The sequence below is a fragment of the Caldanaerobacter subterraneus subsp. tengcongensis MB4 genome (assembly GCF_000007085.1).
Taxonomy (GTDB): Bacteria; Bacillota; Thermoanaerobacteria; order Thermoanaerobacterales; family Thermoanaerobacteraceae; genus Thermoanaerobacter; species Thermoanaerobacter subterraneus.
In genome coordinates this window covers 1413941-1471470 of record NC_003869.1, presented here as the reverse complement: position 1 = coordinate 1471470, position 57530 = coordinate 1413941, and the positions used below count along the sequence as shown (strand labels likewise).

The following is a 57530-nucleotide window of genomic DNA, read 5'->3' as shown; positions in this document are numbered from 1 at the left end:
TGATTGCCACAGCCTTTTTTCTTCTCACTGTTACAGTTTTGGTAGGAATAGCACTAGCCGTGTCCTTCTATGTAATATTAAGCCGTAGAAGTAGTAAATCGGCAATTTCTTTTATATCGAGCTTTGTGGACCTTTTTTATCCGATCGTACTGTTTGCCTCAAGAGTGTTGAGAATTAAGGAAGAAAAAATAGAGCAGTCCTACATAGCTATAAAGGACTTCTTCTTCAATAAGGATTTAAAAAGATACGAGCCAAAAGATATTCTCATATTAGCTCCTCACTGCATACAGTACAGCGGCTGTAAATTCAAAGTCACGTACGATATAGATAACTGCAGGAAGTGCGGAAAATGTCAGATAAATGACCTGGTAAATTTGAAAGAAAAATACGGGATTAATGTGGCTGTGGCTACAGGCGGGACTTTGGCGAGAAAGATAGTGAAGGATTTAAGGCCCAAAGTGATAATAGCTATTGCCTGTGAAAGGGACCTTACAAGCGGGATGCAGGATGTAAAACACATCCCTGTCTATGGTATAATAAATGATAGACCGAACGGTCCCTGTTTTAACACAAGAGTAGATGTTTCTGAGGTTGAGAATATGGTCAAAAAATTGTTGAATGGGGGTTGATATTATGTTCTGGGATAGCACTATAATTCTCCTAATACCTGCTCTGCTTTTTGCCATGTACGCTCAAGCACAAGTTCAGACTACTTTTGGCAGGTATTCTCATGTGAGAAACATGTACGGGTATACTGCTGAACAGGTGGCAAGGAGAATACTTGACAGTATGGGACTTTATGATGTAAGGATTGAAAGGATTCCAGGGAACTTAACGGACCACTATGATCCAAGGGTGAAAGTGTTGAGACTCTCAGATGCAGTGTATGGAAATGACTCCATAGCTGCAATAGGCGTAGCTGCTCATGAGGCAGGTCACGCAGTGCAACACGCTAAAGGCTATATACCGCTTTTACTGAGAAATAGCCTCGTGCCAGTAGCTAATTTAGGAGCAAATTTGGCGTGGCCAATGGTGATCTTGGGCCTTTTCATGGGGTCTGCTGGGATTCACTTTATAAACTTAGGGATAATACTTTTTAGCGCAGCTGTCCTTTTTCAAGTTATAACTTTACCTGTTGAGATAGATGCCAGCAGAAGGGCAATAGCATTACTGCAAGCAAACGGGCTTTTCACGAGAGAAGATTTAGAGCCGGCGAAGAAGGTATTACAGGCTGCGGCTTTAACTTATGTGGCTGCCGCGCTAGTTTCTATAATGCAGCTTTTGAGGCTTTTCATCATAAGGGATAGCAGAGAGTAAAGGAGATAAGAGGGTTAAATGAATGCTAGGGAATTGGCTTACAGAATACTCTACGACGTAGTAGTGAAAAAAGCTTATATAAACATCTCTTTTGCCAAACATTTAAGGAATGATGAGGTAAAAGAGGTTGATGCTGCTTTTGTCAAAGAACTGGTTTACGGGGTTATTGAGAGAAAGTACACCCTGGATTTTATACTTTCTTTTTTTATAAAGAAATCTGCTGACACAAAAGCCCTTTTGCTTTTGGAGATGGGCTTATACCAGCTTTTATACATGGACAAAGTACCGGATTATGCGGCCATAAATGAGACAGTAGAGATAGCAAAGAAATTCCTTAGCAAGAAGGGGGCCAGCTTTTTAAATGCAGTCTTGAGAAGCTACCTCAGGGAGAAGGAAAAGGTTAAGTTCCCTGATAAACAAAATTTTCCATATTATTTAAAGGTTACTTACTCTTATCCTGACTGGATAATTGAACGATTTTTGAAGAATTTTGACGCTGATAAAGCAGAAAAATTGCTTGCGAGCCTCAATGAAAAGCCGGAAATTTCTTATAGAGTTAATACTTTAAAAATTTCTGCAGAGGAACTTCAAGAAAAACTTAAAAGAGAGGACATCTCTTATAAAAAAGGTTATTATCTTGAGGAGGCTCTGTACATCGATTTGAAAAACCCTGAAAGCCATCCCATTTATAAAGATGGATTGATACACCCTCAGGATGAGGCTTCAATGCTGGTTTCAAGGATTTTATCACCTCAAAAAGGGGAAAGGATACTTGATGTGTGCGCTGCTCCGGGAGGAAAGACAACTCATATAAGCCAGATTATGGAAAATACTGGAGAGGTTGTTGCTTTTGATTTACATCCCCACAGGTTGAAGCTTATAGAAGAAAACTGCAGAAGACTAGGGGTTACAAATGTTAAGACAGAAGTGTTTGACGCGACCTTTGTAAATGAAAGCTATCTAGAAAAGGCTGACAGGGTTTTGGCAGATGTTCCCTGTACAGGTATAGGGATAATAAGAAAAAAACCTGACATAAAGCTAAAAAGTTATGATAAAGAAGAGTTGAGAGGTCTCATTGAGAGGCAGTACAGGATTTTAAAGTCAAGCTCTCTCTATGTAAAAAAAGGTGGAGTTTTAGTCTATAGCACCTGCACTATTGGCAGAGAAGAGAATCAGGAAGTCATAGAGAGATTTTTAAAGGAGCATAAGAATTTCGAGCCTGCGGATATTTCAGAAGACCTCCCTTTAAACCTTAAAGTAAAGACTTCTGATTTAGGATATATACAGACGACTCCCTTAGAACACAAGATTGATGGGTTTTTCATAGCTAAATTAAAAAGAATATATTAAACTGGAGGTAATAGAAGTTGTACAACCTGAAGGATATGACTTTGGAGGAGATGGAAGAGTTTTTTGTCAACTTAGGTGAGAGCAAATTTAGGGCAAAACAACTTTACAAGTGGATTTACGACAAAAGGGTCACAGATTTTGATTTGATGACAGACATTTCCAAGAATTTGAGGGCAAAACTTAAAGAAATTGCCTATATTTCAGAGTTAAAGATAATAGAAAGAAGAGTCTCGCAAATAGACGATACAGTAAAATACTTATTTTTGCTTGAAGATAAAAACATAATAGAAGGAGTTGCCATAAAATATAAGTTTGGAAATACAGCTTGTGTATCCACACAGGTTGGCTGTAATATGAAGTGCAAGTTTTGTGCCTCTGCAATAGGAGGAAAAGTCAGAGACCTTAAAGCTTCAGAAATGGTAGATCAGGTAATGGCAATAGATAGCGACTATGGCAAAATCTCTAATATAGTCCTTATGGGGAGTGGAGAGCCTTTTGACAATTACGACGAGGTTATGAAGTTCATAAAAATAGTGAACAATCCTTATGGATTAAAAATTGGGAAAAGGCATATCACTATTTCCACAGTAGGAATTGTCCCCAAAATTTATCAATTTGCTGATGAAGAGCTTCAAGTGAATCTCTCTATATCACTACATGCTCCCAACAACGAGTTGAGGAATGAGCTTATGCCAATAAACAGAGCATATCCCTTAGAAGAGCTAATGAAAGCCTGCAGATATTATATAGAAAAGACTAACAGAAGAATTACTTTTGAATATGCTTTAATTGACGGGGTAAATGACAAAAAGGAACACGCTTATCAGCTGGTGGACCTCTTAAAAGGTATGCTCTGTCATGTAAACTTAATACCAATAAATTACGTTAAGGAGATAGGTTTTAGAAAATCCAACAATGAAAAAGTGATGATGTTTAAGAAAATTATTGAAAACGCCGGCATAACCTGTACTGTGAGAAGAGAGCTGGGAAGCGATATTGAGGCTGCTTGCGGGCAGTTGAGAAGAAAGTATTTGAAAGAGGGGTAAAGTTTTATGATTGTAGCTGCCCTTACTGATATAGGCAATTTTAGGGAGAAAAATGAAGATTACTATTACGCTTCTTTTGACGAAAACTTTCCTCTGTTTATAGTGGCAGATGGAATGGGAGGACATAACGGGGGAGAAATTGCCAGCAAATTAGCTGTCGAATCAGTTGTAGCATATTTTAAAGACAATTATCCCAAGTTAAAAAATAAAGAAGTCAGCACTATAAGGGAATTTATAGAAAGTTCAGTAAAATTTGCTAATAAAGTCGTGTATCAACACGCCTGTGCTGAATGTGACCTGGTAGGCATGGGAACAACGCTTACACTCCTATTTTTTGAGAAAAATCACTTCTTTATAGGCCACATTGGAGACAGCCGGGCTTATCTCATAAGAGACAGCAAAATCGTGCAAATTACTGAGGACCATTCTTTTGTAGAAGAACTGGTAAAGATGGGTAAAATTACTCACGAAGAGGCGAGGATTCATCCACAGAGAAACATTATCACAAGGGCCTTAGGTGTAGACGAAGATGTGGAAGTAGACACTTTCTACGGGGATGTGCTGCCACAGGACATACTGTGTTTGTGCACAGATGGACTTACTAACTTAGTAGCGGATGAAGAAATATTAAAAGAGTTTAGCAAAAACCACGATATAAACAGAGCTTGTGAGAACCTTGTAAATATGGCAAAAGAAAATGGGGGGTATGACAACATAACTATAGTCGCTGTTAAGGAGGTGACATTATGATAGGGCGAATGCTGGGAAATAGATACGAGATACTCGAGAAAATAGGAGAAGGAGGAATGGCAAAAGTATATAAAGCTAAATGTCACCTCCTTAATAGGATTGTCGCTATAAAAATTTTAAGGCCAGAGTTTGCAGCAGATGAAAATTTCGTGAAAAAATTTAAAAGAGAGTCCCAGGCGGCAGCCAGTCTTTCCCACCCGAATATTGTGGGCATATACGATGTAGGGCAGGAAGGGGATATATATTATATAGTTATGGAATATGTGAAAGGTCGCACTTTGAAAGAGCTCATCAGAGAAAATGGGGGGCCTTTGGAAGTAAAAAGGGCTGTTGAAATAGCGAGCCAAGTTTGCAGAGCCTTAGATCATGCTCACAAGAACAAGATAATCCACAGAGATATAAAGCCACAAAACATCTTAGTTACAGATGAGGACGTGGTTAAAGTTACAGATTTTGGAATAGCCAGGGCAGCTAATGGGGCTACCATAACTTATACTGGAGATGTCATTGGAACTGCTTACTATTTTTCTCCTGAACAGGCAAAAGGTAGCATAGTAGATGAGAGGACCGACATATATTCTTTAGGGATTGTGCTCTTTGAGATGCTAACAGGGAAAGTTCCTTTTGAAGGAGATAGCCCTATTTCTGTTGCTTTAAAGCACATACAGGAGGATATACTTCCGCCTTCACGCTTAAATGAAAAGGTTCCGGAAGAACTCGATAAGATAGTGTTAAAAGCTACGCAAAAAGACCCTAACTTGAGATATCAGACGGCATCTGAGTTTTTGAAGGATTTAGATACTTTTCTGAAAAATCCTAAAGACCTCAAATTTGAAGAAAAAGATTTTGAAAAGACGAAAGTGATGCCTTCGAGAGAGGCGGAGGAGTTAAAGAGGGCTGCTTTAAAAAGAGAAAGGGAGAAAAAGAGAAAAGAGATAAGGAAGAAAGTTGGAATTGTTTTGCTTGTTTTGCTATTGTTAGCTTCTCTTTCTTACGGGACGGTGTACGTCCTCAACAACTTCTTTAAAGTCAATGATGTGGTAGTTCCAAATGTTGTAGGGCTTTCACTGAGCCAGGCAAGTAAAGTTTTGTCCGAACATAATTTAAAAATGGAAATAAGCGAAGAGAGGTACAGTGACAAACCAGAAAACACTATACTGGAACAAGACCCGCCTCAAGGGGCTTTGGTAAAACCGGGTACTACAGTTTATGTTGTGATAAGCAAAGGCAGGCAAATGGTCATAGTTCCCAATGTAATAGGGCGGGACTACCTTGAGGCCAAAAATGTTCTGGAAAATGCCGGACTTAAAGTTAACATAATTGAAAACTACAATGAGCAGTATCAAAAGGGCTATGTTTTTGACCAAAATCCTCGATACGGAGTTCAAGTAGAGTACGGGACTACAATTGACGTATATGTAAGCAAAGGGCCTAAACCTTCAATAGTGCCAAATGTCGTAAATATGAACCTCGATGAGGCAAAGGCTTCTCTTGAGAGTGCAGGTCTTACATTGGGAAAAGTGATTTACAAAGAGGCTGACAATGTGCCAGAAAATACTGTGCTGGAACAGAGTGTGCCGCCTGATACTGAAGTGCAAAAAGGAAGCCCGATAGATTTGATTGTCAGCAAATTGCCCCAGAATTCTTTACAACAGCAGACGAAAAATGTTATTATTAATTTGCCGAATAAAGATGGCCCCATGAAAGTGGAAGTTTATGTAATACAAGATGGGCAAAAGAACTTGGTCTATTCCGGCGAGCACACTTCTAGCGATAGCCCTTTGACTGTGCCTGTTACGGCTCATAAAGGGAAAGCTGTCATTGAAGTGGATATTGATGGACAAGTATACAGCAGAGTGGAGGCGAGATTTTAATTGGAGAGGATACAGGGAAGGATTGTAAGAGGGATTGCTGGATTTTATTATGTTGCTACCGAGCGCGGCATTATAGAATGCCGTGCTCGTGGAAAATTTAGAAAAGACAATATAATTCCATTAGTAGGAGATATTGCAGAGGTCCAGCTGGTGAATGAGAAGGAAGGCTATATACTGGAAATTTTACCCAGGAAAAATCAACTGGTAAGGCCGCCTGTTGCCAATGTAGACCAGGCCATAATAGTCTTTGCCATATCTAAGCCAGAGATAAACAGAGTTCTTTTGGACAAGATGATTGTGGTTGCTGAAATTAACAAGATAGAGCCTGTGGTCTGCATAAACAAAGTAGATATGGAAAAAAGAGAGGAAGTAGAAAATTTGATCAATGTTTACAGAAAAATAGGCTATAAAGCTGTCGGTACTTCTGCAGTAACTGGAGAAGGCATGGAAGAATTGAAGAGCTATTTAAAAGATAAAATTTCTTTTTTTGCTGGTCCTTCCGGGGTAGGTAAGTCTTCTCTCATAAATCTCATACAGTCCAACATAAGGTTGAAAACCGGGGAATTGAGTGAAAAGCTCGGGAGAGGAAGGCACACCACAAGAAGTGTAGAATTTTTACCCCTTGATTTTGGAGGATATGTTTTAGATACTCCTGGTTTTACGGCTTTGGAAATTGACATTCCCAAAGAAGAGTTGAGGAATTATTTTAGAGAATTTATAGAATTTCAAGAAAATTGCAGGTTTAATTCCTGTCTCCATGTGAATGAACCTGATTGTGCAGTTACTGAAGCAGTGGATGAGGGCATTATAGACAGGCAAAGGTATATAAGTTATTTGACTCTTTTAAGGGAGGTAAAAGAGAAGGAGAAGAGGAGGTATAAAAATTGAAGATCGCACCTTCTATACTTTCAGCCGATTTTGCAAACCTTTTACAGGATGTAAAGGAAATAGAAGAAGATGCTGACCTTTTGCACATAGATGTGATGGACGGACATTTTGTGCCAAATATAACTATTGGCTCTGTGGTAGTAAAAGCGCTGAGGCAGTACACCTCTTTGCCCTTTGATGTGCATCTGATGATTGAAAATCCAGACTTGTACATAGAGGATTTTGTAAAGGCCGGAGCAGACATAATCACGGTCCATCAAGAGGCTTGTGTGCATTTGCACAGGACAATACAGAGGATAAAAGGCCATGAAGTAAAAGCAGGTGTTGCACTAAATCCTGCCACACCTCTTGAGACTTTGAAGTACATTCTTGAATACGTGGACCTGGTGCTTGTGATGACTGTAAACCCTGGATTTGGGGGTCAAAAGTTTATAGATTCAATGCTTAAAAAGATTAAAGAGTTGGACGAGATGAGAAAAGAAATGAATTTAAGTTTTGAAATTGAGGTTGACGGAGGGATAAATATAAAAAACATAAAACAAGTCGTGGAAGCAGGCGCAGATATAATTGTTGCAGGGTCCGCCATTTTTGAGTCACCAGACCCTTCTTCTACTATAAAAGAGTTCAGAGAGGCTGTAGGAACATGAAAGTGCTGATCATTTCTAATGGAGAAATAAAAGATTATGGATTTTACAAAAACATTGTAGAAGAAGTAGATATGGTCATATGCGCTGACGGAGGAGCTAATCACGCTTATAAGATGAAGATAAGGCCTTTTCTTATAATCGGGGATTTTGATTCTGTAGACAGAGAAGTCCTTGAATTTTATCAAAAGGAAGGAGTTAAAGTAGAGAAGTTTCCTACAATGAAGGATGAGACAGATACACAGCTTGCCTTGAAAAAAGCTATAGAGTTAGGAGCCAAAGACATAACTTTTATAGGAGTTATTGGCGACAGATTTGACCACTCCTATGCTAATCTTTCTCTTCTCCTCTATTCTTTAAAAAGAGGGGTAAAGAGCAGAATTATAAATGAAAAAAATGAAATACACTTAATAGATGATTACATAGAGATTGAAGGGAAAAAAGGGGAATTGCTGTCTTTGCTTCCTTACTCGGGAGAAGTGAAAGGAATATACACAAAAGGGCTTTTTTATCCTCTTTCCGGGCAGAGCATGAGCATGGAAAACCCTTACGGCATAAGCAATGTTTTTACGGAGGAAAAAGCCAGCATAAAAATAGAAGAAGGGTTTTTGCTGGTCATAAAGCCTAAAGATTAGTGTCTTTATCCCCTTCCTGTGAATAGTATGTATTAACTTCGAAAAGGAAGGGGCGTTTTTATGGGAAAACTCTTTCAAAAATTGAAAAAGTTAAACCGACAGACAAATTATTTGTTAGGATATCTTTTGATGGGGCTTGGAATTTTTATTTTTGTCATGTACATTCCTCCGTGGCTGTGGATGGTTTTATTGGGGATTTTTCTTGTAATAGCAGGTTACTATGTGAACATATATTTTAAGTAAAAAAATAAAAGCGTGCAAAAATGCACGTCTTTCTTTATAAAGCCCTTTGAACTTTTCCTGCCTTCAGGCATTTTGCGCAAACATTTAATGTCACATGGGTGCCATCCACAATAGCTCTTACTTTTCTTATGTTGGGCTTCCACCTTCTTATAGTCCTTCTGTTGGAGTGACTGTATTGAAATCCCCTTATAGAGCCTTTGCCGCAGATATCGCATTTGGGCATTGTCGACTACCTCCTTTTAAGATGCGTATTTTTTCGCAACAATACCATTTTATCATCATCTTGCTCAAATGTAAATACCTTCTTTGATAATTTGGTTGATGACAGAGTGAGTTTCAGGTAAAATATAAATTAAGAATCGGAGGGATAGAGAATGGTTCAAATAAAAAACAATTATGGCAGCATCACTATTTCAAATGACGCCATTGCTGCAGTAACCAGCAGGGCTGTGTCGGAATGCTATGGCATAGTGGGATTGGGGAGAAAAGGAGCAAACGGGCTCGTGGAAATATTCAAAACAGAGAACTCTGGCAAAGGCGTCAAGGTTTCTTCTTCAGAAGAGGGGCTTATCTTGGAGGTTTATATAGTGGTACTTTACGGAGTGAATATAAGGACTGTTTCTTTGAATGCAATTGAGAGAGTGAAATACGCTGTTGAAAAATTTACAGGATTGAAAGTGTCAAATGTTACGATAAACGTTCAGGGAATCAAGGTTGACAATTAAGGAGGAAGGTACGTTGAAATATATAGATGGAAAGACGTTAAAAGATATGATAGTAGCGAGTGCCAATTACCTTTATAACAACAGAGGTGAAGTGGATAAATTAAACGTGTTCCCTGTGCCTGACGGGGATACTGGCACAAACATGGCATACACGCTTCTTTATGCAGCAAAAGAGCTGGAAAAAGTACAGGATACTGTAAAAGAGGTACTAGAAGCTACTTCCAAAGGCACTTTGATGGGAGCAAAGGGAAACTCGGGAGTAATTCTGTCGCAGATTTTTAAAGGGTTTGCAAAGCATCTTAAGAACTTGAAGAAAATATCTACCTGTGATTTTGCATTGGGATTAAAAGCCGGTGTAGAAGCTGCTTACAAAGCAGTTATGAGGCCGGTTGAAGGAACTATTCTCACTGTGTCAAGAGAAACAGCGGAAGAAGCTCTGAGGATATGCCGCGAAGTTCAGGAATTTGAAGATTTTCTTGAGAGGTTGATTGGCAAGGCGGAACAATCTTTAGAAAATACTCCTAATCTGCTTCCCATTTTAAAAGAAGCTGGCGTTGTGGATTCAGGTGGAATGGGTTTTGTGTATGTGCTTCGTGGAATGCTCCAGGGGCTTGGTGGGAATAAGATAGAAATCGTGGAAGACTTAGAAGAGAAAAAGGAGTTACAGCTACACAAAGAAGAGCTAAAGTACCTCTACTGCACGGAGATACTGGTAAAGACGAATAAGAAATACTCAGAAGCACTTTTTAAAGAGCGCTTTAAGAATTTTGGTGACAGCCTAGTGGTGGTTGCAGAAGACGACCTCTTGAAGGTACATGTTCACACAAACAATCCGGGGTTGGTGCTGGAAGAAGGAGTAAAAATAGGAGAGCTCATAAAGGTTAAGATTGACAATATGAAGCTTCAGCATGAGACTATAATAGGAGAAAATAAAAAGCCAAAGAAAAAATATGGAATTCTTGTGGTAGCAACGGGAGAAGGGGTAAAAGAGATTTTTGAGAATTTAGGCTGTGATGTCATAGTAGATGGCGGGCAAACGATGAATCCCAGCACCAATGAAATTTTGCAGGGAATAGAAAAAATTAATGCAGAATACATTTTTGTATTTCCAAATAATAAAAACATAGTAATGGCATGTGAGCAAGCGAAAAAACTCACTGATAAAAAAGTAAAAGTAATTTCCACCCGTAACTTTAACGAGGCGGTAACTGCAATTTTAGCTTTGGATTTAGAAAAAGAGTTCGATGAAAATGTAAGAATAATTGAAGAAGTTCTAAAAAATGTAAAAACCATTGAAGTGACCTTTGCTGTCAGGGAGTCTAAAGTCAACGGTTTTGATATCAAAGAAGGAGATGTTTTAGGTTTTATAGATGAAAAACTTGAATTAGTGGGAAAGGACTACAATGAGGTGGCAGAAAAGTTAATCGCCAAAGCTATAAGCCCCGATACCTCACTTATTACTATATACTACGGAAAAGATGTTACGAGAGAAAGAGCTGAAGGCCTTAGAAATTTGATTTCTAAAGATGTAGAAGTAGAAATCCATTACGGGGGTCAGCCTCTTTATTACTATGTCATATCGATTGAATAAAAGGTGAAAAGGCATGTCCTTGGATTTAGATATACAGTACGTCAAAGGTGTGGGACCTAAAAGGGCAAAACTTTTTAAGAAACTGGGCATAGATATGGTAAAGGACTTAATATTTTACTTTCCTAGGGACTATGAAGACAGAAGTGAGATAGTGAAAATTGAAGATTTGATAGTGGGGGAAAAGCAGACTTTTAAGGCCTATATTGCGGGAAGTGCAAGAGAAGTAAAAACTTCCCGCGTTGTCATTACAAAAATTCCCGTAAAAGATGGAACAGGGGCTGTAGAGCTTGTGTGGTACAATCAGCCCTATATGAAAAATAACTTCAAAATCGGGGAAGAGTATATCATAAGCGGAAAATTGCAGTTTAAATACGGCCAGCTTGTAGTGGAAAACCCTGTATTAGAAAAGTCAGAAGAGGATTTGAATTTAAATACTGGGAGAATTGTGCCTGTCTACGGGTTAACTGAGGGTCTTACACAGAACATTTTGAGAAAAGTTATATTTAACGCATTAAGCGAATACCTTGATGAGGTAGAAGAATTTTTTGAGGAAGAGTTTTTACGTGAAAAAGGGCTCATGAATTTGAAAGAGGCTTTATTGAACATTCACTTTCCGAAGGATGAGGAAAAGCTTGCAAGGGCAAAATACAGGTTGAAGTATCAGGAATTGTTCTTATTGCAGTTGGCACTATTTTTGGTGAAAAAGTCAGTTAAAGAAAAGAGAGGGATAAGGTTTAGAAAGGTAGACATAAAGCCTTTTGTTTCAAACCTCCCGTTTAAGCTTACTTCTGCTCAAATGAAGGTTTTGAAAGAGATAATACTGGACATGGCCTCTGACAAAGTGATGAATAGACTTATACAGGGAGATGTGGGGTCAGGTAAGACAATAGTGGCTGCTTTTGCCATGTACATTGCAGCAAAAAACGGGTATCAGGTAGCCATGATGGCTCCAACAGAAATACTAGCAAAGCAGCATTACAAGACTCTCGAAGAAATTTTTAAAGGAACAGATATCCGCATAGGCCTTTTGTCAGGCAGTCTTTCTCCTTCTGGGAGGAAAGAGGTGCTGGAGAAGATTGAAAAGGGAGAGTACGATGTAGTAGTAGGTACTCATGCCCTCATAGAAGAAGACGTTTCTTTTAAAAATTTAGGCCTTTGCATAACAGATGAACAGCACCGATTTGGAGTGAGGCAGAGGGCGCTTTTGGCTCAAAAGGGAGAAAATCCAGACGTTTTAGTTATGACGGCTACTCCTATTCCACGAACTTTAGCTTTAATCTTATACGGAGATTTAGATATATCAATAATTGACCAGTTGCCACCTGGCAGAAAAAGAGTAAAAACTTACGTAATACCTTCGTCCATGAGAAAGAAGGCCTATGAATTTGCGATTAAAGAAGTAAAAAAAGGGAGACAAGTTTACGTTGTATGCCCTTTGATTGAAGAATCGGATAAAATAAAAGCGGCTTCTGCCGAAATAGTATATAGAGAAATTTACAAAGACGCTTTTAAAGAAGCAAGAGTTGGACTTTTACACGGAAAAATGTCGGACAGCGACAAAGAGAGGATTATGGAGGCATTTGTCAGAGGAGAGATTGACATACTTGTTTCAACGACAGTCATAGAAGTAGGGGTGAATGTGCCTAATGCTACGGTGATGATTGTGGAAAATGCAGAGAGATTTGGACTTGCTCAGCTTCATCAGTTGAGAGGAAGGGTTGGGAGGTCTGAATTTCAGTCCTATTGCATTTTGATAAACTATTCTCCCTCTGAAACTGCGAAAAAAAGGCTGGAGGTCTTAGCTAGGACTTCTGATGGATTTAAAATCGCAGAAAGGGACCTGGAGATAAGGGGGCCAGGTGAATTTTTAGGCGAAAAGCAACACGGCCTTCCTGAGTTTAAAATCGCTAACCTTTTTGAGGATATCGATATACTAAAAAGGGTACAAAAGGATGTGGAAAGCCTTCTTGAAGAAGACCCTAAACTTGAAAGGCATCCTAAATTGAGGCAAGTTCTCATATCAGAATTTTATGACAAAGTAAAGGATATAATATTAAATTAACAGAAAAGGAGAATAGTGGTATGGAAAAGATAGCAATTGTCACTGACAGCTTATCCGATATACCTGAAGATTTAATAAAAACTTACGGGATCTTCGTGGTTCCTCTTACAATAAACATCGATGGAAAAAGCTACAAAGATGGAGTGGACATAAAAAAGGAGGAATTTTATAAGCTCTTAAGAGAAGGCAAAATGCCTACTACTACACAGGCTTCGCCAGTGGAATTTATGGAGGTTTTTGAAGATTTATTAAAGAGCTTTGACTATGTGATTGCAATTATTCTCACTTCCAAATTCAGCGGTACATATCAATCTGCTGTCATAGCAAGGGATATGGTGGACAAAAATAGGATTGAAGTGATAGACTCAAGGCACTTTACTCTTGGAAATGGAATGCTCGTTTTAAAAGCGGCTAGAATGGCTGTGGAAGGAGCTTCTAAGGAAGAAATCGTATCTACAGTATATGAGACAATTCCTAGAATAAGAGGTATAATGGTTTTTGATTCTTTAGACTATTTATATAGAGGCGGAAGGCTTTCAAGAACCCAGTCAATCATAGGAGGGATTTTAAACGTAAAGCCCATTTTGACCAATGAGGACGGAGAGTTAAAAGTGATAGACAAGGTAAGGGGGCAGAAAAAGGCTATTCGCTGGATAATTGATTATATGAAAAACACAGGTATAGATTTTGCTGAGAGGGAAGTAGGGTTAATTCATACTGACAAAGAAGAATTTTTAAATGAAATAGAGGCAGCTTTACGAAGTGAATTGGAAATTACTAGGTTTATAAGGTCTCAGGCAGGATGTGGAATAGGCACCCATGCCGGACCTGATGCGGCGGGAGTGTTTTTTGAAGAAAAATAAATTTTTATTATTTGCCATTTCAATCACTTTTATACATTTTTGAAAACAAATTTATAGTTTAGATTGCGTTATTTCGGTTAAATTAATAATACAAACATAGATGGAGGTGATTGAAATGGCAGTAGGTTCAGAAAACAGAAATCCTCTTGTGGTTAAAGAAGCAAAGCAGATAATGAATCAGTGGAAGTATGAAGTTGCAAGAGAATTAGGAATTAATCCTCCCGCTGACGGTTATTGGGGAAATTTAACATCAAGAGACTGCGGTGCTGTAGGTGGCCATATGGTGAGAAAGATGATACAGATGGCAGAAAGCCAGTTGGCCAGCAAAGGTACCTGGAAATAGATTAAATAAAAGAGGGATATCTTCCGAGATATCCCTCTTTTATTTCACTCTGTTATATATAGCAATAGTTTACAGGTATATTACCGAAAGAGGGTGGTTAAATTAATAATGAAACAGATTGCAGGAGGTGAGAAAAGTGGCAGTAGGCTCAGAAAACAAAAACCCCCTTGTGGTAAAGGAAGCAAGGCAGGTTATGAATCAGTGGAAATATGAAATAGCTAATGAGTTAGGAATTACTCCTCCAGCTGATGGATACTGGGGGTACCTCACATCAAGAGATTGTGGAGCAGTTGGTGGGCACATGGTGAGAAAAATGATACAGATGGCAGAAAGCCAGATGGCTAGCAAAGGGACTTGGAAATAAGGGAGGCCTAAAAAGGCTTCCCTTTTTAAATTTTTAATCCAGGCAGGAGTTCGCCTGCCTGGACTGGGAGAGGAGAAATTGAAGGAAGAATTGGGGAAATTTCTATTCCCGTTAATATTATTTGCCAACTCAAAAAAGTTTTATACATGTTTTTTTGTAAGATTTTAAAAAAATATGTTAAAATAATAGGGGAAAGTGAGGGAAAAGAGCTTGAGGGTTATAGGAGGTACTTTAAAAGGGAGAAAAATAAAATCTTTGGAAGGGGAGGAAGTGCGGCCTACCTCAGACAGAGTCAAAGAAGCTCTTTTTAACATACTTATGAATAGGATTGAGGGAAGTGTTTTTTTAGACCTTTTTGCTGGCACGGGAAATGTAGGAATTGAAGCTTTGAGCAGGGGAGCAGAGTTTTGCTACTTTGTGGATAAGAGCACAAATAGCGTGAAGTGTATAAGAGAAAACGTGGAAGGGCTTGAGCTACAGCCTTTTTGCAAGATATTCCACAAAGATGCTTTTACAGCTTTAGAAATATTCCACAAAAAAAGTGTAAAATTTGATATAATATTCTTGGACCCTCCTTACTATCAAAATCTTGCAGAGAAAGCTCTGCGAAGGATAGGCTCTTTAGAGGTTTTGAAAGAGGGCGGAATAGTGATAGCAGAAGTTCATAAAAGAGATGAGTTAAAAGAAAGATATGGAAAGCTTAAAAAAGTAAGAGAAAATAAATACGGAGAGACAATACTGATGTTTTATGAGGAGGTAGTATGAGAGTAGCGATTTATCCAGGAAGTTTTGATCCGGTAACTTATGGGCATATTGACATAATAAAAAGAGGTGCAAATCTTTTTGACAAGCTGATTGTAGCTGTTTTATTAAATCCTGCTAAAAGACCTTTATTTTCTATTCAAGAAAGAATAGAGCTTCTGAAAGAAGTGACCAAGGATATTCCCAATGTTGAAGTAGATTATTTTGACGGATTGCTGGTAGAATACGCTAAAAAAGTTAATGCCAGTGCAATAATAAAGGGGCTCAGAATGGTTTCTGATTTTGAATACGAGTTTCAAATGGCTCTTGTAAATAAAAAGCTAAATCCGTCAGTTGAGACAATCTTCTTAATGACCAGTCCAAAATACGGGTATCTAAGTTCTAGCCTTGTCAAGGAAATTGCTCAATTTGGCGGATGCCTTTCCGAGTTTGTACCTGATATTGTGGCAGAAAGGCTCATGGAAAAGTTTAAGAAAAGTTAAAGGGGGTTTTATTTTTGTCAAATTTTGAAGGACTGGAAGTGCTGAGCCTTTTAGAAGAACTGGAGGATATCATAGAGAACAGTTCTTCAATACCGCTTTCTAACAAGGTTTTGATAAATAAGGAAGAGGTCCTGGAATTAATAAGGCAGATAAGAATAAAGCTGCCCGATGAGTTCAAAAGAGCCGAGTGGATAAAACAGGAAAGACAGAGAATTTTGCTTGAAGCCCAGCAAGAGGCAGAGATGATATTGAAAGAGGCAGAGCAGAAGATAAAAGAGATGGTGAGTGAAAGTGAAATAGTGAAAAAGGCAGAGAAGAGGGCTTCAGAGATAATTTCTGCTGCTCAGGCAAATGCCAAAGAAATAAGGCTGGGAAGCAGGGAATACGCGGATGAACTTCTTGCCAAGCTTGAAAACCAAGTAGCAGAAATCCTGGACACAATAAGAAAAAACAGAGAAGAGCTTAAGGGTACTAAATAATCTAGCGCTTTTTTGAGCAAAAGGCCAGTGTTAAGCTCAAAAATATTAAAAACAGCAAAGTAGCTATAAATAAAAAGCTTGAAAGTTGAAGTAGGTTGAGAGGATTTTTGGAAGAATACATATTAAAGGCTGGTAAAGTTAAAGCTTGTTCTTCAAGAGGCGTTAGAATTGTCATAAGATATGAGTAAGCCCCTGCAAGAAAAAATTGAATGGATTTTGCTATAAAATAGGGGAAATAGCCTATTTTTGTTTTTGAGATTACCCCTAGTACTTGGCCGTGTATAGATATTCCTCCCCAAGCGATTATGCTGCTTATGAGAACTACTTTCTGAGAGATAGGAATTGGCAGTTGGCTTATCATACTTGAGCCAACTGTTATTTCTAATATGCCGCTTAAAAAAGAGGGTATGACAATTTCCTCAATTCCTAAAAGGGAAAAAAAGGGCTTAAAGATGGATGAAAAAAGGCTTAATATATTGTAAAGTTTTAGAAATTCTATCACTACAGAGAAAAATACTACATATCCGCCAATTAGAAGAATAGTGTTTACAGATTTTGTAACTGCCTCCGAGAGCAGTATACTGAAGTTTTTTTTATTTTGCACTACAATTGAATAAAAACCGGTCTTTTTCGAATATGTCACCTTTCTAGTGCTTTTTTTGTAAAATCTAAATAAAAGTCCTGTGGTGATAGCAGCCAAGTAATTAGAGGCCATTATGATATATCCTGCTTTTGGGCTGTTCATCATTCCTATGGCTACTGCTCCTAACATAAAAAGGGGCCCTGAATTATTGCAAAAGGCCATCAACCTCTCTGCTTCCTCTGTTGTGCAAAGTTTCTCTTCCCACAGCCTGGTTATGATTTGTGCTCCTACTGGGTATCCAGAAGTGTATCCTATTGCCATTGCGAAAGAACCGCTTCCAGGCACGTTGAACAAAGGCCTCATGAAGGGCTCCAGCAGATTCCCTAAAAAGTGCACTACTCCTAATTGAAGCAAAAGCTCAGAACCTATAAAAAAAGGAAAAAGAGAAGGGGCTATAGTGAAAAGCCAAAGGTTTATGCCACCTTTGGCAGCCTCTAACGCCTCTTTAGGGAAAATTACGAGAGAGATAACCATCAATATGATAAGGGAAATCAAGATGTTGTAAAGTGCCTTTTTCAAATTTTATCCCCACCTCAAGGTTTTGTCATTAATATTATATGGTGGGGTTAGAGTTTTATGATGGGATGGAAAAAATCTAGCTTTGAAATAGCGAAATTTTTGTAGGCGAGGGTGTATACATCCGTCGCAAATAAGTCCCTTTCAAACATCCTGCTATCTTCAATTTTGCTTTTATACTGGGCAACCTTTGTGATGATTGGAAGTTCTGTTTTCTTCTTTATCTCTTTTAAAATTGTTTTGCCTTTTTCGCTAAAGCCCAGCACTCTTATGTAATTTGGCCCGTCAAATTCCTTAAAGAGTTTTTTATCTATCTTGAGGAGAAGGTGTAAGAGTATGTGCCTTATTCGGCTTTCTGTATATCTCTTTGATTTTGTAAGTTTTATCAGGTCTTTTATATTATTTGTCATACTAGCTGCTTTGTAAATTTTGTTATCTATCCCCTCTGCTACATCAAAAATATTTTCTAAAGGATGACCGCTTCGCAAGAGGTAGAGGATGATAGGAGAGAAATCCTGTAAGTATACAGGACCCTGACCTTCTTTAAAGGCTCTTTCCAGTATTTTTAGAGTGAAATCTGGCACATAATTTTTAACTGCTTTTATTCCCTTCTCCTCTATGGCCTTTCTTATAGAAGTAGCACTGGCAAATTCTCCCTCTAATTTCAAGGAAGTGTACAGAGCTCCCCTCCTTTTTATGGTAAAAGGGACGATGGAGCTTTTTATTTTTTTCAAGGCCTTTAAATATTCTATCCCCAATATGTTGTTAGAAGTTTGAAGAGTTTTTGAGATGCTTTCATCTCCCGTGACTTTTACCAATGCTAATTCTCTCGCTTTAGCAAAAGTTAATCCCTTTCCTAGGTTTTCTTTTAAAGCCCTTTTGTAATCTGGCGGTTCTTCTAGAAGTATGTCTGCAATTTTAGAAAGTTTTTCTAAATCTCCTTCTTCGCTTCCAAAAGCTATGCAGTCTATTACCTTCAAAGAGTCTAAAAGCTTGACCGCGCCGTAGGCAAAATTTTCTGCAGTGGAAGTTGCGTACACAACAGGGAGCTCAATTACTAGGTCTACCCCTGCTTTTAAGGCCATTTCTGCCCTCTTCCACTTGTCTACGATTGCAGGTTCACCTCTTTGCACAAAATTCCCACTCATCACCGCTACCACGTATTGACATTTTGTGAGCTTTATCGATTCTTCAAGATGGTAAAGATGGCCATTGTGCAAGGGATTGTATTCGACAATAATTCCTAACGCTTCCATACTATTTGTTTTTCCCTTCAAAAAAATTTTTAATAACGTACTTATTATTTTACACGAAATATGGTAAAATGTAAAAGGGAAACCGTGTATACAATATTACGAAGAGGAGGAGAGATTTTAAAATGTCTGTGATGGACAATATTATACAAAAGGCAAAGGCAAACAAAAAGAAAATAGTTCTTCCAGAAGGTACTGAACCAAGGACTTTAAAAGCTGCCGAAATAGTGTTAAAAGAAGGAATTGCAGATTTAGTATTATTGGGAAAAGAAGAAGAGATAAGAGAAAAGGCAAAAGGACTTGATATTTCAAAGGCAGAAATTGTAGATCCGGAGAAATCACCTAACCTTGAAAGATATGCAAAGGAATACTACGAGCTAAGGAAAAATAAAGGGATGACAGAGGAAGAAGCAGAAAGGCTTATGAGGGACCCAATGTATTACGGGTGCATGATGGTTAAATTAGGGGATGTAGATGGAATGGTTTCAGGAGCAATACACGCAACAGCCGATGTCTTCAGGCCAGCTTTTCAGATCATAAAAACTGCTCCTAATGTGAAGGTGGTTTCTAGTGCCTTCATAATGGAAGTGCCTGAGTGCAAGTATGGCAGCGATGGGGTGTTCATTTTTGCTGACTGCGCCATAAACCCAAACCCGACTGCCGAAGAATTGGCCGCAATTGCCATTGCCTCGGCTCATACCGCTAAAGTTCTGGCAGGAATTGAACCTAAGGTGGCCATGCTTTCTTTCTCTACAAAGGGCAGCGCTAGCCATGAATTAGTAGATAAGGTGAAAAGAGCGACAGAGATCGCGAAAGAGTTGGCACCTGATTTGCTAATTGATGGTGAGTTGCAAGTGGATGCTGCAATTGTAAAAGAAGTAGGCGAGTTAAAAGCGCCGGGCAGTCCTGTTGCTGGACAGGCCAATGTGCTGATATTCCCTGACTTGCAGGCGGGTAATATAGGTTATAAGCTGGTTCAAAGGCTTGCAAAGGCGAATGCGATTGGACCTATCTCTCAAGGACTGGCAAAGCCTGTTAATGATTTGTCAAGGGGATGCAGCGTAGAAGATATTGTAAATGTTATAGCGATAACGAGTGTACAAGCTCAAGGAATAGTGTAAAAAGGGGAGGCAATAATTATGAAAATTTTGGTTATGAATTGTGGCAGTTCTTCTTTAAAATATCAACTACTTGATATGGAAAACAACAAGGTTTTGGCAAAGGGGTTGGCGGAAAGAATAGGAATAAATGACTCTTTATTGACCCATCAGGCGGAAGGCAAGGAAAAAGTGAAGATACAGAGGGATATGAAAAATCACAAGGAAGCTATACAGTTAGTTTTGGAAGTTTTAGTGGATAAAGAAATAGGTGTTATAAAGGACATGAAGGAAATAGATGCGGTGGGACACAGGGTTGTCCACGGAGGAGAATATTTTACAGATTCTGTATTGATTGATGATGAAGTGATAAAGAAATTAGAAGACTGTATTGACCTTGCACCTTTACACAATCCTGCCAACATTGAAGGGATAAAAGCGTGTCAGCAGATAATGCCAGGAGTACCCATGGTGGCAGTTTTTGATACGGCTTTCCATCAGACAATGCCGGATTATGCCTACATATATCCAATTCCCTATGAGTATTACGAAAAGCACAGAATAAGAAGGTATGGCTTCCACGGGACTTCCCACAAGTACGTCTCAATGAGAGCAGCAGAGATTCTCGGAAGGCCAATTGAAGAATTGAAAATTGTCACCTGCCATCTGGGGAATGGGGCAAGCATTACAGCGGTTAAAAACGGCAAATCGATTGACACCAGCATGGGATTTACCCCTTTAGAAGGATTGGCAATGGGTACCAGGTCAGGAAGCATTGACCCCTCAATTGTGACATTTTTAATGGAAAAAGAAGGCCTTACCGCTCATCAGGTAGTTGATATCTTGAACAAAAAATCAGGTGTTTACGGGATTTCAGGCATCAGCAATGATTTTAGAGATATAGAAAATGCAGCATTTAATGAGGGAAATAAGAGGGCAATGCTGGCACTAAAGGTATTTGCCTACATTGCTAAAAAGACCATAGGAGCCTATGCCGCTGCTATGGGAGGAGTGGATGCCATTGTATTTACTGCTGGAGTTGGAGAAAATGGACCTGAGATGAGAGAATTTATTCTGGAAGGCCTGGAGTTTTTAGGATTTACGCTTGACAAGGAGAAAAACAGGGTGAGAGGGAAAGAGGCAATAATATCTACAGAAGATTCCAGAGTAAAAGTCATGGTAATTCCTACAAATGAGGAGTACATGATAGCGAAAGATACTGAGAAATTGGTGAAGGGGATTAAGTAGATATTGACAATTGGTATAGGGGTTAGTATAATAGGTGTTGTCAATTACGTTAAGGTGTGTGAAGAAAAATGAAAATTGACCTTTTGAAAATCAAAGGGCAGCTTGGGCGCAGCATATATGTAGACTACGTGGAGGATTTGAAGAGCTTTGATTTTAAGGGAGAAGAGTTTGAAATCGTAGACCCTTGGAGGGTAAAGGGTAAAATTACTGCCCAGAAGGAAGGGCTATTTGCAGAGCTTGATATTAAAGGAAGTATAAGGGCAACTTGTGACAGGTGTTTAGAGGAGTTCATCTATCCTCTGGACTTGAAGTTGAGGGAGTATGTAGAAGAATGTGTGGATGAGGAAGTAGACGACAGTTTCTATGAAAATTTTGATATGACGATTTTTGTGCTGCACTTTGTGATACTTTCTCTCCCTATGAAATTTTTGTGCAGAGAGGACTGCAAGGGATTGTGTCCTATCTGCGGTACCAATCTGAATTACGGAAGCTGCAGCTGTAAGAGAGAGGAAATTGACCCTCGCTTGGAAGTCCTTTCTAAATTGTTGCAGTAAATGTAGGAGGTGTTGAGAATGGGCGGAGTGCCAAAAAGGAGAACATCTAAAGCAAGAAGGGATACGAGAAGGAATAATAGCTTTAAAATTGCCCCACCGGCGTATGTGCTGTGTCCGAGATGTCATCAGCCAAAGCTTCCCCACAGAGTTTGTCCAAATTGCGGTTATTACAAGGACAAAGAAGTAATTAAAGTAGAGGAGTAGCAAAAAAGTAGTAATAGGGTTTCCTATTACTACTTTTTTGTTTTATATAGAAAAATGAGAGTTGTAGAAACTACAAGGTGCCACTTTTTTGTTGATTTTGAGGAAAAAATAATTTATAATTTTGGGTAGGTCATAAAAACAACTAATATTTGGAGCTGGTAATATGGCTGTGAGAGTGAGTAAGGCGGAAAGACAGAGACTTTTAAGAGAGAAAATTAACGAAAACCCCTTTTATACGGACGATGAGCTGGCTGACATGTTTGGAGTAAGTGTGCAGACTATAAGGCTTGACAGGATGGAGTTGGGCATCCCTGAGGTCAGAGAGAGGATAAAAAATGTTGCAGAAGAAAATTATAGAAAAGTAAAAACTATTCTCGGAGCAGAAGTTGTAGGGGAACTCATAGATCTGGAATTGGGGAAAAGGGGCATATCAATATTTGAGCCGACTGAAGACATGGTCTTTGTGAAGACAAAAATCGTAAAGGGCCAGTACATTTACTCTCAGGCAGAGTCCCTGGCTTTGTCTTTGATTGACGCTCCTGCAGCTTTGATTGGAGTCGCAAATATAAAGTACAAATATCCGGTTAAAGTTGGAGATAGGCTTGTGGCTAAGGCTGAAGTGATAAGGCAAAGAGGAAACAAGTATTTTGTGTGGGTAAAGATAAAGGTTAAAGAAAAAGAAGTATTCAGAGGTAAGTTTATACTAGTAGCATTGGAGGAAGATTTCTTGAAAAAAAGGAGTGACACAGTTGAAGTTGGCAATTGATGCGATGGGGGGCGACTACGCGCCAGAAGAAATAATAAAAGGAAGTTTAAAAGCATTAGATCACTTTAAAGATATAGAAATTTTTTTAATTGGCAAAGAAGAGGCTTTAAAGGGGCTTGAAGGTAAGAGTGAAAGGCTAAAACTCATATATGCCAGTGAAGTTATTGAAAATAACGAGGCTCCTGTAGCAGCGATAAAGAAAAAGAAAAACTCTTCGATGGTAGTAGGTTTGGAACTTCTCAAAAAGGGGGAAGTAGAGGCTTTTCTATCAGCAGGCAATACTGGCGCTTTGATGGCAGGCTCTCTTCTTATTCTTGGAAGGATAAAAGGGATAAAAAGACCTGCTTTAGCTCCTATTCTTCCCACTTTAAATGGAGCCACGGTTCTGCTGGATGCAGGTTCTAATACCGACTGCGATGAAGAAAATTTATTTCAGTTTGCGGTAATGGGGCATGTTTACGCTCAGAAGATGTTTGGAATTGAAAAACCCAGGATTGGCCTCTTTAACGTGGGGACAGAAGAAGAAAAAGGGAATGAAGTAGTAAAAAAGGCTTTTGAAAGGTTAAAAAACTCTAGATTGAATTTTATAGGAAATGTAGAGGGAAGAGACATACCCTATGGAGTCTGTGAAGTTGTCGTATGCGATGGATTTGTTGGAAATGCGATATTAAAGTCAATGGAAGGAATTGCTTTTGTGATTTCACAGCTTTTGAAAGAGGAACTTTCTAGAAATATTTTTACGAAAATGGGTGCTCTTCTTATAATGGGAGGCCTTAAAAGGATAACTCAAAAGATGGATTACACTGAATACGGAGGAGCTCCTCTTTTGGGAATCAGCAAACCTGTCATAAAGGCGCATGGCAATTCAAAGGCAAAGGCTATTTTTAATGCCATTAAACAGGCTAAAAACCTTGTGGGAAATGACGTATTGCGTCATATAAAAGAAGAAATTGAGCTTACGGGAGATGAGATAAGTGTGTGAAAAGATTGCAGCAGGAATATTGGGAACTGGCAGCTATCTGCCAGAGAAAATTTTGACAAATTTTGATTTAGAGAAAATGGTGGACACTTCTGATGAATGGATCACTACTAGAACAGGCATAAAAGAAAGAAGGATAGCAGACCCTTCTCAGGCTACATCTGATCTGGCTACTGAAGCTTCTAAAAGAGCTTTAGAGGATGCGAATTTGAAACCAGAGGATTTAGATATGATAATTGTTGCAACTGTCACACCAGACATGAACTTTCCTTCTACCGCCTGCATAGTTCAGGCAAATCTAGGAGCTTTAAATGCGGCTGCTTTTGACATTTCTGTAGGATGCTCTGGTTTCATATATGGCCTTGCTATTGCTCAGCAGTTTGTAGAAACTGGCATGTACAGGAATGTGCTTGTAATAGGAGCAGAGACTCTTTCAAAAATAATTAATTGGAAGGACAGGAATACTTGTGTCCTCTTTGGCGACGGTGCGGGAGCAGCAGTAGTTGGAAGAGTTGAGAGCGGGTATGGCATACTTGGGAGCTACTTGGGGGCTGATGGGACAGGAGGAAAGTATCTGTACATGCCTGCTGGTGGATCGAGAATGCCAGCAAGCCATGAGACTGTAGAAAAAAATCTGCACACCATTTTTATGGAAGGGCAGGAAGTGTTTAAATTTGCAGTGAAGGTGATGGACAGCGCCACAATAGAGGTTTTGGAAAGATGTGGCCTTACGCCAGAAGACATAGACATGTTAATTCCTCACCAGGCAAATACCAGGATAATTGAAGCAGCTAGGAAGAGACTTAAACTAACGAATGACAAAGTCTATATAAATTTAGACAAATACGGGAACACATCAGCGGCTTCTGTTGCAATCGCTCTTGATGAGGCTTATAGAAAAGGTTTGATAAAAAAAGGAGATATAATACTGACAGTGGCCTTTGGGGCTGGTTTGACTTGGGCTTCAAGTGTAATAAAATGGAGCAAATGAAGGAGTGAAGATGATGTTCAAGACAAAGATAACTGAAATGCTCAACATAAAATATCCCATATTTCAAGGAGGAATGGCTTGGGTAGCTACTGCAGAACTGGCAGCGGCAGTTTCTAACGCAGGAGGGCTTGGAATTATAGGAGCAGGGAATGCCCCTGCGAGCTTTGTGAGAGAACAGATAAGAAAGGCAAGAGAGCTTACAGACAAGCCTTTTGGAGTCAATGTCATGCTTTTGTCTCCCTATGTGGATGAAGTAATGGAGGTGATATTGGAAGAAAGAGTGGACGTGATAACTACAGGGGCTGGCAATCCTGGAAAGTACATACCTCGGCTTAAGGAAAGAGGTATAAAGGTCATACCGGTTGTCGCATCTGTCGCTTTAGCTAAGAGGATGGAGGATATAGGAGTTGATGCAGTAATTGCAGAAGGAACAGAATCAGGTGGGCATGTGGGAGAGCTTACTACTTTTGCTCTTGTGCCTCAGGTGGTTGACGCTGTTAATATTCCTGTAATCGCAGCAGGCGGTATTGCAGATGGGAGGGGCTTTGCTGCTGCTTTCTGCCTTGGTGCTTCAGGTGTGCAGATGGGCACGAGATTTGTCTGCTCTACGGAATGTACTGCCCACCCTCGATACAAAGAGTACATATTGAAGGCGAAGGACAGGGATACAGTGGTGACAGGCAGGAGCACTGGTCATCCTGTGAGAGCTTTGAGAAACAGGCTGACGAGAGAGTTTGAAAAATTAGAGCAAATGGGAGCTCCTAAAGAACAGTTGGAAAAGCTGGGTGAAGGGAAATTGAGGGCTGCCGTTGTAGACGGAGACGTGGAGTATGGCTCTGTAATGGCAGGACAGATCGCAGGACTCATTAAAGACATAAAGCCAGTTAAAGAGATAATTGAAGACATCATAAAACAAGCTGCTGAAGTTATTGAAAACTTGAATAAAATGAGGTGAAAGGATGAAAATAGCTTTTATATACCCGGGCCAAGGTGCCCAGTACGCAGGGATGGGAAAGGAAATATACGAAAAATACGAAGAAGCGAAAGAAATTTTTGAAAGAGCAGATGAGGCTTTAGGTTTTAACATATCTAAACTGTGCTTTGAAGGGCCTGAAGAAGAGCTTATGAAGACGGAGAACACACAGCCGGCCATTTTGACAGTTTCAGTGGCCTTGACAAGGGTTTTGCAGAAAAGAGGTGTAAAACCTGATGTGACAGCAGGTTTAAGTTTAGGAGAGTATTCATCTCTTGTACTGGCAGAAGCTTTAGATTTTGAGGATGCAGTGAGACTTGTCAAAAAGAGAGGAAAGTACATGCAGGAAGTGGTCCCAGAAGGAGTCGGCACAATGGCAGCAATACTTGGACTTCCCAATGAGGAAGTTGAGGAAATATGCCGGATTGCATCAGAGGTCGGTGTGGTAGAACCTGCTAACTACAACTGTCCGGGTCAATTAGTGGTCTCTGGGGAAGTTAAGGCTGTAGAAAGAGCTGTGGAACTAGCGAAGGAGAGAGGAGCTAAGAAAGCAGTAGTGCTTGCAGTAAGTGCGCCTTTCCACTGCAGCATGTTGAAAGAAGCTGGAGAACTTCTAGCAAAGGAATTGGATAAAGTAGAGATAAAGGACTTGAAGGTTCCTGTGATATCAAATGTTACTGCCGATTACGTGCAAAAAGATAAGGTTAAAGAATTACTCATAAAACAGGTGAGTCATCCCGTCCTCTGGGAGCAGTCTGTGAGAAAAATGATAGAAGACGGTGTGGATACTTTCATAGAAATAGGACCTGGAAAGACTTTGAGCGGATTTGTCAAGAAAATTGATAGAAGCAGGACTGTTTTGAATTTTGAGGATGAGGAGTCTCTCATGAAGGCTCTCTCAGCTTTGGGGGTATAGTTTATGGTAGATGAAAAGAGGGTGGCATTTGTCACAGGAGGTTCTAGAGGTATAGGCAGAGCTATTGCTGTAAGACTTGCTAAAGATGGCTTTAATATTGCTATAACTTATGTAAAGGACGATAAGAGTGCAGAAGAAGTTGTTGAAGAGGTAAAAAAACACGGAGTTGATGCTCTAGCAATAAAATGCGATGTTTCCAAATACCATGAGGTTGAAAAAGCTGTAGAAAAGGTTATAGAGGAGTTTGGAAGCATAGATGTGGTAGTTAACAATGCAGGAATTACAAAGGACAATTTGATTTTAAAAATGGAAGAAGAAGAGTGGGACCAAGTAATAGATGTAAATCTCAAAGGAGCCTTTAATGTAATAAAATTTGCTTCAAAGTATATGATAAAAAAGAGAAAGGGGAAAATAATAAACATAAGTTCTGTGGTGGGGCTTATGGGAAATGTAGGACAGGCTAATTATGCTGCTTCTAAAGCAGGAATCATAGGACTTACAAAGTCAGTAGCTAAAGAGCTTGCTAGCAGAGGAATAACTGTAAATGCTGTAGCTCCTGGTTTTATTGAAACTGACATGACCAACGTATTGAAAGAAGACATAAAAGAAGCAATGCTAAAAAGCATTCCCTTAAAAAGGGCAGGAAAACCTGAAGAAGTTGCAGAAGTTGTGGCTTTTTTGGCAAGCTCAGCCTCAGATTACATTACTGGGCAAGTAATAAATGTTGACGGAGGAATGGTTATGTAATATTATCATAAGTGTACAATTTTTGAGAGGAGGTGAAAAGGGTATGATTTTTGAAAAAGTGAGAAACATCATTGCTGAACAGCTCGGCATTGATCCAGAGGAAATAACAATGGAGTCCTCATTCATAGATGATTTAGGAGCAGACTCCTTGGACATAGTAGAGCTTATAATGGCTTTGGAAGAAGAGTTTGACATTGAAATTCCTGACGAAGACGCCGAAAAAATAAAGACGGTAGGTGATGTCGTAGAGTACTTAAGCAATATTGTTGAGTAAATAAGGTCCCGCGCTGCGGGACTTTATGCAAATAAAGATTTGGAGGTTAAGTTTATGAACAGAGTAGTTGTAACAGGATTGGGAGTAATCAGCCCTTTAGGCAACACTGTTGAAAAGTTCTGGAATTCACTGATAAATGGAGAAAATGGAATAGGACTTGTCACCAAATTTGATACCTCTGAATTTCCCACAAAAGTGGCTGCTGAAGTGAAAGACTTTGACCCTACTTTATACATAGACAAAAAAGAAGCCAGAAGAATGGATAGGTTTATACAGTTTGCTGTGGCAAGCACAAAACTTGCACTGGAGGATGCGGGGATTGAACTTGACAAAGTAGACTTAAATAGATTTGGAGTGATTTACGGGACAGGCATAGGGGGAATTGAGACCTTTGAAAATCAGATGAAAGTGATGTACGAAAAAGGCCCCAGCAAAGTAAGTCCCTTTTTCATCCCTATGATGATAGCCAATATGGCAGCTGGGCAGATAGCCATAACCTTTGGCCTTAAGGGAATCAATGAGACTATAGTAAATGCATGTGCTTCCAGCACTAACGCCATAGGAGAAGCTTTTAAAGCCATTCAAAGAGGAGATGCAGATTTAATAGTGACTGGAGGTACAGAAGCTGCGATAACTCCCATGTCCTTTGCAGGTTTTTGCGCTATGAAAGCTATGTCCACAAATCCTGACCCTTCCACTGCTTCAAGGCCCTTTGATTTGAATAGAGATGGATTTGTTATGGGAGAAGGGTCTGCTACGTTGATTCTGGAGTCATTGGAACATGCTCAAAAAAGAGGGGCGAAGATATACGCAGAGATAATAGGGTATGGCGCTACAGATGATGCTTACCACATAACAGCTCCAGCTCCAGAAGGGGAAGGGGCAGCGAGAGCGATGGAAGCAGCCCTTAAAGACGGAAAAGTAAGTTATGATATGGTAGACTACATCAATGCCCATGGAACCTCTACAGAGTACAACGATAAGTTCGAAACTATGGCAATAAAGAAAGTTTTCAAAGACCACGCTTATAAGCTCTGCGTAAGCTCTAATAAGTCCATGTTGGGACATTTGTTAGGAGCAGCAGGGGCAGTAGAAGCTGTAGCTACGGTGCTGACCATAACTCACGGGATAGTGCCTCCAACCATTAATTACCAGACTCCCGATCCAGAGTGCGATTTAAACTACGTTCCAAACAAGGCAATAGAAAGGGAAGTGAATTACGCCATTTCTAACTCTTTTGGTTTTGGCGGACACAATGCTACTTTGCTCTTTAAAAAATTTTGAAAGAGGTATAAAGGTGAGTAAGAAGGTGTTGACTTATCTGGAACAGAAGATAAATTATGAGTTTAAAGATAAAACTCTGCTTTTAGAAGCCCTGACCCACAGTTCATGGGCTCACGAAGGCAAAAATGAAAAAGTGAGCAATGAGAGATTGGAATTTTTGGGCGACTCTGTTTTAAGCCTTGTGATAAGCGAATACCTGTATAAAAATAGAAAAGACTTAGAAGAGGGTTCTCTTTCCAAGTACAGGGCAGAGATAGTCTGCGAGCCATCTCTTGCTAGATGTGCTCGAAAGATTGAGTTGGGCAGCTTTTTGAGAATGGGAAAAGGCGAAGAAATATCAGGAGGCAGGGACAGGGATTCAATACTTGCGGATGCGATGGAGGCATTATTAGCTGCCGTATATTTGGATGGTGGTTTGGAAGCTGTCAGAAGGGTGATTTTAGACCTCTTTAAGGAAATCATAGATGAAGTTTTAAAAGGGATAATTTACAGAGACTATAAGACGAGGTTGCAGGAAGTGGTACAGAGCATGGAAGTTGGGAAGATAACCTATGAGCTTGTAGAAGAAATAGGACCTGACCACAACAAGACTTTCGTAACTCAAGTAAAAATTGGAGATGTAGTTTTAGGCATAGGACAAGGAAAGAGCAAAAAAGAATCTGAACAGGCAGCTGCTATGGAAGCATTGAGCAAGCTGGGGATATTGAAATGAAGAGGAAAATGTATATAATTCCAATTTTCATCCCCCACTGGGGATGTTCTTTCAAATGTGTTTTTTGCAATCAGAACTTAATAACCGGTCAGAAAAAAGATGTAACTGTGGAGGAAGTGATTGAGACAATAGAAAGCCATTTAAAAACCATTCCTGAAGGTTCTGAAGTGGAAGTATCCTTCTTTGGCGGGAGTTTCACTGGTATACCGATTGAAAAGCAAAACTTGTACTTAAGTATTGCAAGGGAATACCTTAAGAGAGGGCAAATACAAGGTATACGCTTATCCACTCGTCCTGACTATATAACTGAGGAGATTTTGGAAAATTTAAAAAAACACGATGTTTCAGTTATCGAACTTGGAGTTCAGTCCATGGAAGATGATGTGCTTGAAAAGAGCAGGAGAGGTCATACCAGTGAAGATGTGGTGAATGCAGTAAACCTTATAAGAAGATATGATTTTAAACTTGGACTGCAGCTTATGATAGGTCTTCCAGGGGATACTGAAGAGAAGTCTTTGAATACCGCCCATAAGATTGTCAGTTTAAAACCAGATTTTGTTAGGATATATCCCACTCTTGTCATTAGAAATACCTACCTTGAGAAAATGTATAAAGAGGGGAAGTATACTCCCCTCTCACTGGAACAGGCTATCAATATTTCGAAGAAAATGTATATAATTTTTGTCAAAGCAGGTATAGATGTGATTAGGATAGGGCTTCAGACCACAGACAACATAAACTTCAACAAAGATGTAGTGGCAGGACCTTTTCATCCTGCTATGGGCCAGCTGGTGGAATCTAGTATAATGCTTGATGTGCTAAAAGAAGTAATAGAGAAAGAAGGTATAAAAGGCAAGAAAATATCAATTTTTTGCAATGAGAGAAAGCTTTCTACGGTCATTGGACAGAAGAAATACAACAAAAGATTTTTGGAAGACAAGTACGGATTACAGGTACAAGTCAAACTTTTAGAGAAGATAGAAGAAGATAAAATTGTCTTATCTTATGACAAAAAGCTCTATCCGATTTCAATTACTGACTTCATAAAGGACAATTTTTAAAAAAATTTTTGTGAAAAAGAAGGAAATGTTGATTTTTTAGCGAATATATAATAATATATCACATGTATTCATTTTCACAATAATAAATGAAGGAGGTCATCTAACAGTGGAGGTTCTCAAAGTATCAGCTAAATCTAAACCCAAATCTGTAGCAGGTGCGTTGGCTGCTGTCCTAAGAGAAAAATCTTCTGCAGAGATTCAGGCAGTAGGGGCGGGAGCAGTCAATCAGGCGGTGAAAGCAATCGCCATTGCGAGAGGATTTGTGGCACCGAATGGGATTGACTTAATTGCAATTCCCGCTTTCTCAGAGATCGAGATAGACGGAGAAACGAGGACAGCCATAAAGTTCATTGTAGAGCCAAGATAATTTGAACCTGCTTTTTAGCAGGTTTTATTTTTATGCATGGGGTGGTTTGATATGGAAAATTTTGAGAGAATTATAAAATTGGAGAACGAAATAGAGGCTCAGCTTGTGGGCAGCATATTGGAAGAAAGGGGTATTCCCCACTTCATAAGGACCTTTCACGACACTGCGTATGACGGTCTCATTCAGGTGGTTGAAGGGTGGGGAGAAGTTCTTGCACCTTCTGAGTATAAAGATACCATCATCTCCATCGTAGAAGATGTCAGGCAAAATAGGGATGAAAATTAAGAGAGCTTGTGGTAAAATGGAAGGTGCATGAGGAGTGATGGTATGTACCTTAAGAAGCTGGAACTATATGGATTTAAATCTTTCGCAGACAAAGTCAGTTTAAATTTTGAAAAAGGTATTACCGCAATAGTGGGTCCTAACGGAAGTGGCAAAAGCAACATCTCTGACGCTATAAGATTGGTGTTAGGAGAACAGAGCATAAAGAGTTTGAGAGGTTCAAAACTCGAGGATGTAATTTTTGCTGGCAGTGAAACTAGAAAGCCTCTAGGATTTTGTGAGATAAACCTTACGCTTGACAATTCTGACGGTTTACTCCCCTTTGATTACAATGAAGTCGTCATAACTAGAAAAATTTTCCGGTCAGGGGAAAGCGAATTCTTTATAAACAAAACTCCCTGCAGGCTAAAGGACGTCCATGAACTTTTTTTGGACACGGGAATAGGTAAAGAGGGATATTCTGTCATTGGTCAAGGGAAGATAGATGAAATCTTGTCCGCAAAGCCGGAAGAAAGAAGGTTAATTCTAGAAGAGGCGATTGGGATATCGAAATATCGCTATAAAAAAGAAGAGGCCGAGAGAAAACTAGTTTCAGCGGAAGAAAATCTCATCAGGTTAAATGACATAGTTGTGGAATTAGAAAAACAGCTTGAGACTTTGAAAGCACAGAAGGAAAAGGCAGAGAAATACCTTTTCTTAAAGGAACAGAAAAAAGAGGCTGACATAAGTCTTTACGCGCAGCTAGCAAAAAGAGCTATAAAAAGATATGATGAATTTAGAATGCAGTATGATGTTCTGGTGAAAAAATTAGAAGAAAAGACAAGAGAGAAACAGGAAGAAGAGAAAAAATTTCTATTTCTTGAAGGAGAAGTGGGAAAATTAAAGAGAAGAATAGAAGAAGAAAAGGATAGGTATCACAACCTTCTAAGGGAAATAGAAATTGTCTCAGGGCAGAAGGAACTTCTAGTAGAGAGAGTTAAAAATTTAGAAGAAAATATCAAATACTATAGCGAAGAGTTAGAAAAACTGGAAAAAAAGAAACTCCTTCTAAAAGAAGAGCTGAAAAAGTCGGGGGACAGGATCTTCAGACTGCAGGAAGAAAAAAATGGACTTCAGAGTAAATTGAAAGAGATGGAAGAAAAGCAAAAAAACTTGCACAGGCTTTACAGAGAAAGGGAAGAGGAGATTGAAAAGGCTAAAGCAGACATAATTGAGATACTAAACCAGATGGCAGAAGCAACTAGCAAGATTTCTTTGAATAAATCTCTAAAAGAGGAGTCAGAAAGCAAAAGAGAAAACCTTATTTCAACTAAAAAAGCTCTCGAACAAAAGTTAAAAGCACTGCTTTTGGACAAGAAAGAAAGCGAAGGTAAGTTAACTGAGCTACAAAAAGGCCTTTTTAAACTAGAAAAGGCAAAAGAGGATTTGGAGGAAAAACTTAAAAGGCTAGAAGAAGCTTTTAAGTTAAAAGAGAGGCTTCTGAAAGAGCTCGGGGAGGAACTTGAGAAGAAGAAGTCCCGTCTTTTTATTCTGGAAGATATGGAAAGAAATTATGAAGGGTATAGCGATACCGTGAAAAAACTGTTTAAGGTGGCGGATAAAAGAGGAATAGTAGGAGTTGTCGGAGAGCTTATTGAAGTGGAGGAAAGCTACAGGCAAGCTATAGAGGTGGCTTTGGGCTCTAACATCCAAAACGTAGTTGTAGAAAATTCTCAAAAAGCTGCTGAATTGATAGAAATTTTAAAGAAGCATAATTTAGGAAGACTAACTTTTTTGCCTCTTGACTTGGTGAAAGGGAAAAAGCTTGAAGGAGAAGCTGCTTTGACTGAAGAAGGGGTCATGGGGATAGCATCTTCCCTTGTAAAGTATGCCCCTTCCCTTGAGAGAGTTTTTAATTTTTTGCTTGGAAGAACCCTGGTAGTAGATACAATTGAGACTGCGATACATCTCGCTAGGAAGTACGATCAGGCCTTTAGAATTGTCACATTAGACGGAGAGCTCATCAACATAGGTGGGGCTATCACAGGAGGAAGTTTAAAGTCAACTAATACAAGCATTCTTTCAAGGAGAAACGAAATAAAGAGGCTGAGAAAAGATATAGAAGAACTATTGGATAGTGAAAGAGATATAAAAGCAGAAGTAGAAGTGGTTGCAAGTGAGAAGGAATCTGTAAAATCAGAGTTGAAAAAGTTAGAAGAGCAGATTTATATCAATGAAAGGGAATTGGAAGCTACAAAGCAGGGCAAGGATTTTGTTGAAAAAGAAATACAAAATTTAGAAGAAAAGATGCAGGACATTTCTGTTGAAATAAAAGAGCTCGATGAAATCATCTCTATCTACAGAAAAGAAATTGAAGAGGAGTCTCTCAAGTTAAAAGCTTTGGAAGTAGAAAAAGACAAACTTGAGGAATTAGTCAAAGGTTTCAGCGGGCAAAATAGCAAAAATAGAGATGAATTATCTATTTTTGAAAAACAGCTCACAGAGTTAAAAATAGAGATTGCTAAAGTAGGGGAAAAGCTTCAGAATGAGGTAAATAACTTAAAAGAAAAAGAAAGAGAATTCAAAGAAGTGCTGAAAGCCATAAAAGAAAAGGAAGTTCAAATTGAAAGCATGAAAAGGTCAATTGAGAAGCTGCAAATTGAAATGGAAGAATCAGAAAAGGCACTTAAAAGTTTGACTGTGGAGGTTGAAAAGTCTAGAGAATACCTCTCTTCTCTAGAAGAGAAACTCTTTGAAGAAGAAAAAGGTGCGCAGAAAGACAGAGAAAAGTTTTTGGCACTTCAGGAGGAATACACCAGCTTGAAAGAAAAAGTTCATCATGTGGAGATGAACATGCAGAAATTTCAGATGGAGATTGACAATATAAAGCAAAGGCTGTGGGAAGAGTACAACCTTGCATTGGAAGAAATTATAAAAGAAGAGAAAGAAGAAGAAATTACAAACCTAAGGATCGAAGTGGAAAGATTAAATGAAGAGATAAAGAACTTGGGAAATGTTAATCTAGACTCCATAGAGGAGTTTAGGCAGGTGAAGGAAAGGTACGACTTTTTAAAAAATCAGATGGAGGATATCATAAGAGCAAGAGAATCTCTGCTTTCAGTAATTGAGGAAGCCAGTAAAATAATAAAGATAAGATTTCAGGATGGCTTTGAGGTGTTGAGGGCGCAGTTTAAGGAGACTTTTAAAAAATTGTTTGGTGGGGGCAATGCCGAGCTTGTATTGACAGACGAAAAGAATCTGCTTACAACAGGGATAGAAATAAAGGCACAGCCTCCTGGGAAGAAATTGCAAAACCTTTCTCTCCTCTCTGGCGGAGAAAAGGCTCTTGTCGCTATTTCTCTTTTGTTTGCCATGCTTACAATGAAACCTACGCCTTTTTGCGTTTTGGATGAGATAGATGCTGCTTTGGACGACGCTAATGTGGACAGATTTGCCAAGGCTTTGAAAGAACTTTCTAAGGATACGCAGTTTATAGTAGTTACTCACAGAAGGGGAACTATGATGGCAGCAGATGCTATATACGGCGTCACCATGCAGGAAAAGGGAGTTTCAAAGCTTTTATCTATCAAGCTAAATACTGAAGATAGGTCAGGAGGGTTGCTCACACATGCTTAATTTTCTGCAAAAATTTAAAGAAAATTTAACTGCGAAGTTAAATGAGGTATTAAGCTTTGGCAAAAAAGTAGATGAGGAATTGTTTGAAGAACTGGAAGAAGCACTTATACTAGCTGATGTAGGGGTTGATACAACTTACAAGATTATTCAATCGCTTAAGCAGAAGACAAAGGAGGAAAAGATCTTTGAAGCAAGCAAAGTAAGGGAACTTTTGGCACAAGAGATATATGAGATTTTACAGAAAGATGTAGAGCCTTTTGTTTTGACTTCGCCAATGGTGATTTTGATAGTAGGGGTAAATGGGGTAGGAAAAACTACTACTATTGGAAAATTAGCTCATTTGTATAAAAAGCAGGGTAAGAGCGTAATGATGGTGGCAGCTGATACCTTCAGAGCCGCTGCCATTGACCAGCTAGAGGTGTGGGCGAAAAGAGTAAATTGCCCTATAATAAAGCATCAGGAAGGTTCTGATCCGGCATCAGTGGTGTTTGACGGTCTTCAGTCAGCAAAAGCTAGAGGTATAGACGTAGTTATTTGCGACACTGCTGGAAGGCTTCACAACAAGAAAAATTTAATGGAAGAACTTAGAAAAATACGAAAAGTTATAGACAGGGAGTACAGCGAGGCTAGAGTGGAAACTTTTCTAGTTTTAGATGCTACTACTGGTCAGAATGCTCTACAGCAGGCTAAGATATTTAAGGAAGTCGCTGACATAACAGGAATAATACTTACTAAACTAGATGGAACTGCCAAAGGTGGTATTGTCATAGCTATAAAAGAAGAACTTAACTTGCCTATAAGATATATAGGAATTGGGGAAGGAATGGAGGATTTGCAAGCTTTTGACGCAAAATCCTTTGTTTCTGCTATTTTTCAGTGAATAAAACTGCAAAAAAATGAAAAAACAGAGTTGACAAAAATGAGGGCTTCATATAAAATCTTAATGTAAAGGTCAAAACCTTAACGGGTGGGATTCCTTGTGGAAGATGATTTTTTGTTTATGACCCTTTTATATGACTTTTACGGGGCCTTGCTCACTGATAAGCAGAGAGAAATTTTCGAAATGTATTATCTGAATGACTACTCTCTCGGAGAGATATCTGAAATTCTCGATATATCCCGTCAGGGAGTGTATGACGCCTTAAAAAGGGCAGAGGATTCCCTGGAATTTTATGAAGAAAAGTTGGGATTAGTAAAAAAGCACCAGGAAATGATGAAAAAAATTGAAAAGATTAAAGAGTGCATAAAATTAATAAAGGAAAGGGAAAAGGACGAAGAGATTCTAAAAATTATTGAGGATATGGCTCGAGAGTTGGAAGAGTTAAATCCTTAGGAGGTATTTTTTGATGGCTTTTGAAAGCCTTTCTGAAAGGCTGCAGGGAGTTTTTAAAAAGCTAAGGGGTAAGGGGAAACTGACGGAAAAAGACATAAAAGAGGCGATGAGGGAAGTAAAAGTTGCCCTTTTGGAAGCTGATGTAAATTTCAAGGTAGTCAAGGACTTCATAAATTCTGTCACTGAAAAGGCTCTGGGGCAGGAAGTAATGGAGAGCCTTACTCCTGCCCAGCAGGTGATAAAGATTGTGCATGAAGAGCTCATAAAGCTTATGGGCTCTGTAGAGAGCCGATTGAATCTGGGCAGTAAAGTGCCTGCTGTTATAATGATGGTGGGTTTACAAGGCTCCGGAAAAACTACTGCCTGCGGCAAACTGGCTAACCTTTTAAAAAAACAGGGCAAGAATCCGTTGCTGGTGGCCTGCGATACCGTAAGGCCAGCGGCTATCAAACAGCTGCAGGTTTTGGGAGCAAACATAAATGTACCCGTTTTTACCATGGGAGATAAGGTGGACACTGCTGACATAGCAAAAGCCTCCATCGACTATGCCAAGTCCCATAATGTGGATGTGGTTATAATTGATACAGCAGGAAGACTTCACATTGATGATGAATTGATGGAGGAGCTTGTGAGGATTAAGGAAGCAGTCCATCCCGATGAGATACTGCTTGTGGCTGATGCCATGACAGGACAAGATGCAGTAAATGTGGCTTCTTCCTTTAATGAAAGGCTTGATATAACTGGTGTTATACTGACAAAGCTTGATGGGGATACAAGAGGTGGAGCTGCTCTTTCCATTAAAGCTGTGACTCAAAAACCTATAAAATACGTGGGGATTGGAGAAAAGCTTGGAGATATAGAGCCTTTTTACCCTGATAGAATGGCTTCCCGCATTTTAGGGATGGGTGATGTCTTAACCCTTATAGAAAAAGCTCAAGCTGCAATAGATGAGAAAAAGGCCCTTGAGATGGGGCAAAAAATACTGTCAAAGCAGTTTACTCTTGAGGACTTTTTAGAGCAGTTGAGAAGTCTTAAAAATATGGGGCCACTTGATCAGCTGCTTGCCATGATTCCCGGTGTAAACAAGAGTGTTTTGAAAAATGTAGAAGTTTCTGAGAAGGATTTAAAGCGAATTGAAGCTATAATACTTTCTATGACAAAAGAAGAGAGACAAAATCCTTCCATTATAAATGGAAGTAGAAAGAGAAGAATAGCAAGGGGCAGCGGCACTACAATCCAGGAGGTGAACAACCTCTTGAAGCAGTTTGAAGAAACCAAAAAGATGATGAAGAGATTTGCTGATATAGACAAAGACCTTAAAAGAGGTAAACTGAGGTTGCCTTTCTTGCAGTAGGTGAAGGCGGGCGACTTTTAAAGGAGGTGAGAAAGTGGCAGTTAGAATAAGGCTTAAAAGGTTCGGAGCTAAAAAGAGGCCTTTCTACAGAATAGTAGTTGCAGACTCAAGGTCTCCGAGAGATGGAAGATTTATTGACGAAATAGGCTACTACAACCCTATAGCCGAACCTGCAGAGATAAAAATAGACGTAGAGAAGGCAAAGAAATGGTTAAGTGTTGGTGCCCAGCCTTCGGATACAGTTAAATCTCTATTTAGAAAAGAAGGTATAATCAATAATTAATCCTCGTCAATGAGGAGGTGTAAAAATGGGAGAACTGGTTAAAACTATAGCTAAAGCATTAGTCGACAACCCGGATGCAGTAGAAGTCAACGAAATCCATGGGCATCAGTCTATAATAATAGAACTTAAAGTCGCTCCAGAAGACATGGGCAAAGTCATTGGAAAACAGGGAAGAATTGCGCAGGCTATAAGGACTTTGGTTAAAGCTGCTGCCCTAAAGGAGAAAAAGCGTGTGATTGTTGAGATAATTTAGGTGATAGTATGGCTGACTACTACAATGTGGGGAAAGTTACTTCTCCCCACGGAATAAGAGGGGAAATAAAAGTATATCCCCTTACCAATGTGCCTGAGAGATTTTACGACATCCCCTATATATGGGTCTTTGATGAAAAAGACATACCTTGCAAATATGAGATTGAAAATGTAAAAATTACATCAAAAGGAATGGTGCTTTTAAAACTCAAAGGAATTGATAGCAGAAATGACGCAGAAAAACTAAAAGGCTTATTTCTTAAGGTTGATGCAGAAAATGCACTTAAGCTCGAGGAAGACGAATATTTTATAACTGACCTGATAGGAATGAAGGTTTACACAGAGGAAGGAGAATTAATAGGCACATTGGAGGAGGTTTTGCAGACAGGGGCAAATGATGTGTACGTCGTAAAAGCAAAAGAAAGAGAAGTGCTGTTGCCTGCAATAAAAGAAGTGATAAAGAAAGTTGATGTAGAAGGCAAAGTGATGATTGTGCGCCTCTTGGAGGGGCTATAAATGATTTTTGATGTTTTAACGCTGTTTCCTGAGATGTTTGAATGCGTTCTTTCTCACAGCATTTTGAAAAGGGCTGTTGAAAAAAGTAAGCTAAAAGTGAATTTAATCAACATAAGGGATTTTTCAAAAGATAAACATAAAAGAGTAGATGACTATCCTTATGGCGGGGGACCGGGGATGGTCATGATGCCCCAGCCCCTTTTTGATGCCATCGAATTTGTGAAAAGTCAGGGGAACATTCCTGTCTACTACTTAAGTCCAAAGGGCAAAATTTTTACCCAGGAAATGGCAAGAGAACTTTCAAAGATGGAAAGAATTGCTCTTTTATGCGGCCATTACGAGGGAATTGATGAAAGAGTATATGCAGTGATAGACGGTGAAATCTCAATAGGAGATTTTATACTGACAGGTGGAGAATTGGCCGCAATGGTGGTCATAGATGCAGTGACAAGGCTAATTGATGGGGTTTTGTCTCATCCTCAGAGCGCTTTAGAGGAATCCTTTTCTGACTATCTTCTCGAATACCCTCAGTACACGAGACCAGAAGTATTCAGAGGAATGAGAGTGCCTGAGGTGCTTTTAAGTGGCAATCACGCTGAAATTGCCAGATGGAGAAGGCAGAAGTCTTTGGAGATAACCCTTTTAAAAAGACCTGATTTATTGAAAAAAGCCAATTTGACTGAGGAAGATAAAAAATTTCTTAGAGAAAAAGGATATGAGATATAGAAAAGGAAGGAGGGAATGTAGCATGGACTTGATAAAGGCTGTGGAAAGCGAGCAGCTTAAGAAAGACATTACGCCTTTTAATGTAGGTGACACTGTAAGAGTGTACTACAAGGTCATAGAAGGAGATAGGGAGAGAATTCAGCCTTTTGAAGGGATAGTCATAAAGAGAAGCGGAAGTGGTCTCAGGGAAACTTTCACTGTGAGAAGAGTTTCCTATGGCGTAGGCGTAGAGAGAACTTTTCCTCTTCACTCTCCAAGGCTTGAAAAAATAGAAGTGATAAGGAGAGGAAAAGTTAGGAGAGCAAAGCTTTATTACCTGAGGAAGAGAGTAGGAAAAGCTGCAACAAAGATAAAAGAATTGATGGAGTAAAAAGGGGGTTTTACCCCTTTTTTGACTATAGCGGAGGAATTAAGAGATGATACAGTGGTATCCAGGTCACATGGCAAAAGCCAAAAAGGAGATTATCTCCAACTTAAAATTGGTGGATGTGGTATATGAGATTGTCGATGCTAGAATTCCTAGAAGCAGCAGAAACCCTGATTTTGATGAAATAACCAAGAGAAAAAAGAAGATAATGCTTCTTAACAAAGAAGATTTGGCGGATGAAAGGATAACAGACCTTTGGATAAAGCACTTTAAAGAAAAAGGCATAGAAGCTGTAAAAGTAAATGCTATAACGGGAAAGGGTTTTAAGGAATTAGAAGAAAAGACTAAAGAAGTTTGCAAAGATATTCTAGAGGCAAAGGTCAAAAAAGGCCTTACTCCCCGCTTAAGGGGTATGATTTTGGGAATACCAAATGTAGGCAAATCTACTTTTATTAATACGCTGATAGGGAGAAAAAAAGCAAAAACTGGCGATAAACCTGGAGTTACTAAAAGCCTTCACTGGATAAGGACGCCCTACCTTGACCTTTTAGATACTCCAGGGGTGCTGTGGCCAAAATTTGAAGATAAAACTACCGGATTCATGCTTGCAATAACAGGGGCCATAAAGGATGAGATACTAGAGATGGAAGAAGTAGCTCTTTTTCTTGTTTCTATTTTAAAAAATCGCTATCCTGACTATTTGATAAATCGCTATAAACTTGATAAAATATGGGAAGAAGAAATAAAAATCATAGAAGATATAGGTAAAAAAAGGGGTTGCTTAGTATCAGGAGGAGAAGTAGACTTTGTAAAAGCTTCAACTGTATTGCTAGAAGATTTTAGAAAGGGGAACTTGGGGAGAATTTCGCTTGAAGAACCTTAAGGGGGAAATATTGTCATGCTCTCTAAAGTAAAAACCATGGCCATTTTAGGAATAGACGCATATGTAGTAGATGTAGAAATAGATTTAGGGACAGGGATACCTTCTTTTGACATAGTGGGATTAGGGGATACAGAGGTAAAGGAGGCAAGAGATAGGGTAAGGGCAGCTATAAAAAACAGCGGATTTGACTTTCCTTTAAAGAAGATAACGGTAAATCTCGCCCCTGCCGACATTAAAAAAGAGGGCACCGCTTTTGATTTGCCTCTAGCAGTAGGGATTCTGAAAGGAACTGAGGTAGTGAAAAATGACCTAGAGAACATTGCTTTTATTGGAGAGCTTTCTTTAGACGGTAGCTTAAGGGGAGTAAATGGCGTTCTTCCAATGGTGATGGGGGCAAAAGAAAGTGGAATCTTATCTGTAGTAGTGCCTTATGAAAATGCCCAAGAGGCCTCTGTAGTTAAAGGAATAAATGTGTATGCAATGAAGAGTTTAAAGGAAGTAGTAGAGTTTTTAAATGAGGAAAAGACCTTTAATCCTTTTTCTTTAGATATAGAAAATTTCTTTAAAAGCCCGGACTATGGGGTAGACTTTTCAGAAGTTAAAGGACAAGAAAACGCAAAAAGAGTTTTAGAAATAGCTGCGGCGGGTTCCCATAACGTGCTCATGATAGGACCGCCAGGTTCTGGCAAGACAATGTTGGCAAGGCGTTTTCCCACCATTCTTCCTCCTTTGTCCTTTGAAGAAGCATTAGAAGTAACAAAGATATACAGCATCGCAGGGCTTTTGCCCAAAGGGACGCCTCTTATGACAGCAAGGCCTTTTAGGTCTCCTCATCACACTGTTTCTACAGTTGCCTTGGTAGGTGGTGGTAAATATCCAAAGCCTGGAGAAGTATCTTTAGCTCACCACGGAGTTTTGTTTTTGGACGAGATTCCTGAGTTTAAAAAAGATGCCATTGAAGTTTTAAGGCAACCTTTAGAGGACGAGTTTGTAACTATCACTAGGGTCAACGGAAGCTTTACATATCCCAGCAAGTTCATATTGATCCTCGCGATGAATCCTTGTCCTTGTGGTTATTACGGTGATGATACTCATGAATGTCACTGCAGTGTAAATGAGATAAGGCGATATCAGAACAAGATTTCTGGCCCTTTGCTGGACAGAATAGATTTGCACGTGGAGGTAAGACCTCTTAAAAAAGGGCACTATTTTGAAGAGGGTGAAGAGACAGAAACTTCTGCCACTATTAGGGAAAGGGTTGAAAAAGCGAGGAAAATTCAGCTTGAGAGGTACAAGAATATAGGCATATTTTCAAATTCCCAGTTAAAAGGAAATTTGCTTAAAAAATACTGCAGACTTGACACTAGAACAAAAAAATTTTTAGAAGAGGCCTTTGACAAACTTTCTTTAAGTGCCAGAGGGTATAACAAAGTTTTAAAAGTGGCTCGCACAATCGCAGATTTGGAAGGGGAAGAAAATATTAAGTTAGAACACGTGGCAGAGGCACTGCAGTACAGAATTGCTGACAGTAAATACTGGTATAAATGAGAAGGTGTGATGCTGTGAATGTAAAGGACATATTCAATAAAGAGGGCATTAAGAATATTTTTTTCATATTGGTCGGGACTTTTATATCCTCTATAGGGATCAACATGTTCCTCGTACACGCTAGGCTTCTAAGCGGTGGAGTTTCAGGTATAGCTCTCATAATACAGTATTTCACAAAATTTCCAGCGGGGTACACTATATTTTTACTTAATATTCCTCTTTTAATATTAAGCTACAAAAAAGTTAATTTGCGCTTTACAATTTTTACTATTATAGGCACTGCTGCTCTGTCTTTCTTTCTAGTCCTCACTTATTCCGTGAGAAATGTTTTGCTCATAAACGATCCTTTGCTTCTAAGCCTTTATGGCGGCGTATTGAATGGGCTTGGAATGGGAATAGTATTTAGCAACCACGGTTCTACAGGAGGACTGGATATAATTTCAGTTATTGTCAAGAAAAAATATGATAATTTTGAGATTGGCCGCATATCCTTTACAGTCAATTTCATAATTGTAGCTTTAGGAGCTATATTTTTCGGACTTACAAGTGCTCTTTATACGCTTGTTTCTATGTACATCACCTCTTATATGGTAGATAAAACTATAAAAGGATTTAATAGGCAGAAGATGGTCTTAATTGTAACTGACAAAGTAGAGGAAGTGAGTAAAGAGATAATGGACACTCTCCACAGAGGAGTTACGCTGCTTCACGGAGAAGGTGCCTATACTGGAGTTAGCAAAAAAGTCCTTTACTCAATTGTATCTTTGACTCAGCTTCCTCAGCTGAAGCTCATCGTGCATCAGATAGACCCCAATGCTTTTCTTTCCATACTTGATGTGTCAGAGGTTCACGGAAAGGGTTTCGTCAGAGAACTTTTTTAAATTCTTCGCAAAGGAGGCGTTTGAGATTGAAAAGAGTATTTTCTGGAGTACAGCCGTCAGGGGATATTCACATAGGAAATTACTTAGGTGCAATGAGACAGTTCGTTGCCCTGCAGGATGACTACGATTGTTTCTTTTGTGTCGTGGATTTACACGCTCTTACAGTCCCTCAGGACCCGGTGGAACTTAAGAAAAATACCATTGAACTGGCAGCTTTATATATGGCAATAGGGCTTGACCCCAAAAAAGTCACTCTTTTTGTACAATCCCACGTTTCAGCTCATGCAGAACTGGCATGGCTGCTTCAATGCATCACTTATTTTGGAGAGCTTAGCAGAATGACTCAGTTTAAAGAAAAGAGTAAGGGCAAAGAGTCGGTTTCTGTAGGACTTTTTACATACCCTGACTTGATGGCGGCCGACATACTTTTGTATAAGACCCATTATGTGCCTGTGGGAGAAGACCAAAAGCAGCATCTGGAGCTTACAAGAGATGTGGCACAGAGGTTTAACAACAGGTTTGGGGAAACCTTTGTCATTCCAGAGCCCATGATCTTAAAGTTTGGCGCTAGAATTATGAGTTTGACAAACCCGACTAAAAAGATGAGCAAGAGCGACGCTGACCCCAATAACAGGGTAAATCTTTTGGATGACCCAGACACAATTTACAGGAAAATAATGAAAGCTGTGACAGATTCCGAAAGTGAAATAAGGCTTGATTGGGAGAAAAAACCGGGGATTAGCAACCTCCTCACAATATACAGCCTTTTCACTGGCATGGAAGTAGATGAAGTTGTGAATAAGTTTAAAGGGCAGGGTTACGGTACTTTGAAGAAGGAGCTAGCGGAGGTTGTCATTGATAAGCTTTCGGTTATACAGAAAAATTACAGGGATATAAGCGAAGAAGAAGTTTTAAGGGTATTAAAAGAAGGGGCTGAAAGGGCAGAAGCTGTAGCAGTTGAGACCTTGAAAGAAGTAAAGGAAAAGATGGGGCTTATACTAAGAGATTAAAAGGCATTTAAAATGTGATTTACTTTTTCTAAAGTCAATTTTTCGGGATTGAGGTACACTTCAATTATGTCAAATCGCGGTTGGTATTGTTTGAAGTTTGAGCTAGCTATGTAAACTTGAGCTATTTTTACAATTTTCTGCTGCTTGTGAAAGTCTACGGCTTCGCTGGGGAGTCCAAAATTCACAGAAGTTCGCGTTTTTACTTCTACAAAGACTATTTGGTTTTTGTAAAGGGCTATTAAGTCTATTTCTCCAATTTTGCACTTGAAGTTTTTTTCTAAAATTTTATACCCCTTTTTAGAGAGATACTGGGCAGCTATTTTTTCACCTACGCTGCCTACTGTTTTTTTGTTCACTTTTTTCATCCTTTCAGAATTTTTTCTACATAAGTCCGCCTGTGAATAGGACATGGCCCGTACTTTTTTAAAGCTTCGATGTGTTCCTTTGTGCCATATCCTTTGTTTTTTGCAAAGTTGTATTGAGGGTAAAGTTTGTGGTATTCCCTCATAATCCTGTCCCTTTCTACTTTTGCAAGAATTGAAGCAGCGGCAATTGATATGCTTTTTGAATCGCCTTTTACTATGGGAAGCTGCTTTATAGGCATGTCGGGGATTGAGATGGCGTCCACCAGAAGGTATTCTATTTTTTCTTTTACTTCAAAGATAGCCTTCTTCATCGCTTTCAATGTTGCATTTAGTATGTTTATCTCATCAATTTCTCTGCAGTCTACTATACCTATTCCATAGGAAATCGCTTCTTTTTTTATCACTTCTGCCAATTTTTCTCTTTTTTCCTCAGGAAGTTTTTTTGAGTCGTTTATCTCCGGTATAAATATCTCTTTGGGGAGTATTACGCAAGCAGCTACTACAGGACCCACTAGTGGTCCTCTTCCTGCTTCATCAACTCCTGCTATAAAATTTAGCCCTTCTTCGTAAAGCTTCTTTTCATAAAATTTCATTTCTTCTATTCTCTTTATTTCCCTTTCAAGCCATGCTTTTGCTGAAGAAGTGAGATTTGAAAAGTCCAAATCTTGAAGAGAACCATGATAAAGGTGTTCTTTTAACTGGCGCAAATTAAGCTTTTTCACGGCTTCCTCACCTTTTTAATATTTTGTTCTCCTTTATTTTATCACAGTTTTTGTATTATAATAAAGGTAAATTGAAGAAAGAATTTACAAAAGGTGATACAAGTGAACAGAGAAAAAGTTTTTAAGATATGGCTTAGTAGTGTAGTGGGGATAGGATACAAGTCCTATTTTCAATTGATGGAGTTTTTTAAAAAGGCCGAGGAAATCTACAGGGCAAAAGAAATTGATATATTTAAGGCAACAGGAAAGAAAAATCTAACGGAGAAAATAGTGGAGGCACAAAAATTAAACCCGTTTGAATATGTAGAAAGGTTGCAAAAATTAAAAGTAAGTGTATATACATTAGAAGAGGAGGAGTATCCTTCTATTCTTAGGGAAATTCACAACCCTCCTGTTGTCCTTTATTTGAAAGGCAGGTTAAATTTAAAAGACAAATTTTCAATTGCCATGGTAGGATCAAGAAAAGCTACGTACTATGGAAAGCAAATGGCTCAAAAACTCTCTTACGACCTTTCAGAAAGAGGTATAACGGTTGTGAGCGGACTGGCAAGGGGTATAGATACATATTCCCATTTAGGTGCTTTAAAAGGAAGGGGGAGCACTATAGCCGTTTTAGGATGTGGAATAAATGTGGTATATCCTACAGAGAATAAAAAGTTGATGGAGCAAATTGGAGAGGAAGGACTTTTGGTGTCTGAATATCCTCTTGACTATCCGCCCCTCTCTCAGAATTTTCCGCTGAGGAACAGGATAATAAGCGGCCTTTCTCAGGGAGTAGTAGTGGTAGAGGCTGGGGCCAAAAGCGGTGCCTTGATAACTGCACAATTTGCTTTAGAACAGGGCAGGGAAGTTTTCGCGGTGCCCGGAAATGTCACAAGTGCATATAGTGCTGGAACGAATGACCTCATAAAACAAGGAGCAAAAATTGTAACACAGGTGGAGGATATTTTAGAAGAGTTTAGCTTCAGAGAAGACCTCAGAATGGCATTAACTGAAAATGAGGAACTATCTTTGACGGAGGATGAGAAGGTGGTGTACGAGTTTATTAAAGAGGCTCCTAGGGATGTGGAAGAAATTTCTTATACTTTGAACATGAAAATGTCGAAATTGAACAGCATTTTGACCTCTCTCATGCTCAAAGGTTTGATTGACAGGCTCCCTGGCAACAAATATACTAAAAAAATTTTTTGATAATTACAAAAAACTTTGATATAATTATTAGTTGTTTTGGAGGTGTACTCATGGCAAAGTCTCTAGTTATTGTGGAATCTCCTGCGAAGGCTAAAACTATTTCAAAATTTCTTGGAAAAAATTTTAAAGTTGCTGCATCTCAAGGGCATGTCAGGGATTTGCCTAAAAGCCAGCTGGGCGTTGACATTGAAAATAACTTTGCTCCCAAGTACATAACAATAAGGGGCAAAGGCGAGATAATTGAAAAATTAAAAAAAGAGGCAAAAGATGCTGAGAAAATTTTCCTCGCTACAGACCCTGATAGAGAAGGAGAGGCAATTTCATGGCACATTGCCCAGCTTTTAGATTTGGATATTGACAAACCCTGTCGCATAGAATTTCATGAAATTACAAAAAACGCAGTCCAAGCTGCTATAAAAAATCCGAGGAAAATAGACCTCAATTTAGTAAATGCTCAACAAGCGAGGAGAATCTTAGATAGGCTGGTAGGATATAAAATTAGCCCTATTCTATGGAAAAAGATAAAAAGGGGGTTAAGTGCTGGAAGAGTTCAGTCAGTTGCTGCAAGACTGGTCTGTGACAGAGAAAGGGAGATAGAGGCCTTTGTGCCTGAAGAATACTGGAATATAACTGCAGTTCTTTTTGACGAAAAAACTTCTAGCAAATTTGAGGCGAAGTTCTACGGAAGAGAAGAAGAAAAGATTGAGCTAAAAAATAGAGAAGAAGTAGATAAGATAATAAATTCTCTATCTGAAGAATATGTCGTATATAAAGTAAAGACAGGGACAAAAAAGAGAAATCCGCCGCCTCCTTTCATCACTAGCACCTTACAACAAGAGGCATCGCGCAAACTGGGCTTTACTGCAAAGAAAACCATGTTAATTGCTCAGCAGCTTTACGAAGGAATTGAAATAAAAGGGGAAGGCAGTGTAGGACTTGTCACTTATATAAGGACAGATTCTACAAGGGTAGCGAAAGAGGCAAAGGAAGAGGCATACAGGTATATCACAGAGAAGTTTGGAAAAGAGTATGCAAATCCTGATGCAGAGTATTCTTCAAAAAAGGCCAATGTGCAGGATGCCCATGAGGCTATAAGGCCTACTTCTGTGTTCAGAGAACCAGAGATTATAAAGGACTCTTTGACACCTGACCAGTACAAACTGTACAAATTGATATGGGATAGATTTATTGCAAGTCAAATGATGCCAGCAATTTATGACACAGTGGCTATGGACATTAAAAATAACGGCTATATCTTCAAAGCTTCAGGGTCAAGCGTTAAATTCTTGGGGTTTATGACTGTCTATGTGGAAGGCAGTGACTTTCAGGAAGAAGAGGAAGAAAAGACACTACCTGTATTAAAAGAAGGCACAAAAGTCAGATTGGAAGAGCTGAAGCCGACACAGCACTTTACACAGCCGCCTCCCAGATACACTGAAGCCTCTCTCATTAAAGAACTAGAAGAAAAAGGAATAGGAAGACCTAGCACTTATGCTCCAACTATCGCTACTCTTTTAGAGAGAGGATATGTAGTGAAGGACAAAAAAGTTTTAAAACCTACAGAGCTGGGGTTTATCGTCACAGATGCCTTAAAAGAATTCTTCTCAGAAATTGTAGATGTGGGATTTACTGCTGAGATGGAGGAACAGCTGGACAAGATAGAAGAAGGAAAAGTAGAATGGTATGAGGTGGTAGGAGACTTCTACAGAGATTTTTATAAGACTTTGAAGGTTGCCGAAGAACAGATGGAGAAAGTGGAACTAGAAGAGGAAGTGGAAGTAACTGATATAAAGTGTGAAGTTTGCGGAAGGCCGATGGTAGTCAGAAAGGGTAGATACGGCAAATTCTTGGCCTGTTCAGGGTTTCCAGAGTGCAAAAACACAAAACCCCTTCTTGAAAAAGTGGGTGTAAAATGCCCTAAATGTGGAGGGGAAATTGTAAAGAGAAGGAGCAAAAAAGGAAGGGTTTATTATTCATGTGAAAATGCGCCTCAGTGCGATTTTGTGCTTTGGGATAAGCCGGTCAATGAAAAGTGTCCGGTTTGTGGCAGCCTAATGGTAGAAAAAAATACGAAAAACGGCATTGTCATAAAGTGTTCTAATCCAGAGTGCGGATATCAGAAAGAAACTAATTAAATGAATTTATCAAAAATTTTGAATTAATCTTGAAGCTTTTCACAAAATGTGTTATAAATGTTTAAAGGGGTGTAATTATGTTTAGAGGCACTACTATAGTTGCAGTCAGAAGAGGAGATAGGGTATCTGTGGCGGGAGACGGACAGGTCACTTTTGGAGACAGCACTATATTAAAACACGGAGCTAAAAAAATAAGGAGGCTTTACAACGGAGAAGTCATAGTAGGTTTTGCAGGATCTGTAGCAGATGCCATGACCTTATCTCAAAAATTTGAAGAGAAATTAGAACAATATGGCGGCAATTTAAAGAGGGCAGCTGTTGAGTTGGCACAGGAGTGGAGAAAAGACAAGATTTTAAGAAAACTGGAAGCGCTTTTGATTGCTGCAGATAAAAAAGATACTTTGCTGATATCTGGAACAGGGGAAGTTATAGAACCGGATGAAGATGTCATTGGAATAGGATCCGGAGGGAATTACGCTATGGCTGCTGCTTTGGCTTTAAGGTATAACACAGATTTAGATACAGAAGAAATTGCGAGAAAAGCTTTGGAAATAGCTTCAAAGATATGCGTGTATACAAATAACAATATTACAGTAGAGACACTCTAGGGGGTGAGGAATGTGAAAAATTACACGCCTAAAGAAATTGTAGCAGAACTTGACAAATACATAGTCGGACAAAAGGAAGCAAAAAAGTCTGTGGCAGTTGCTTTGAGGAATAGATACAGAAGAAGCCTTTTGCCGGAAGATTTTAAAGAGGAAGTCACCCCCAAAAACATCTTGATGGTAGGGCCTACTGGAGTGGGTAAGACGGAAATTGCGAGGAGAATAGCTAAACTGGTAGAAGCCCCTTTTGTAAAAGTAGAAGCTACCAAATTCACTGAAGTAGGATATGTAGGAAGAGATGTGGATTCAATGGTAAGAGACCTGGTAGAAGCTGCTGTAAGAATGGTAAAAGAAGAAAAATTAAAAGCTGTGACAGAAAAGGCTAAAAAACTAGCTGAAGAAAGACTTATAGATTACCTCTTGGGGAAAAAGAAAAAGCAGCCTAAAAATCCTTTTGAAATGATTTTTAACTATCCTTCTAGTGAGAGGACTGAAGAACCGGATAATGTAGACAGCTACAAAAGGGAAGAAATAAGGCAGAGGCTGAGAAGTGGCGAACTTGACAACCACATGGTGGAAATTGAAGTAACTGACACAACTCCCCCAATGCTGGAAATGTACACAAATTTAGGGGCAGAGGAGCTTAACATAACACTGCAAGACATGTTTTCTGACCTCTTGCCCAAAAAGAAAAAATTGAGGAAGGTGACAGTAGCTGAAGCGAAAAAAATATTAGAAGCAGAGGAAGCGCAAAACCTCATTGATATGGATGAAGTGATAGAAGAAGCAGTAAAAAGAGCAGAAAATGATGGAATAATATTTATAGATGAAATTGATAAAATTGCCAGTACAGGGTATTCAGCAGGCCCCGATGTATCAAGAGAAGGAGTTCAAAGAGACCTTCTACCGATAATAGAAGGCTGCACTGTCATGACAAAATACGGGCCTGTGAAAACAGACTACATACTGTTCATAGCTGCTGGGGCTTTTAACGTAGCAAAAGTGTCTGACTTAATACCCGAACTTCAAGGAAGATTCCCTATAAGAGTAAACTTAAAGCCTCTGACTAAAGAAGATTTTGTCAGGATATTAAAAGAACCAAAGAATGCTCTTACAAAGCAGTATCAGGAGCTTTTGAGAACCGAAGGTGTGGAAATTAAGTATACAGAAGAAGCGATCGAGACAATTGCAGAAGTAGCTTACCTGATAAATCAGCAGTCTGAGGATATTGGAGCGAGAAGGCTCCACACTGTAATGGAGAAGTTATTTGAAGACCTTTCTTTCCATGCTCCCGAGTTGAGCGGTCAAGAGATAGTAATAACAGCAGATTATGTCAAAGAACAATTAAAAGACAGCTTAAACAAGTACGAAGTCAATAAATACATTTTGTAAAAAAATAAAAAACACAGGAGGATTGAAAAATGACGCTTTTAGAAAAAACGAGAAAATTAAATCGAATCTTACAAAAGACTGGCATACAACCGGTAGACTTTATGGAAATGGCTTCTATTTTAAAAGAAGTAATTGAAGCCAATGTCTATATCTTAAGTAGAAAAGGGAAAGTTCTAGGGTATAGCGCTTTAAAGGACTATGGAGATGAAATTTTTGCGAAAGACAAGGCAATTCCTGAGGAGTACAACGACAGACTTTTAAGAGTTACAGAAACGCTAGCAAATGACAAAGGAAAGCTCTTTAAAGAAGAGAAGGCCCTAGCTGACTTGATAGTGACAGTTGTCCCTATAAATGGAGGAGGAGATAGACTAGGTACTTTGCTTCTTATAAGATCCACGAAAGAATTTACTGACGACGATTTGATAATTGCAGAGTACGGAGCTACAGTGGTAGGCCTTGAGATTTTAAGAGCAAAGAATGAAGAAATTGAAGAAGAGGCACGGAAAAGGGCTGTAGTGCAGATGGCTTTAGCTACTCTCTCCTATTCAGAGCTTCAAGCTATAAAGAACATATTTGAGGAATTGAAAGGGAAAGAGGGACTTCTTGTTGCCAGCAAGATAGCTGACAAAGTAGGCATTACAAGGTCTGTAATTGTAAATGCTTTGAGAAAGTTTGAAAGCGCTGGAATAATTGAGTCCCGTTCCTTGGGCATGAAGGGGACTCATATAAGGGTTCTCAATGAAAAGCTCCTGGAAGAGCTTGAAAAAATGAAAAGAGACTGACCCCTGCTACTTAGCAGGGGTTTTTTATTTTGGAAAATAGGACTTTTTTCTTATGGAGGAAAATGTTAAGACATGGTATAATAATATTCGATAAAATTTGATATTATTTTACAAAAAAGGCAGCGTTACAACAATGTTAAATATTTATTTTTTGGAGTAATTTAGCAGGATTTTTGAGATTTTTGTCGAATTAAGTATATTGTGGTCGAAGGAGGGGAGAAAATGTGGGAGAATATAGACCTTCTGGCAAAGGGTTTATATGCAGCTACAGTGAGAAGCAATGTAATTGCAAATAATATAGCCAATGTAGATACCCCCAATTTTAAAAGGTCTGAAGTCAAATTTGAAGAAATTTTGCAGGAAGCATTAAATGGAAATAAGCTTAAAGGTTATATAACACATCCTCGTCACATTCCTATAGGTCCTCCCCCAATTGATTCAATAAAGCCAGAGATTTATCAAGTCAACACTACTTCAATGAGGTTGGACGGCAACAATGTGGATATAGATTATGAAATGTCACAGCTTGCTAAAAATCAGCTCTACTATTACGCTCTTGTTCAAAGAGTCAGCGGAGAACTCAATTCCATCATGACAGCCGTAAAAGACGGGAGGTAATGTTGAATGAATTTGTTTAGTTCAATGGATATAAGCGCAACCGGGTTGACTGCAGAGAGAGTCAGAATGGATGTGGTATCGCAAAATATTGCCAATGCCAACACTACAAGGACAGTTCAAGGCGGTCCTTACAGGAGAAAGCTGGTGGTTTTTAAGGAAATTCAACCAGACAGCTTTCAGAGCATTCTCGAAAAAGTAAAAGGAAAATACACGGGTAAGGGAGTAGAAGTGGTACAGATAATAGAAGATGAACAAACTCCTTTAAGGCGAGTCTATGACCCGGGTCATCCAGATGCGGACCAGCAGGGTTATGTTTCTTACCCTAATGTAAATATTGTGGCTGAGATGGTAGATATGATTTCTGCAACTCGAGCCTATGAAGCCAATGTAACCGCTTTTAATGCTGCCAAATCTATGTTTCAAAAGTCTTTAGAAATAGGAAAATGAAGGGGTAGAGGAAAATGATAAATCAGATTACCGGTATACAGCCTGTTACTCTCACAGAGACCAATAATATTGCACCCTCAACCAGCAAGATAAACAGTTTTAGTGATTTTTTAAAAGAGGCATTGAATAAGGTAAATGACCTACAGCTTCAAGCGATAGAGGATGACAAGAAGTTAGTGACCGGAGAAATTGATGATATAAATAAAGTCATGATAGATGCTGTCAAAGCAGATATTGCACTTCAGCTTACAATTCAGATTAAGAACAAGGTGCTGGAGGCCTATCAAGAGATAATGAGGATGCCGCTTTAATGTCTTGCGATGAAATGAGGTGAATCAATGCCACAATCTATCGCTAATTTTAGAGAACAGCTTTTAAACTTTTGGAATAAGTTTGACAAGAAACAAAAGATACAGCTTACGGTTATAGCAATTTTAGTGTTTATAAGCATCAGTTTGCTTGTATACATAGCCAATAGGCCTAATTACGTGGTATTGTATTCTAATTTGAGCTTAAAAGATGCTGGAATAGTAGTAGAGAAATTAAAAAGCGATTTTAAAGTCCCATATAAATTATCGGACAATGGGACGACAATTTTAGTACCTGCTCAGTATAAAGATGAAATAAGGATGAAATTGGCGACAGAGGGTATACCTCAGGGAGGATTTAGCTTTCAAGATGCGATGAACAACTCGCTTTCCACAACAGACCAGGAAAGGAGACAGAAGTACCTGTACTTTGTACAAAATGAGATACAAAATTCGCTGAAAACCATAGAAGGTGTGCAAGATGCGATTGTAAATATTGTAGTTCCTGACCAGAACGCCTTTGTGCTTTCCAATACTACCAATCAAGCGACAGCGGCTGTCATGCTTACTTTAAAGCCTGGAGCTACTTTGACCCCTTCGCAAGTTAAGGGAATAATAGATTTCGTTTCAAAAAGTGTAGAAGGGTTAAAACCAGAAAACGTTACTGTAATTGATAGTACAGGAAAAATTTTGACCCCAGAGAGCGATTCTATTGCAGAGAATGCCAGCAATCAGTTTGCCCTTCAAAAAAAAGTGCAGGAGGACTTGCAAAATAGCCTTCAGACCCTTTTAGAGCAGGTGTTTGGACCAGGCAATGTGGTAGTGAGGGCAAATGTGAGGTTAAATTTCGATAAAAAGACAGAGGACAGAATTGAATACACTCCTGTTCAGGGAAATGACAACAAAGGAATTGTTAGAAGTGTGCAGGAATTAAAAGAAAAGGCAACAGGGACACAAAGTGGAAGCCCCCCAGGACAACCAACGAATAATCCTCCAGTTTATAATCAACAAAATAACAATACCTCCAGTTATGACAAAACGGAAACTACTATAAATTATGAGATAAACCAGATAAAGACAACTCTTGTAGAGGCACAAGGGAAAATTGAGAGCATTTCTGTAGCAGTTGTTGTAAATAAGCCTTTAAATGCCTCTATGCAGCAGCAAATTGCAGATTTAGTTGCAAATGCTGCAGGAGGGAATAATGTAAAAGTATCAGTACAAGGGATACCTTTTAACCAGGATTTGCTTAAAGCTATGCAGGCGCAGAAGAAAGTCGCTCAAGGAATGCCTATTTACTTGTGGGGAATTATAGCTGCCTTGGCTGTAGGAGGAGGCTTAGTCGCTTTTCTGATGATTAGAAGAAGGAAAACAAAGGAAGTCATTCCTCCTGCTGAGGAAGAAGTGCTTGCGACAGCAGAACCTGTTGAAGAGATAGTTATCACAGAAAAAGATGAAAAGAAGAAGCAAATAGAGAAGCTGATAAGAGAAAAGCCCGATATTGTAGTTCAACTTATAAGAACGTGGCTTAATGAAGAGTAGGTGATAATATGGCGAGAGGAGCTTTAACTGGAAGGCAGAAAAGCGCAATGCTTTTAATAGCCTTGGGTCCAGAACTTTCTGCCGAGATTTACAAGCACTTGAGAGAAGAAGAGATAGAACAGCTGACTTTAGAAATTGCCAGTATAAGGAATCTAACTCCTGAAGAAAAACAGAAAATAATTGATGAATTTTATAATATGTGCATTGCACAGGAATACATAATAGAGGGCGGAATTGAGTACGCAAAAACTGTTTTAGAAAAAGCTTTGGGGGCTCAGGAAGCTTTTGAGATAATAAACAAACTCACCTCTTCATTAAAGGTGAGGCCCTTTGACTTCATAAGGAGGGCAGACCCTTCACAAGTGCTCAATTTTATACAAAACGAACATCCTCAGACCATCGCCATGATTCTATCTTACTTGAAGCCCCAGCAGGCAGGAGCCATCCTTTCCTCCTTGCCTGAAAAATTGCAGGCTGAAGTGGCAATGAGGATAGCTAAAATGGAAAGCACATCTCCTGAGGTGGTAAAAGAAGTAGAGAGAATTCTGGAAAGAAAGCTTTCCTCACTTGTAACTCAAGATTACACTTCTTCTGGTGGAATACAGACAATTGTAGATATACTAAACTCTGTTGACAGGAGCACAGAGAAGAACATCTTGGATACATTAGAGACAATAGATATTGAGCTTGTAGAAGAGATCAAGAAGAGAATGTTCGTATTTGAGGACATTGTCACGTTGGATTCAAGGTCTATACAGAGAGTGTTAAGAGAAGTGGACAACCACGATATCGCCCTCGCTTTAAAAGGTGCCAGCGAGGAAGTGCAGAGAGTCATTTACAGCAACATGTCGAAGCGCCTCGCAGAGATGATAAAGGAAGACATACAGTACATGGGTCCTGTAAGGTTAAAAGATGTGGAAGAAGCTCAGCAGAGAATTGTAAACATAATAAGAAAGCTGGAGGAAGCAGGCGAGATAGTAATTTCAAGAGGAGGAGGGGACGAGATTATTGTATAGGTATTATAAAGAAAGAGAGGTCAGCATCTCCTCTCCTGTCCTGCTAAAATTTGAGGTACCTGAAAAGAAAAGAAGGATTGAGGGTCCACTTGAAGAGAAAGAAGAGGGTAAAAATGTAAAAAATGAGAGCTTGACCTTGGCTAAAGAGATGATAGAAAGAGCAAGGCAGGTACAAAGAGAGATCCTTTCAAAAACGAGAGAAGATATTGAGAAGATGCTAAAAGAGGCAGAAGAAAGAGCGCATGAAATTGAAGAAAAGTACAGGATAAAAGGTTATGAAGAAGGCTATAGGGCAGGTTATGAAGAAGGATATAAAAAAGGCGAAGAAAAAGCCCAAGCCCTCATTGAAGAGGCAAGAGCCTTAAAAGAAGAGATATTGGAGGAAAAGAAGAGGCTTTACAAAGAGGCGGAAAGTGACATGATAAACGTTATTTTGGAGGCAGTGGAGAAAATTGTAGGAAAACACGTGGAAGAAGACAAGGATTTGATACTAAGCCTCATAAAAAAGGGAATGGAAAATTACAACGCTTTTGATAAGGTGACTGTAAGAGTAAGTGAAGAAGATTATGAACATTGCGTAAAAAATAAGGACAAGATTTTAAAAGATGTAGAGTTTTTAGATGAAATCAACATTGTCAAAGACCTCTCCTTGAGAAAGGGAGATTGTATAATTGAGACAAACTCTGGAGTGATAAATTCTGGAGTGACAACTCAACTGAAGACTTTAAAAAGCTTGTTTGCAGGTGTGTTAAATGAGTAGCGGGGTTTTGGAAAAATATTCAAAGATTTTGAGAGAAAAAAGGCTAGTAGGATATTACGGAAAAGTATCCCAGGTGATAGGCCTTACTATTGAGAGCGTAGGTCCACTTTCTAATATAGGTGAAATATGCTACATAAAGACAATTGATGGGAATGAAGTTCTCGCTGAGGTAGTAGGTTTTAAGGAGGAAAAAGTCTATCTCATGCCTCTAGGCAACATGGAGGGAATTGGACCGGGAAGCAAAGTTATAGCTACAGGCCAGACCTTGAAAGTAAATGTAGGGAAATCCCTTTTAGGGAGGGTTTTGGACGGACTTGGCAACCCAATAGATGGTAAAGGTCCCTTGAAATACGAAAAATCAATTCCTGTAAACAACACTCCTCCAGACCCTCTGGAAAGAAAACGGATAAGAGAGGTAATGCCTCTAGGCATAAAGGCAATAGATGGTCTGTTGACTTGCGGCAAAGGGCAGAGGATTGGAATTTTTGCAGGAAGCGGAGTTGGGAAAAGTACCCTTCTCGGGATGATGGCGAGGAACGCAAAAGCAGATTTAAACGTGATTGCTCTCATTGGAGAAAGAGGAAGAGAGGTAAACGAGTTTATAGAGAAAGACCTCGGAGAGGAAGGGCTAAAGAGGTCTGTCGTGGTAGTAGCAACGTCTGATACGCCAGCTTTGGTGAGAGTGAAAGGAGCGATGACCGCTACTGCTATAGCTGAGTACTTTAGAGACCAGGGCCTTGACGTGCTTCTCATGATGGACTCTATAACGCGCTTCGCGATGGCTCAGAGAGAGATAGGTTTATCTATTGGAGAAGCACCTGTATCAAGGGGATACACTCCTTCTGTGTTTTCTGTGCTTCCAAAACTCTTGGAGAGGTCAGGGTCATCTCAAAAGGGATCAATAACAGCTTTGTACACGGTTTTGGTAGACGGAGATGACCTTAATGAACCTATAGCTGACGCGGTAAGAGGCATACTGGATGGACACATAGTTTTATCCAGAAAGCTTGCAAACAAAAACCACTATCCGGCCATAGACGTACTGGCAAGCGTGAGCAGGGTGATAAATGACATCATAACGGATGAACACAAGGAGCTGGTGGCAAAGTTTAAGAATATCCTCGCCACTTACGCAGAAGCGGAGGACCTGATAAACATAGGAGCTTATAACTTTGGCACTAACCCTAAAATTGACGAAGCGATTGAGCTTAATGAAAAAATGAACAGCTTCTTAAGGCAGAAAATCGATGAAGCTTATGATTTTGAAACTACGAAAAAACTTCTAGCTAAATCTCTTGAAAGGTGATGAGAATGAAAAAATTTGAATTTACCCTCCAGTCGGTATTGAATTTAAAAGAGCAGTCAGAAAAGATTGAGAAAGAGAATTTAGCAAAAATTATGAAAGAGATAGAGAGAGAAAGAGAAAAACTTGAAAACCTAAAGAAGCACCTTCAGGAAGTTACTAAAAGAGCGAAAGAGGAAGTAGAAGAGGGGACTTTGATGTACAAACTGGCAGAGACAGAAGCCTACATAATGAAAATTAGAGAAATGATTGAGAAACAGGCCAACTACATTTTGAAATTGGAAAAAGAGG

66 protein-coding genes (2 of these 66 running past the window's edge) are annotated in these 57530 nt (G+C 39.2%); 61 read left to right on the top strand and 5 right to left on the bottom strand.

The features are described from left to right. The 10 genes in view from TTE_RS07195 to TTE_RS07150 are tightly spaced (at most 60 nt apart) and all read left to right on the top strand, a layout consistent with a single transcriptional unit that may run on beyond the window. Positions 1–629 carry the 3' portion of a DUF116 domain-containing protein gene (locus TTE_RS07195; protein ID WP_009611134.1) on the top strand. Its footprint begins 124 nt before the window's first position, so only the last 629 of its 753 coding nucleotides appear in the window; the start codon falls outside the window, past its left edge; its stop codon occupies positions 627–629. A gap of 4 nt (positions 630–633) precedes the next feature. After that, on the top strand, positions 634–1317 hold the full coding sequence (locus TTE_RS07190) for a zinc metallopeptidase (protein WP_009611136.1): 684 nt from the start codon (positions 634–636) through the stop codon (positions 1315–1317). Between the two features lie 18 nt (positions 1318–1335). After that, entirely contained in the window at positions 1336–2667 is a 1332-nt protein-coding gene (gene rsmB / locus TTE_RS07185) for a 16S rRNA (cytosine(967)-C(5))-methyltransferase RsmB (RefSeq protein WP_009611137.1), read from the top strand. Positions 2668–2684: 17 nt separating this feature from the next. Next, positions 2685–3713: a 23S rRNA (adenine(2503)-C(2))-methyltransferase RlmN gene (gene rlmN, locus TTE_RS07180; RefSeq protein WP_011025761.1), complete on the top strand. Its 1029-nt coding sequence runs from the start codon at positions 2685–2687 to the stop codon at positions 3711–3713. Positions 3714–3719: 6 nt separating this feature from the next. Next, the gene (locus TTE_RS07175; protein WP_011025760.1) at positions 3720–4463 is read left to right on the top strand and encodes a Stp1/IreP family PP2C-type Ser/Thr phosphatase; all 744 of its coding nucleotides are present in this window, start codon (positions 3720–3722) and stop codon (positions 4461–4463) included. After that, on the top strand, positions 4460–6337 hold the full coding sequence (gene pknB, locus TTE_RS07170) for a Stk1 family PASTA domain-containing Ser/Thr kinase (RefSeq protein ID WP_009611132.1): 1878 nt from the start codon (positions 4460–4462) through the stop codon (positions 6335–6337). Before TTE_RS07175 ends, pknB begins: the two co-directional genes overlap by 4 nt. Next, on the top strand, positions 6338–7225 hold the full coding sequence (rsgA, locus tag TTE_RS07165) for a ribosome small subunit-dependent GTPase A (protein WP_011025759.1): 888 nt from the start codon (positions 6338–6340) through the stop codon (positions 7223–7225). It begins immediately after the preceding gene. Next, positions 7222–7872, top strand: coding sequence for a ribulose-phosphate 3-epimerase (rpe, locus tag TTE_RS07160; RefSeq protein ID WP_011025758.1), 651 nt, complete (start codon positions 7222–7224; stop codon positions 7870–7872). Before rsgA ends, rpe begins: the two co-directional genes overlap by 4 nt. Next, entirely contained in the window at positions 7869–8504 is a 636-nt protein-coding gene (locus TTE_RS07155; protein ID WP_011025757.1) for a thiamine diphosphokinase, read from the top strand. Before rpe ends, TTE_RS07155 begins: the two co-directional genes overlap by 4 nt. A 60-nt stretch (positions 8505–8564) precedes the next feature. Continuing rightward, positions 8565–8747 carry a hypothetical protein gene (locus TTE_RS07150; RefSeq protein WP_011025756.1) on the top strand — a complete coding sequence of 61 codons (183 nt, stop codon included), beginning with the start codon at positions 8565–8567 and terminating at the stop codon, positions 8745–8747. Positions 8748–8781: 34 nt separating this feature from the next. Here the strand turns inward: TTE_RS07150 and rpmB are convergent, their stop codons facing one another. Continuing rightward, on the bottom strand, positions 8782–8970 hold the full coding sequence (rpmB, locus tag TTE_RS07145) for a 50S ribosomal protein L28 (RefSeq protein ID WP_011025755.1): 189 nt from the start codon (positions 8968–8970) through the stop codon (positions 8782–8784). 151 nt (positions 8971–9121) lie between these two features. Here rpmB and TTE_RS07140 point away from each other — a divergent pair, with 151 nt between their 5' ends. From TTE_RS07140 to TTE_RS07100, 9 genes are all read left to right on the top strand, one after another. After that, the gene (locus TTE_RS07140; RefSeq protein ID WP_011025754.1) at positions 9122–9472 is read left to right on the top strand and encodes an Asp23/Gls24 family envelope stress response protein; all 351 of its coding nucleotides are present in this window, start codon (positions 9122–9124) and stop codon (positions 9470–9472) included. A 46-nt stretch (positions 9473–9518) separates the two neighbouring features. After that, on the top strand, positions 9519–11063 hold the full coding sequence (locus tag TTE_RS07135) for a DAK2 domain-containing protein (RefSeq protein WP_050724092.1): 1545 nt from the start codon (positions 9519–9521) through the stop codon (positions 11061–11063). A 13-nt stretch (positions 11064–11076) separates the two neighbouring features. Continuing rightward, positions 11077–13125, top strand: a complete 2049-nt coding sequence (recG, locus tag TTE_RS07130) for an ATP-dependent DNA helicase RecG (protein ID WP_011025752.1) — start codon at positions 11077–11079, stop codon at positions 13123–13125. Positions 13126–13145: 20 nt separating this feature from the next. Beyond that, entirely contained in the window at positions 13146–13988 is an 843-nt protein-coding gene (locus TTE_RS07125; protein WP_011025751.1) for a DegV family protein, read from the top strand. A 115-nt stretch (positions 13989–14103) separates the two neighbouring features. Beyond that, the gene (locus TTE_RS07120) at positions 14104–14331 is read left to right on the top strand and encodes an alpha/beta-type small acid-soluble spore protein (RefSeq protein WP_011025750.1); all 228 of its coding nucleotides are present in this window, start codon (positions 14104–14106) and stop codon (positions 14329–14331) included. A 136-nt stretch (positions 14332–14467) separates the two neighbouring features. Then, complete coding sequence (locus TTE_RS07115) at positions 14468–14695, top strand: alpha/beta-type small acid-soluble spore protein (RefSeq protein WP_011025749.1); 228 nt, start codon at positions 14468–14470, stop codon at positions 14693–14695. 210 nt (positions 14696–14905) lie between these two features. Then, positions 14906–15460 (top strand): 16S rRNA (guanine(966)-N(2))-methyltransferase RsmD, encoded by a 555-nt coding sequence (gene rsmD / locus TTE_RS07110; protein WP_041587323.1) that lies wholly within the window; start codon positions 14906–14908, stop codon positions 15458–15460. Next, complete coding sequence (coaD, locus tag TTE_RS07105; RefSeq protein WP_011025748.1) at positions 15457–15939, top strand: pantetheine-phosphate adenylyltransferase; 483 nt, start codon at positions 15457–15459, stop codon at positions 15937–15939. The genes rsmD and coaD overlap by 4 nt, the downstream gene beginning before the upstream one ends. A gap of 14 nt (positions 15940–15953) precedes the next feature. After that, positions 15954–16418: a hypothetical protein gene (locus TTE_RS07100; protein ID WP_011025747.1), complete on the top strand. Its 465-nt coding sequence runs from the start codon at positions 15954–15956 to the stop codon at positions 16416–16418. Position 16419: 1 nt separating this feature from the next. On the opposite strand, the gene ylbJ is transcribed toward TTE_RS07100, so the two are convergent. Then, positions 16420–17580 carry a sporulation integral membrane protein YlbJ gene (gene ylbJ / locus TTE_RS07095; protein ID WP_011025746.1) on the bottom strand — a complete coding sequence of 387 codons (1161 nt, stop codon included), beginning with the start codon at positions 17578–17580 and terminating at the stop codon, positions 16420–16422. Positions 17581–17627: 47 nt separating this feature from the next. Beyond that, positions 17628–18833 carry a nucleotidyltransferase gene (locus TTE_RS07090; RefSeq protein WP_011025745.1) on the bottom strand — a complete coding sequence of 402 codons (1206 nt, stop codon included), beginning with the start codon at positions 18831–18833 and terminating at the stop codon, positions 17628–17630. Positions 18834–18955: 122 nt separating this feature from the next. Between TTE_RS07090 and pta the strand changes: the two genes are divergently transcribed. From pta to trpS, 29 genes are all read left to right on the top strand, one after another. Further along, the gene (gene pta / locus TTE_RS07085) at positions 18956–19951 is read left to right on the top strand and encodes a phosphate acetyltransferase (RefSeq protein WP_009611063.1); all 996 of its coding nucleotides are present in this window, start codon (positions 18956–18958) and stop codon (positions 19949–19951) included. 18 nt (positions 19952–19969) lie between these two features. Then, entirely contained in the window at positions 19970–21175 is a 1206-nt protein-coding gene (locus TTE_RS07080; protein WP_011025744.1) for an acetate kinase, read from the top strand. A 68-nt stretch (positions 21176–21243) separates the two neighbouring features. Beyond that, positions 21244–21729, top strand: a complete 486-nt coding sequence (locus tag TTE_RS07075) for a YceD family protein (protein ID WP_022587644.1) — start codon at positions 21244–21246, stop codon at positions 21727–21729. A gap of 18 nt (positions 21730–21747) precedes the next feature. After that, positions 21748–21933 carry a 50S ribosomal protein L32 gene (gene rpmF, locus TTE_RS07070; protein WP_022587645.1) on the top strand — a complete coding sequence of 62 codons (186 nt, stop codon included), beginning with the start codon at positions 21748–21750 and terminating at the stop codon, positions 21931–21933. Between the two features lie 163 nt (positions 21934–22096). Continuing rightward, positions 22097–22699 (top strand): transcription factor FapR, encoded by a 603-nt coding sequence (gene fapR / locus TTE_RS07065; protein ID WP_009611352.1) that lies wholly within the window; start codon positions 22097–22099, stop codon positions 22697–22699. Further along, positions 22683–23681, top strand: a complete 999-nt coding sequence (plsX, locus tag TTE_RS07060) for a phosphate acyltransferase PlsX (protein ID WP_041587164.1) — start codon at positions 22683–22685, stop codon at positions 23679–23681. Before fapR ends, plsX begins: the two co-directional genes overlap by 17 nt. After that, entirely contained in the window at positions 23674–24669 is a 996-nt protein-coding gene (locus tag TTE_RS07055; protein ID WP_011025742.1) for a beta-ketoacyl-ACP synthase III, read from the top strand. The genes plsX and TTE_RS07055 overlap by 8 nt, the downstream gene beginning before the upstream one ends. A gap of 13 nt (positions 24670–24682) precedes the next feature. Continuing rightward, on the top strand, positions 24683–25624 hold the full coding sequence (gene fabK / locus TTE_RS07050; RefSeq protein WP_011025741.1) for an enoyl-[acyl-carrier-protein] reductase FabK: 942 nt from the start codon (positions 24683–24685) through the stop codon (positions 25622–25624). A 4-nt stretch (positions 25625–25628) separates the two neighbouring features. Continuing rightward, positions 25629–26558 carry an ACP S-malonyltransferase gene (gene fabD / locus TTE_RS07045; protein WP_011025740.1) on the top strand — a complete coding sequence of 310 codons (930 nt, stop codon included), beginning with the start codon at positions 25629–25631 and terminating at the stop codon, positions 26556–26558. Positions 26559–26561: 3 nt separating this feature from the next. Then, positions 26562–27305: a 3-oxoacyl-[acyl-carrier-protein] reductase gene (gene fabG, locus TTE_RS07040; protein ID WP_011025739.1), complete on the top strand. Its 744-nt coding sequence runs from the start codon at positions 26562–26564 to the stop codon at positions 27303–27305. 43 nt (positions 27306–27348) lie between these two features. Continuing rightward, positions 27349–27579 (top strand): acyl carrier protein, encoded by a 231-nt coding sequence (gene acpP, locus TTE_RS07035; protein WP_022587649.1) that lies wholly within the window; start codon positions 27349–27351, stop codon positions 27577–27579. 54 nt (positions 27580–27633) lie between these two features. Further along, positions 27634–28863 carry a beta-ketoacyl-ACP synthase II gene (gene fabF / locus TTE_RS07030; RefSeq protein ID WP_011025737.1) on the top strand — a complete coding sequence of 410 codons (1230 nt, stop codon included), beginning with the start codon at positions 27634–27636 and terminating at the stop codon, positions 28861–28863. Beyond that, positions 28835–29575 (top strand): ribonuclease III, encoded by a 741-nt coding sequence (rnc, locus tag TTE_RS07025; protein ID WP_022587650.1) that lies wholly within the window; start codon positions 28835–28837, stop codon positions 29573–29575. The genes fabF and rnc overlap by 29 nt, the downstream gene beginning before the upstream one ends. After that, on the top strand, positions 29572–30636 hold the full coding sequence (locus TTE_RS07020; RefSeq protein WP_011025735.1) for an elongator complex protein 3: 1065 nt from the start codon (positions 29572–29574) through the stop codon (positions 30634–30636). Before rnc ends, TTE_RS07020 begins: the two co-directional genes overlap by 4 nt. Before the next feature lie 106 nt (positions 30637–30742). Further along, positions 30743–31003: a stage V sporulation protein S gene (locus TTE_RS07015; protein ID WP_011025734.1), complete on the top strand. Its 261-nt coding sequence runs from the start codon at positions 30743–30745 to the stop codon at positions 31001–31003. A gap of 51 nt (positions 31004–31054) precedes the next feature. Next, entirely contained in the window at positions 31055–31288 is a 234-nt protein-coding gene (locus tag TTE_RS07010) for a hypothetical protein (RefSeq protein ID WP_011025733.1), read from the top strand. A gap of 42 nt (positions 31289–31330) precedes the next feature. Next, positions 31331–34900, top strand: a complete 3570-nt coding sequence (smc, locus tag TTE_RS07005; RefSeq protein ID WP_011025732.1) for a chromosome segregation protein SMC — start codon at positions 31331–31333, stop codon at positions 34898–34900. Then, entirely contained in the window at positions 34893–35780 is an 888-nt protein-coding gene (ftsY, locus tag TTE_RS07000) for a signal recognition particle-docking protein FtsY (RefSeq protein WP_011025731.1), read from the top strand. The genes smc and ftsY overlap by 8 nt, the downstream gene beginning before the upstream one ends. 99 nt (positions 35781–35879) lie before the next feature. Then, complete coding sequence (locus TTE_RS06995) at positions 35880–36233, top strand: putative DNA-binding protein (protein WP_011025730.1); 354 nt, start codon at positions 35880–35882, stop codon at positions 36231–36233. Between the two features lie 13 nt (positions 36234–36246). Further along, the gene (gene ffh, locus TTE_RS06990) at positions 36247–37587 is read left to right on the top strand and encodes a signal recognition particle protein (protein ID WP_031314007.1); all 1341 of its coding nucleotides are present in this window, start codon (positions 36247–36249) and stop codon (positions 37585–37587) included. 34 nt (positions 37588–37621) lie between these two features. Further along, entirely contained in the window at positions 37622–37870 is a 249-nt protein-coding gene (gene rpsP / locus TTE_RS06985) for a 30S ribosomal protein S16 (protein WP_011025728.1), read from the top strand. 25 nt (positions 37871–37895) lie between these two features. After that, positions 37896–38123, top strand: coding sequence for a KH domain-containing protein (locus tag TTE_RS06980; RefSeq protein ID WP_011025727.1), 228 nt, complete (start codon positions 37896–37898; stop codon positions 38121–38123). A gap of 8 nt (positions 38124–38131) precedes the next feature. Then, on the top strand, positions 38132–38638 hold the full coding sequence (gene rimM / locus TTE_RS06975) for a ribosome maturation factor RimM (protein ID WP_011025726.1): 507 nt from the start codon (positions 38132–38134) through the stop codon (positions 38636–38638). Then, positions 38639–39364, top strand: coding sequence for a tRNA (guanosine(37)-N1)-methyltransferase TrmD (gene trmD / locus TTE_RS06970; RefSeq protein WP_011025725.1), 726 nt, complete (start codon positions 38639–38641; stop codon positions 39362–39364). It begins immediately after the preceding gene. A gap of 22 nt (positions 39365–39386) precedes the next feature. Beyond that, positions 39387–39734: a 50S ribosomal protein L19 gene (rplS, locus tag TTE_RS06965; RefSeq protein ID WP_011025724.1), complete on the top strand. Its 348-nt coding sequence runs from the start codon at positions 39387–39389 to the stop codon at positions 39732–39734. Between the two features lie 46 nt (positions 39735–39780). Continuing rightward, on the top strand, positions 39781–40614 hold the full coding sequence (gene ylqF, locus TTE_RS06960) for a ribosome biogenesis GTPase YlqF (protein WP_011025723.1): 834 nt from the start codon (positions 39781–39783) through the stop codon (positions 40612–40614). 15 nt (positions 40615–40629) lie between these two features. Next, positions 40630–42162: a YifB family Mg chelatase-like AAA ATPase gene (locus tag TTE_RS06955; protein ID WP_009611053.1), complete on the top strand. Its 1533-nt coding sequence runs from the start codon at positions 40630–40632 to the stop codon at positions 42160–42162. Further along, entirely contained in the window at positions 42159–43043 is an 885-nt protein-coding gene (locus tag TTE_RS06950) for a YitT family protein (protein WP_009611052.1), read from the top strand. Before TTE_RS06955 ends, TTE_RS06950 begins: the two co-directional genes overlap by 4 nt. 26 nt (positions 43044–43069) lie before the next feature. Next, a complete protein-coding gene (trpS, locus tag TTE_RS06945) occupies positions 43070–44053 on the top strand; it encodes a tryptophan--tRNA ligase (protein WP_011025722.1) in 984 nt (327 codons plus the stop codon). Here trpS and TTE_RS06940 read toward each other — a convergent pair. Together TTE_RS06940 and TTE_RS06935 are read right to left on the bottom strand one after the other, a co-directional pair. Continuing rightward, entirely contained in the window at positions 44050–44409 is a 360-nt protein-coding gene (locus TTE_RS06940) for a YraN family protein (RefSeq protein WP_031314020.1), read from the bottom strand. The two genes, trpS and TTE_RS06940, sit on opposite strands and share 4 nt — an antisense overlap. Positions 44410–44414: 5 nt before the next feature. Next, positions 44415–45140, bottom strand: coding sequence for a ribonuclease HII (locus tag TTE_RS06935; RefSeq protein WP_011025720.1), 726 nt, complete (start codon positions 45138–45140; stop codon positions 44415–44417). Between the two features lie 102 nt (positions 45141–45242). On the opposite strand from TTE_RS06935, the gene dprA reads away from it, so the two are divergent. The 13 genes from dprA to fliJ form a co-directional block, all read left to right on the top strand. Further along, entirely contained in the window at positions 45243–46331 is a 1089-nt protein-coding gene (gene dprA / locus TTE_RS06930) for a DNA-processing protein DprA (RefSeq protein WP_009611056.1), read from the top strand. A 50-nt stretch (positions 46332–46381) separates the two neighbouring features. Beyond that, on the top strand, positions 46382–48466 hold the full coding sequence (topA, locus tag TTE_RS06925) for a type I DNA topoisomerase (protein ID WP_011025719.1): 2085 nt from the start codon (positions 46382–46384) through the stop codon (positions 48464–48466). Between the two features lie 77 nt (positions 48467–48543). Continuing rightward, the gene (gene hslV, locus TTE_RS06920) at positions 48544–49074 is read left to right on the top strand and encodes an ATP-dependent protease subunit HslV (RefSeq protein ID WP_011025718.1); all 531 of its coding nucleotides are present in this window, start codon (positions 48544–48546) and stop codon (positions 49072–49074) included. Between the two features lie 12 nt (positions 49075–49086). Continuing rightward, positions 49087–50463, top strand: coding sequence for an ATP-dependent protease ATPase subunit HslU (hslU, locus tag TTE_RS06915; protein WP_041587163.1), 1377 nt, complete (start codon positions 49087–49089; stop codon positions 50461–50463). 29 nt (positions 50464–50492) lie between these two features. Then, entirely contained in the window at positions 50493–51245 is a 753-nt protein-coding gene (codY, locus tag TTE_RS06910) for a GTP-sensing pleiotropic transcriptional regulator CodY (RefSeq protein WP_009610444.1), read from the top strand. A gap of 222 nt (positions 51246–51467) precedes the next feature. After that, a complete protein-coding gene (gene flgB / locus TTE_RS06905; RefSeq protein WP_011025716.1) occupies positions 51468–51863 on the top strand; it encodes a flagellar basal body rod protein FlgB in 396 nt (131 codons plus the stop codon). Positions 51864–51869: 6 nt separating this feature from the next. Continuing rightward, positions 51870–52310, top strand: coding sequence for a flagellar basal body rod protein FlgC (gene flgC, locus TTE_RS06900; protein WP_011025715.1), 441 nt, complete (start codon positions 51870–51872; stop codon positions 52308–52310). Positions 52311–52324: 14 nt separating this feature from the next. Next, positions 52325–52621, top strand: coding sequence for a flagellar hook-basal body complex protein FliE (gene fliE, locus TTE_RS06895; RefSeq protein WP_011025714.1), 297 nt, complete (start codon positions 52325–52327; stop codon positions 52619–52621). A 27-nt stretch (positions 52622–52648) separates the two neighbouring features. Beyond that, complete coding sequence (gene fliF, locus TTE_RS06890) at positions 52649–54160, top strand: flagellar basal-body MS-ring/collar protein FliF (protein WP_011025713.1); 1512 nt, start codon at positions 52649–52651, stop codon at positions 54158–54160. 8 nt (positions 54161–54168) lie between these two features. Beyond that, the gene (gene fliG / locus TTE_RS06885) at positions 54169–55176 is read left to right on the top strand and encodes a flagellar motor switch protein FliG (RefSeq protein WP_011025712.1); all 1008 of its coding nucleotides are present in this window, start codon (positions 54169–54171) and stop codon (positions 55174–55176) included. A gap of 76 nt (positions 55177–55252) precedes the next feature. Next, a complete protein-coding gene (locus TTE_RS06880; protein ID WP_407636729.1) occupies positions 55253–55936 on the top strand; it encodes a FliH/SctL family protein in 684 nt (227 codons plus the stop codon). Beyond that, a complete protein-coding gene (gene fliI, locus TTE_RS06875; RefSeq protein WP_009610460.1) occupies positions 55929–57242 on the top strand; it encodes a flagellar protein export ATPase FliI in 1314 nt (437 codons plus the stop codon). The genes TTE_RS06880 and fliI overlap by 8 nt, the downstream gene beginning before the upstream one ends. 5 nt (positions 57243–57247) lie before the next feature. Beyond that, positions 57248–57530, top strand: the 5' portion of a protein-coding gene (gene fliJ, locus TTE_RS06870) for a flagellar export protein FliJ (RefSeq protein WP_011025711.1). Its footprint extends 161 nt past the window's final position; 283 of the gene's 444 nt are visible here — the first part of the coding sequence; its start codon is at positions 57248–57250; its stop codon lies off the right edge, out of view.

Coding starts and splice junctions, on each gene's coding strand:
- TTE_RS07020 (WP_011025735.1), top strand. CDS start 29,572: ATGAAGAGGAAAATGTATATAATTCCAATTTTCATCCCCCACTGGGGA.
- trmD (WP_011025725.1), top strand. CDS start 38,639: ATGATTTTTGATGTTTTAACGCTGTTTCCTGAGATGTTTGAATGCGTT.
- fliE (WP_011025714.1), top strand. CDS start 52,325: ATGATAAATCAGATTACCGGTATACAGCCTGTTACTCTCACAGAGACC.
- fabK (WP_011025741.1), top strand. CDS start 24,683: ATGTTCAAGACAAAGATAACTGAAATGCTCAACATAAAATATCCCATA.
- TTE_RS07175 (WP_011025760.1), top strand. CDS start 3,720: ATGATTGTAGCTGCCCTTACTGATATAGGCAATTTTAGGGAGAAAAAT.
- codY (WP_009610444.1), top strand. CDS start 50,493: ATGACGCTTTTAGAAAAAACGAGAAAATTAAATCGAATCTTACAAAAG.
- fliF (WP_011025713.1), top strand. CDS start 52,649: ATGCCACAATCTATCGCTAATTTTAGAGAACAGCTTTTAAACTTTTGG.
- ylqF (WP_011025723.1), top strand. CDS start 39,781: ATGATACAGTGGTATCCAGGTCACATGGCAAAAGCCAAAAAGGAGATT.
- topA (WP_011025719.1), top strand. CDS start 46,382: ATGGCAAAGTCTCTAGTTATTGTGGAATCTCCTGCGAAGGCTAAAACT.
- coaD (WP_011025748.1), top strand. CDS start 15,457: ATGAGAGTAGCGATTTATCCAGGAAGTTTTGATCCGGTAACTTATGGG.
- rplS (WP_011025724.1), top strand. CDS start 39,387: ATGGACTTGATAAAGGCTGTGGAAAGCGAGCAGCTTAAGAAAGACATT.
- fabD (WP_011025740.1), top strand. CDS start 25,629: ATGAAAATAGCTTTTATATACCCGGGCCAAGGTGCCCAGTACGCAGGG.
- TTE_RS07150 (WP_011025756.1), top strand. CDS start 8,565: ATGGGAAAACTCTTTCAAAAATTGAAAAAGTTAAACCGACAGACAAAT.
- TTE_RS07155 (WP_011025757.1), top strand. CDS start 7,869: ATGAAAGTGCTGATCATTTCTAATGGAGAAATAAAAGATTATGGATTT.
- flgB (WP_011025716.1), top strand. CDS start 51,468: ATGTGGGAGAATATAGACCTTCTGGCAAAGGGTTTATATGCAGCTACA.
- TTE_RS06980 (WP_011025727.1), top strand. CDS start 37,896: ATGGGAGAACTGGTTAAAACTATAGCTAAAGCATTAGTCGACAACCCG.
- TTE_RS06950 (WP_009611052.1), top strand. CDS start 42,159: ATGAGAAGGTGTGATGCTGTGAATGTAAAGGACATATTCAATAAAGAG.
- TTE_RS07075 (WP_022587644.1), top strand. CDS start 21,244: ATGAAAATTGACCTTTTGAAAATCAAAGGGCAGCTTGGGCGCAGCATA.
- rsmB (WP_009611137.1), top strand. CDS start 1,336: ATGAATGCTAGGGAATTGGCTTACAGAATACTCTACGACGTAGTAGTG.
- TTE_RS07090 (WP_011025745.1), bottom strand. CDS start 18,833: ATGGAAGCGTTAGGAATTATTGTCGAATACAATCCCTTGCACAATGGC.
- TTE_RS07080 (WP_011025744.1), top strand. CDS start 19,970: ATGAAAATTTTGGTTATGAATTGTGGCAGTTCTTCTTTAAAATATCAA.
- TTE_RS07190 (WP_009611136.1), top strand. CDS start 634: ATGTTCTGGGATAGCACTATAATTCTCCTAATACCTGCTCTGCTTTTT.
- smc (WP_011025732.1), top strand. CDS start 31,331: ATGTACCTTAAGAAGCTGGAACTATATGGATTTAAATCTTTCGCAGAC.
- pta (WP_009611063.1), top strand. CDS start 18,956: ATGTCTGTGATGGACAATATTATACAAAAGGCAAAGGCAAACAAAAAG.
- hslV (WP_011025718.1), top strand. CDS start 48,544: ATGTTTAGAGGCACTACTATAGTTGCAGTCAGAAGAGGAGATAGGGTA.
- flgC (WP_011025715.1), top strand. CDS start 51,870: ATGAATTTGTTTAGTTCAATGGATATAAGCGCAACCGGGTTGACTGCA.
- rnc (WP_022587650.1), top strand. CDS start 28,835: ATGCTACTTTGCTCTTTAAAAAATTTTGAAAGAGGTATAAAGGTGAGT.
- rimM (WP_011025726.1), top strand. CDS start 38,132: ATGGCTGACTACTACAATGTGGGGAAAGTTACTTCTCCCCACGGAATA.
- TTE_RS07010 (WP_011025733.1), top strand. CDS start 31,055: ATGGAAAATTTTGAGAGAATTATAAAATTGGAGAACGAAATAGAGGCT.
- fliI (WP_009610460.1), top strand. CDS start 55,929: ATGAGTAGCGGGGTTTTGGAAAAATATTCAAAGATTTTGAGAGAAAAA.
- fliG (WP_011025712.1), top strand. CDS start 54,169: ATGGCGAGAGGAGCTTTAACTGGAAGGCAGAAAAGCGCAATGCTTTTA.
- pknB (WP_009611132.1), top strand. CDS start 4,460: ATGATAGGGCGAATGCTGGGAAATAGATACGAGATACTCGAGAAAATA.
- rpmF (WP_022587645.1), top strand. CDS start 21,748: ATGGGCGGAGTGCCAAAAAGGAGAACATCTAAAGCAAGAAGGGATACG.
- fabF (WP_011025737.1), top strand. CDS start 27,634: ATGAACAGAGTAGTTGTAACAGGATTGGGAGTAATCAGCCCTTTAGGC.
- rpmB (WP_011025755.1), bottom strand. CDS start 8,970: ATGCCCAAATGCGATATCTGCGGCAAAGGCTCTATAAGGGGATTTCAA.
- TTE_RS07120 (WP_011025750.1), top strand. CDS start 14,104: ATGGCAGTAGGTTCAGAAAACAGAAATCCTCTTGTGGTTAAAGAAGCA.
- fapR (WP_009611352.1), top strand. CDS start 22,097: ATGGCTGTGAGAGTGAGTAAGGCGGAAAGACAGAGACTTTTAAGAGAG.
- TTE_RS06955 (WP_009611053.1), top strand. CDS start 40,630: ATGCTCTCTAAAGTAAAAACCATGGCCATTTTAGGAATAGACGCATAT.
- TTE_RS07125 (WP_011025751.1), top strand. CDS start 13,146: ATGGAAAAGATAGCAATTGTCACTGACAGCTTATCCGATATACCTGAA.
- acpP (WP_022587649.1), top strand. CDS start 27,349: ATGATTTTTGAAAAAGTGAGAAACATCATTGCTGAACAGCTCGGCATT.
- ffh (WP_031314007.1), top strand. CDS start 36,247: ATGGCTTTTGAAAGCCTTTCTGAAAGGCTGCAGGGAGTTTTTAAAAAG.
- TTE_RS07140 (WP_011025754.1), top strand. CDS start 9,122: ATGGTTCAAATAAAAAACAATTATGGCAGCATCACTATTTCAAATGAC.
- recG (WP_011025752.1), top strand. CDS start 11,077: ATGTCCTTGGATTTAGATATACAGTACGTCAAAGGTGTGGGACCTAAA.
- TTE_RS07135 (WP_050724092.1), top strand. CDS start 9,519: ATGATAGTAGCGAGTGCCAATTACCTTTATAACAACAGAGGTGAAGTG.
- ftsY (WP_011025731.1), top strand. CDS start 34,893: ATGCTTAATTTTCTGCAAAAATTTAAAGAAAATTTAACTGCGAAGTTA.
- fabG (WP_011025739.1), top strand. CDS start 26,562: ATGGTAGATGAAAAGAGGGTGGCATTTGTCACAGGAGGTTCTAGAGGT.